Genomic DNA, 48699 nt, shown 5'->3' with positions numbered 1-48699 from the left:
AGGGGAGCAAACCGTGCGGGCGCTCCATCCGTAGCCCGGATGAAATCCGGGGAATCCGCAGTACAGCCCCGTAGCCCGGCCCCGGATTTCATCCGGGCTACGAAGGTGGTCAAGGCGGTGGCGTACTGGTTTGGCGAAGTGCGGCGTGCCCGGCCCTCTCCCCCGGCCCCTCTCCCATGAATGGGAGAGGGGAGCAAACCGTGCGGGCGCTGCATCCGTAGCCCGGATGCAATCCGGGGAGTCCGTAGTACAGCCCCGTAGTCCGGCCCCGGATTTCATCCGGGCTACGAAAACGGTCAATGCGGTGGCGTACTGGTTTGGCGAAGTGCGGCGCGCTCGGCCCTCTCCCCCGGCCCCTCTCCCATAAATGGGAGAGGGGAGCAAACCGTGCGGACGCTGCGACCGTAGCCCGGATGCAATCCGGGGAGTCCGTAGTACAGCCCCGTAGCCCGGCCCCGGATTTCATCCGGGCTACACGCGCAGCCTGAAAAGAAAAGCCCCGCACTAGGCGGGGCTTTTCTTTTCAGCGGATGGCTCAGGCGCTTTGCGCCAGGTCCATCAGCTCGCGGTTGGCCACGGCGTACATGGCGTAGTCGGTGCCGGTCGCCGAGCGCAGGTCGGCCAGCATGGCCTTCCAGCGATCGACCAGGCGCTGATGTTGGTCGAGCCACAGCGCCACCCGTGCCTCGATGTCCTGCGGGCCGTCGACCATCTGCAGGACCGACACGGTGACCGCCCGCTGCTGCCAGTCGAGGTCGTCGCGGAAGGCTTCGCGGGCCAGTGCCTGCCAGTTGTTCTCCACCGGCAGGTTGGTGATCTGCTGCAGGTACCAGGACAGTTCCAGCGCGCCACCCACGGCGAAGTAGGCAGTCGCCACTTCGCTGGCATCCTTGCCGGTCACGTCTGCGGCTTCGATGATCGGCAGCAGGGTGTACAGGTGGCTGGTGCCCGCGACCACGCGCGCCAATTCCTCCGGCGTGCCAGCTTCGACGAAGCTCTGGTAGCGCGCCAGCCACTGCTCGCGCGCCGGGCCTTCGAGCAGCTCGTCCAGGCGACCGACCAGCGCCTCGATACGCGGCGCGAAATGCGCCACGTCGCGGGCGGCGTCCAGTTCGTTGCGACGGCTGCGCAGGAACCAGCGCGTGGCACGACGGCCCAGGCGCATCAGCTCGTCCATCAGCTGCAGCTGCAGGTCGGCCGGCACCTTGTAGTCCAGCGCCTCGATCTGCTGCCACCAGTACGGCAGGCGGAACAGGTCACGCACGATGACGTAGGCGCCGGCGACGTTGGCCGCGCTCATGCCGGTGGACTCCTTCAGGCGCTGCACGAAGGTGATGCCCATGTGGTTGACCAGGTCGTTGGCGATCTGCGTGCTGACGATCTCGCGCTTGAGGCGGTGACGGCGCATGGCGTCGCCGAACTTCTCGGTGAGGATATCCGGGAAGGCGGTTTCCATCTCGCGGGCCAGGTAGTCGTCATCCGGCACCTGGGACTTGAGCAGGGACTCCTTGAGGTCGATCTTGCTGTAGGAGATCAGCACCGACAGCTCCGGACGGGTCAGGCCCTGGCCGTTGTTGGCGCGCTCGTTGAGTTCTTCGTCGGACGGCAGGAACTCCAGGGCGCGATCCAGCTTGCCGGCGCTTTCCAGCGCGTTCATCAGGCGCTTGTACTCGCCCGCCCGCTCGCGCGCACGGCGCTCGGCCAGCGACAGTGCCTGGGTCTGCTTGTAGTTGTTGCCGAGCACCAGCTCGGAAACGTCGTCGGTCATCTGCGCCAGCAGCTTGTTGCGCTGCTTCTCGGTCATGTCGCCGCCGGAGACGATCTCGCCGAGCAGGATCTTGATGTTGACCTCGTGGTCGGAGCAGTCCACGCCACCGGCGTTGTCGATGAAGTCGGTGTTGCTGGCGCCGCCGTGCAGGCCGAACTCGACACGGCCGAGCTGGGTCATGCCCAGGTTACCGCCCTCGCCCACCACCTTGGCGCGCAGCTCGCGACCATCGACGCGCAGGGCGTCGTTGGCCTTGTCGCCGACGTCAGCGTGGCTTTCCTTGCTGGACTTGACGTAGGTGCCGATACCGCCGTTCCACAGCAGGTCGACCGGCGCCTTGAGCAGTGCGTTGAGCAGCTCGGTCGGCGCCAGGCGATCGGCGGCGATGTCGAAGCGCGCCTTCATCTGCGGGCTGATGGCGATGCTCTTGGCGCTGCGCAGGAAGATGCCGCCGCCCTCGGAGATCAGCTTGGCATCGTAGTCGGCCCAGCTCGAACGCGGCAGCTCGAACAGGCGCTTGCGCTCGACGAAGCTGCGCGCGGCGTCCGGGTTGGGGTCGATGAAGATGTGCATGTGGTTGAACGCCGCCACCAGCTGCAGGCTTTCCGACAGCAGCAGGCCGTTGCCGAACACGTCGCCCGCCATGTCGCCGATGCCGATCACCGTGACATTGTCCTTCTGCACGTCGATGCCGCGCTCGCGGAAGTGACGCTGCACGCTGACCCAGCCGCCCTTGGCGGTGATGCCCATGCCCTTGTGGTCGTAACCGGCCGAGCCGCCGGAGGCGAAGGCGTCGCCGAGCCAGAAGCCGTACTCGGCGGCGATGCCGTTGGCGATGTCGGAGAAGGTCGCGGTGCCCTTGTCCGCCGCCACCACCAGGTAGGGGTCGTCGGCGTCGTGGCGCACCACGTTGGCCGGCGGCACCACCTCGCCATCCTTGAGGTTGTCGGTGATGTCGAGCAGGCCGCTGATGAAGATGCGGTAGCAGGCGATGCCCTCGGCCATCACCTCGTCGCGGCTGCCGCCGACCGGCATCCGGCGCGGCACGAAGCCGCCCTTGGCGCCCATCGGCACGATTACGGCGTTCTTCACCTGCTGCGCCTTGACCAGGCCGAGCACTTCGGTACGGAAGTCTTCTTCACGATCCGACCAGCGCAGACCGCCCCGCGCAACGTCGCCGAAGCGCAGGTGCACGCCCTCGACACGCGGGCTGTAGACGAAGATCTCGAACTTCGGCACCGGGCGCGGAATGTCCGGGATCAGGCGCGGGCTGAGCTTGAAGCTGAAGTAGGCCTTACCCTGGCCATGCTCGCCGTTCTGGTAGAAGTTGGTGCGCAGGGTGGCCTTGATCAGGTCCAGGTAGCGCCGCAGGATGCGGTCCTCGTTGAGCACCGCAACGTTGTCCAGCGCAGCGAGGATGGCCTGCTCCAGTTTCTGCTGCTTGTCGTCGAGGTCTTCGGCGGTGAGCTTGCGCGCCAGGTAGAAGCGCGTACGGAACAGGCGCACCAGCTCCTTGGCGATGTCGGCGTGGTTGACCAGGGTGGCGGCGATGTAGCTCAGCGAGAAGCCCAGGCGAATCTGCTTGAGGTAGCGCGCATATGCGCGCAGCAGCGCCACGTCGCGCCAGGGCATGGCCGCGGTCAGCACCAGGCGGTTGAAGGCGTCGTTCTCGGCGTCGCCACCGACGATGTGGATGAAGGCATCCTGCAGGGTGTCATTGAGCTGCTGGATGTCGACATCCAGGCCTTCGGCATAGGTGAAGGCGAAGTCGTGGATCCAGAACTCGCGGCCATCGGCACGGCGCAGCTTGTAGGGGAACTCGCCGAGCACGCGCAGCCCGAGGTTCTCCAGAATCGGCATGACGTCGGACAGCGGCAGGGGCGCATCGGCGTGGTACAGCTTGCAGTGCAGCTGCTGCTCATTCTGCGCCAGCGGTTGGTAGAAGCTCATCACCAGCTGCTTTTCGCTGCTCAGGCTGAGCAGGTGCTGCATGTCCACCACCGCCGAGTGCGGGGCGAAACGCTCGCGATAGCCCGCCGGGAAGCCGCCGGGGAATTCCGCCAGCACGTTGGTGCCCTGCGCCTCGCCGAAGCTCTCCACCATCAGGCCGGCGTAGTCATCCTTCCACGAACGGCAGGCCTGGATGACTTCCTTCTCCAGGCGCACGGGATCGATCTGCGTCTTGCTCTTCGGGTCGACCCGCAGAATGAACTGCACGCGGGCGAGCACCGACTCGGAGAAGAAGGTCCAGAACTCGCAATCGGTGGCCTGCAGGCGCTCCATCAACACCTGCTGGATCTTCACCCGGGTTTCGGTGGAGTACACGTCACGCGGCACGTAGGCCAGGCAGTAGCAGAAGCGGCCATAGGGGTCGCGGCGCAGGAACACGCGAATCTTGTTGCGCTCTTGGATCTGCACGATGGCCATGGCGGTGCTGAACAGATCGTCGACCGGGGTCTGGAACAGGTCGTCACGCGGCAGCACTTCCAGCACCTGGGCCAGCTCCTTGCCCAGGTGGGCGCTGCTGTCGAAACCGGAGCGCTGCTTGATCACATCCACCTTGCGGCGGATGTAGGGGATGTTCCACACGCTCTCGGCATACACCGCCGAGGTGTAGAGGCCCATGAAGCGGCATTCCTTGACCACGTTGCCCTTGGCATCGAGTTCGCGGATGGAGACGAAGTCCGGGTAGGCCGGGCGGTGCACGCGGCTCGGCACGGCCGCCTTGGCGAAGGACAGCAGCTGCGCTTCACGCAGGTAGGCGACCGCCTCCGGCTCGATGTGCAGCTCGTCGGCCTTGAGCCCGGAGCGCAGGCGCTTGGACAGGCCGAGCAGGGATTTCTCGTCGTAGACCATGGTGCCGCCTTCAGCGGAGGGCGCCACGGTGAATTCCTCGTAGCCGAGGAAGGTGAAATGGTCATCCAGCAGCCAGCCGAGGAAGACCTTGATCTCCTCCAGCTCGGTCTTGTCCACCTTGAGCTTGGCGCGGTCCAGCCAGGCCAGCAGCTCGCGTGCCTTGGCCTTCATCGGCTGGAAGTCGGCAACGCTCATGCGCACGTCGCCGAAGACCTCGTGGATGGCCTTCTCCAGCGTCTTCAGTTCGGCGGAGCTGGCGCAGCGGTCGATTTCCAGGAACATCAGCGCTTCCTGCAGCACGCCCTCGCCCTGGGTGCCACGCGGCAGGATCTCCAGCAGCTGGCCGTTCTTGTCGCGGCGCACGCTGAACACGCTGTTCTGCAGGGTATGGATGCTGTAGCCGTGGCGGTTCAGCTCCATGCGCACCGAATCCACCAGGAACGGGATGTCGCCATGGAGAATTTCCACCGCCGTATGGGTGGACTGCCAGCCGTGCTTCTCGTAGTCGGGGTTGAACGCCCGCACCTGCGGCTTGGCGTGATCGAACTGCTCCAGCATGCGCCAGGCCGACAGGGTGCAGCCGACCAGGTCGGAAAGACGCCGCTGGGTCAGCTCCTCGAGGGCGATGATGCCGAAGAACTGATCGGCGAAAAGGGCTACTTGTGGCAGCGCCTGCTCACTCACGTGCTGCGCCAGGGCCGCTTGCAGTTGGTGCTGGAAGTCGGCTTTGCTGGCCGCCGTAAAGAACGCCATGTTTTTGCTCCGTTGGGCTGGTGGTTCGACAGGACATCTGGATCGCTGCCGCTGGGTGTTGCCAGGCGGTTGAACAACCACCTGCGTTGCCATTGCTGCCGCGTCTACGTTTGCAATGGTCTGCTAGTTCAACGTTAGTCCATGAAGCGACAATGACACCTGCGAGTCGCATCGGACCGGCGCGAAGGGAGACGACCGACTGGTCACGTATGACCGCCGAGCTTAACGAGGGAAGCCCTGCAACCGCTTGCGGTGCTGCGACATTTTCTTTCAAGGCTGCACCGAGACGGTGCAAAAGAGAAAAACCATGGCCCGCCAGCGCAGGGCGAACGAGCCATGGAGAAGGGTCAGGCGCCGCGCATGGCCTCGGGCAGCGCCAGGACGATCTGCGGGAAGGTGGTGATCAGCACCGCCGCCAGCACCAGCAGCATGAAGAACGGAAAGCTGGCCCGCGCGACCGCCCCGAGGTTGCGCCCGGTGAGGTTCTGGATGACGAACAGGTTGAAGCCCACCGGCGGGGTGATCTGCGCCATCTCCACCACCAGGATGACGAAGATGCCGAACCACAGCAGGTCGATGCCCGCCGCCTGCACCGCCGGCAGGATCACCGCCGTGGTCAGCAGGATGATCGAGATGCCATCGAGGAAGCAGCCCAGGGCGATGAAGAACAGCGTCAGCGCCAGCAGCAGCAGGTACGGCGACAGCTGCTTGGCGATGATCCAGTCGGCCAGCGCCGCCGGCAGGCCGGTGAAACTCATCGCCGACGTCAGGTAGGCCGCGCCGAGCAGGATGAAGAAGATCATGCACGAGGTGGAGACGGCGCCCATCAGGCTGGCCATGAAGGTCTCCCGGGTCAGCGCCCCGGAACACAGCGCGATCAGCAGCGCGCCGACCACCCCCACCGCCGCGGCCTCGGTCGCCGTGGCGATGCCGCCATAGATCGAACCGATCACCGCGACGATCAGCCCCAGCACCGGGATCAGCAACTTGGCCCGGCGCAGTTTTTCCATGAACGGCAGGCGCTCGCCCTCCTCCGGCAGCTGGCTGCGATTGCAGGCCGACCAGAGCATCAGGTAACCGCTGAAGATGGCGAGCAGCAGCAGGCCGGGCAGAATGCCGGCGATGAACAGGCGCGAGATCGACACCTGCGCCGCCACCCCGTAGACGATCATCATGATCGACGGCGGAATCAGCAGGCCGAGCGTGCCGGCGCCGGCCAGCGAGCCCATGGCGATGGACTCGGGATAACCGCGCGACTTCAGCTCGGGCAGGGAAATGCGGCCGATGGTGGCGGCGGTGGCGGCGGACGAGCCGCTGACCGCCGCGAACATGCCGCAGCCGAATACATTGACGTGCAGCAGGCGCCCCGGCATGCCGCGCATCCAGGGTGCCAGGCCGTTGAACATGTCTTCGGAAAGGCGCGTGCGGTAGAGGATCTCGCCCATCCAGATGAACAGCGGCAAGGCCGTCAGGGTCCAGCTGGCGCTGGACGCCCAGCTGGTGGAGGCCAGGATCGAGCCGGCCGGCGCGCCGCCGAACAGCTCCATGCCGATGATGCCGACGCCGAGCAGCGACAGGGCGACCCAGACGCCGCCGCCGAGCAGCACGAACAGTGCCAGCAGCAGCGTAATGGTGATGGTTGTGTAGTCCACGGGTTCACTCACGAATCAGTGCGGCGATGGCCGCAATTAAGGATCGAGCCATGCGGTTCACTCGCTCATCGCCGTATCGGCCTCGGCAGACTCGAAACGCCTGCCCAGGCAGGTCAGCACCAGGCGCTCGGCCATGGCCACGACCAGGATCAGGGTGCCGAGCAGCATCGGCAGCTGAGGCAGCCACATCGGGATCGGCAACAGGCCCGAGGACACTTCCTTGAACTCGTAGGACTCCAGCACGAACAGGGTGCAGTACCAGGCCAGGTAGGCGGCGATGCCGAGACCGATCAGGGTGGCCAGCACATCGGCCGCACGACGGCCACCAGGCGGCAGCAGGCGCAGCATCAGTTCCACGCGAATGTGTGCGCCACGCTGCAGGGCATAGGGCAAGGCGAGAAAACCGGACGCTGCCATCGCGTAAGCGGCGAACTCATCCGCCGCCGGCACCATGGTGCCCAGCTGGCGGGCCACGATCTGTGCCACCACCAGCACGCAGATCGAGACGAGAAAGACGCCGGACAGCCATCCGGACAGGGTGTAGAGCTTGTGCAGTGGGGTCATGAACAGCGGGCTCCCTGGGCAAGCTTGAAGAAAAAGCCCATCGCTGCGACGCAGCGATGGGCACTGACATCAACGCTGGTAGGCGTCGAGGATAGCCTGGCCGTCGGCCCCGGAGCGCTTGAGCCACTCGTCGGTCATGGTCTGGCCGATCTGCTCGAAGCCCTTCTCGACCGCAGCCGGTGCCTGCTCGGACACCTGCATACCGTTGTCGGCCAGGGTCTTGACCAGCTCGCCGGTCTTCTCCTGGGCGATCGCCCAACCACGCGCCTCGGCACGCTTGGCGGCATCGAGTACCGCGGCCTGGGTCGCTTCCGGCAGGCGCGCGAAGGCACGTGCGTTGACGATGACGAAGTTCTTCGGGATGAAGGCCTTGACGTCATAGTAGTAGGAAGAGAAGTCCCAGGCCTGGGAGTCCACGCCCGTGGTCGGCGAAGTGAGCATGCCGTTGATCATGCCGGTGCTGAAGGCCTGTGGAATCTCGCCGGTCTGGATCACGGTCGGCACCGCCCCCATCAGCTCGGTCATGCGCGAGGTGGCCGGGTTGTAGGCACGGAATTTCATGCCCTTGAAGTCGTCCATGCTGGCGACCGGGGTCTTGGTGAAGATGCTCTGCGGCGACCACGGCATGGCGTACAGCAGCTTGATGCCCTGCTTGGCCAGGCGCTCCTCGACGGCCGGCCGGCTGGCGGCCCACAGCGCCTGGGCCTGCTCGTAGTTGCGCACCAGGAACGGCACGCTGTCGACTTCGAAGATCGGGTCTTCGTTACCCAGTACCGACATCAGCACGTCGCCAGCCTGGATCTGCCCGGTCTGCACCGCACGCTTGACCTCGGGGCGCTTGAACAGCACCGAGTTGGCGTGCACACGAATCTGCAGCTCACCCTGGCTGGCTTGCTCCACGTCCTCGGCGAACGACTTGGCCACGGTCGTGATGAAGTTGCCGTCGGGCTGCTCGACGCTCATGTTCCAGCGCTCGGCAGCCTGGGCGCCGACGCCCAGTGCGCAAGCCAAAGCGGTAATAGCGAAACGCGATGCGATGCTTTTCATGGTGCTCTCCTGTTAATTGTTCTTTGTGCGCCGCACGCGCGGCTGGAAGACGATTTCGAGTCTCAGCGCATCGCCCTACCCTGTCCAACTAGAAAAACCGGGGGCGCATGATCGGAATTCGTTATGGGATGAAACGGGGCATCGCTGTGGCAAATGCACCAGCAGCGGGCAACCGCTGACAGCTCGTGGAAAACCTGGGCAAGGCCGCCTGCGCCGAGGCATGACAGGCAGGCGAGCGGGATTCACGTGCGCTGAGCGAGCCTGCCGAGGGGGCTTCTCGAGGGGCCGTCGACCAGCGAAAGGGCTCAGGCGCTCTGCTGTTCCGGCGCCGGGGCGACGCGCGCCATGCAGGCTTCGCCCATTTCCTCGGCATAGACGTCGAGTGCCTCGCAGGCCAGAGCGATGATGTCTTCGCTGAGTTCCAGCCCGACCCCGGTGCGCCAGGTGGCCACCACCGGCAAGGCCGGCGGCTCGGGAACGTCGTCGAGAATGCTCAGCACCCCCTGCTTGAGTTCATCGTGCACCAGCGCCGGCGGCAAGGCGCCGACCCCGAAGCCATCGCGAATCAGCCGGGTCATCGCCGCGATGGAGTTGACGCAGTTGATGCGCGGCGCACTGACGCTGCCGGCGTGCAGCAGGTTGAGAATGTCCTGGTGCGGCCGCGAGTTCTTCGAAAAGGTGATGATGCGCTCGCGCGCCAGCTCATCCGTGGAGGCATAGCGGCGGTGGTACAGCGAGCCGGTGGGCACGATCCAGCGCACCGGGAACACCGCCAGCTGCAGATTGCGCACACTGTCGCCATTGACCATGTCGGTCTGGAACACGATGTCCAGATAACCCTTGAGCAGTTGCTCGTTGAGGTTGCGCGCGGTGTCGGCGGTCAGTTCGATCTCCACTGCGGGGTAGCGCTCCATCACCCGTGTTACGAACGGACTCAACCAGGTGTGAATGACGGTATCCATCGCCCCGATGCGGATGCGCCCCTGGATATTGCCGGTATCGCTGATCGACTGCTTCAGCGCCTGCATGGTGTCGATCATCCGCTCGGCGTATTCGAGCACCTTCTGCCCTTCGGGCGTCAGTGACACACCCTTGGAATCACGCAGGAAAAGACGCGTACCGAGTTCATCCTCGAGCGCGGCGATGCGGCTGGAAATCGACGCCTGGGTGCTGAACAGCTTCTCGGCAGTCAGGCGGAAACTCTTCAGCCGCGCCACCCAAACGAAGGTCTCGAGAAATCTCAGGTTCATGCCACAACGCCTCTTCGCAATATCGTCATCCGGGCCTGATCGTCAGCACCCATGCTGCCTTGGGCGTAGCAGGTTGCATGCCAGAGGTTTTTCGCCCAGCGGATGAATTTTCCTATCGCCGGCCCCCTGTTTTTTCTCGTTGGACGCAGCCGAACAACGCTTTGAAGAATGGCGGCGCGCTCCGCGCAGACCACAACAACATCATTCAAAACGCGCTCTGCCAAGCAGCCGCTCTCGCCGCTGCGCGCTCCCAACAGGAGACACTGCAACCATGAAACCCCATTACCCACTGGCATCCGCGCTGCTGCTCGGCAGCGGCCTGCCAACCCTGGCGCACGCCGACTTCATCGCTGACAGCAAGGCCAGCGTCGAGATGCGCAACTTCTACTTCAACCGCGACTTCCGTCAGAGCGGCGCTCGCGACAAGGCTGAGGAATGGGCGCAAGGTTTTCTGCTGCGCATGGAATCCGGCTACACCGAGGGCACCGTCGGTTTCGGCATCGATGCATTGGGGATGCTCGGCCTGAAACTCGACTCCGGCGACGGCACCGCCGGCACCGGCCTGCTGCCGGCCGACCGTTCCGGCGGATCGCAGGACGATTACTCGAAGCTCGCCCTGACCGCCAAGGCCAGGATCTCCAACAGCACGCTGAAAGTCGGCGCCCTGCAGTTCCGCAGCCCGATCGTCTCCGCCAATGACTCGCGCCTGCTGCCGCAGACCTTCCAGGGCGCGCTGCTCAACGTCCAGGAAATCGACAAGCTGACCCTGCAGGGCGGCAAGATCAACCGGATCAAGGCCAACAGCTCCAGCGACTACACCGAGATGAGCGGCAACCGCATCGGCGGCAGCAGCGATTCCTTCGTCTTCGGCGGTGGTGAGTACAAGCTCACGCCGCAGCTCACCGCCGGCCTGCACTACGGCACGCTGGAAGACATCTACCAGCAGTACTACGGCACCCTGGTGCACGTGCTGCCGCTGGGCGAAGGGCAGTCGCTGAAGAGCGACCTGCGCTATTCGCAGAGCCGCGAGGACGGCAACTTCCGCGACCTCGACAACAAGGCCTTCGGCGCCATGTTCACCTACAGCCTGGGTGGCCATGCCTTCGGTGCCGGCTACCAGCGCATGAGCGGTGACGACCCCTTCCCGTACATCGCCAACAGCGACCCCTTCCTGGTCAACTTCGTGCAGATCAACGACTTCGCCAATACCCAGGAACGTTCCTGGCAACTGCGCTACGACTACAACTTCGCCAGCCTCGGCATCCCCGGCCTGACCTTCATGACCCGCTACATCTCCGGCGACAACGTCGAGGTCGCCGGACGCAGCGGCGAGGGCAAGGAGTGGGAGCGCGACATGGACATCGCCTACGTGGTGCAGACCGGCCCGCTGAAGAACCTGGGCCTGAAATGGCGCAACGCCACCGTTCGTTCCAACTTCGGCAACGATCTCGACGAGAACCGCCTGATCCTCAGCTACACCCTGCCGCTCTGGTAAGCGGCGTTGCGCGGACGGGGCCTTCGGGGCCCCGTTTTTCATTTCCCGGGCGGCAAGATAGCCATAGACTTTCACCGCAGTCGTATGACAACTTGCCGATTCCCGAGAATCATCCTGAAGAAGATGGCGAGGCGTTATCGTGACTTTGCACCTGTCCTGGCAACAAAAATTCCGCGCCCTCATTGCGCTCACCCTGATCAGTCTGGCGTTGATGGCGGCCGCCTCGCTGTGGGCCAGCCACCGCCTGAGCAGCGCCCTGCAAGCCAGGGAGCAGGCGGCGAGCTACGCCAGCGCCAGCACCGAACTGATGAACCGCTGGTGGCGGCAGAACGCCCAGCGCCAGCAGCTCACGCCCGAGCAGCTGGCGGCATTCGGCAGCGGTCTCGATGAACTGCACGAACTCATCGGACAACTGTTGACCAAGGCGCAAGCCTTGCGAGACGACGATACCCTGCAACACGCACAGCGGATCCAGGCCATCCTCGAGGAGGAACTGGAACAACAACGCCAGTGGCTGAGCTTCAACCAGGCGCTGGGGCTGTCGCCCTTCGACGGCCAGCGCAAGGTCCTGAGTGAAAAGGGCAAGGCCCTGGAAGCCATCAGCTTCGACCTGATCAAGCCGTTCATCACCAGCGCACTGAGCAGCCAGCGCGACTACCTGTCGACCTTCGATCCGGCCTTCGCCCAGATCGCGCTGACGGCGATCGGCAAGCTGCAGGAGCAGATCGCCGACCTGGAGTGGCAGCAGACCCCGATCGGCAAGAACGTGCAGGCCTACGCCGATGCCTTCGGCGAAGCCCATGCCAGTATCGAGCGCATCAACGCCACCAACCAGCGCCTGGGCCAGTTGGGCGAAGACTTGCAGGCGCGCATGGCACAACAGGCTCGCGCTCTGCAGGACGGCCTGCTGCTGCGGCGTGCGCAGGAGGCGGAGCAATCGCGCATCTCCGCGCTGTGGCTGATGGGCCTGAGTTTCCTGGCCGTCGCCGCCCTGCTCTGCTTCACCCTGCTGCAAGCCTCACGCACCTTGGTCAGCCGCCTGCGCAACGTCATCCAGCTGCTCAGCCAGGTGGCGTCCGGCGACCTCAGCGGCAAGCTGCCGGTGGGAAGCAACCGCCGCGACGAATTCAATCAGCTGGCAGACGCGGCCAATCGCATGATCCAGGGCATCGGTGGCATCGTGGCCGAGGTGGTGCGTGCCAACGGCGAGCTGAGCCGCTTGCACAATCACCTCGGCGACGCCATGCGCCAGCTGGGTGACAACAGCAGCCAGGTGGAGATGCAGACCGAGCAGGCCGCCTCCGCCTCGCACCAGATCAGCGCCACCCTCAACGACATGGCGCAGCGCACTGCGGAAGTCGGCAGCGCCACCACCAGTGCCTACGACGCGGCGCGCAACGGCGGCGAAGTGATCGCCGCCAGCGTGAACAGCATGAGCCGCCTGGCGCAGCTGATTCAGGACACGCACAACCAGGTGGACGCCCTCGGCCAGAGCAGCGCCCGGGTCAACGGCATCGTCGATGTGATCAACAGCCTGGCCGACCAGACCAACCTGCTCGCGCTCAACGCGGCCATCGAGGCGGCGCGGGCCGGTGACGCCGGGCGCGGCTTCTCGGTGGTAGCCGATGAAGTGCGCTCGCTGGCGCAGAAGACCGTGGCCGCCACCACCGACATCAGCGCCATCGTCGGTGAGTTCCAGCACCAGACCCGGCACATGCATCAGTTGATGAGCAACGGCCTGAACCTGGCAGCCGACAGCGAACGCCATGCGGCGCAGGTCGCCGACGCGATCACCTCGATCACCTCGGCGATGGAGCGCCTGACCGGCGAGATGAACCAGGTGGTGGTCGCCATCGAGGAGGTGTCCACCACCACCGAGGACATCGCCGACAAGATGGAGACCATCCACGTGCATACCGGGCAAAGCAAAGAGCTGCGCCATACGCTGGGCGGTCATACCGAGGGGCTGTCATCCCAGGTCGACGCCCTGGGTCGCAGTGCCAGCCAGTTTCGCCTGGCATGAACACGGCGGGCGCCAGCTCGAGGCTGACGCCCGCCGCCGTGGTTCAGCGCGCCTGCTCTTGCCGGTATTGGTGGATGATCCCTGCCCGCGTGTCACCGGCACGCGCCAGCCACTCCTCGGTCAGCCGCTGCCCCACCTCGACCAGCCCCTGCTGCAGGGCCGGATCGATGTCGCGAACCACCTCCATGCCATGTCGCGCGAGCATCCGCGTCTGGTACTCGGTCAGTGCCCAGGACAGCTCCCAGCCTGCCCGCTCGGCGCGCTCGGCCGCATGCAGCAGGGCCTGACGCTGCGCCTCGGGCAAGCGCTGAAAGGCACGCTCGTTGACGATCACGATGTTCTTCGGGATGAAGGCGCGCACATCATAGAAGTGCGAGGTGAAGTCCCAGGCGCGCAGGTCCACCCCCGTGGCGCTGGAGGTGAGCATGATGTCGACCTGGCCGTCGCGGAACGCCTGCGGCACGTCCTCGGTGTCGATGGTCGTGGGCCGGGCCTCGAGCAGCTGCGCCAGGCGCGAGATGGTCGGGTTGTAGCTGCGAAAGCTCAGGTCGCGGATATCGCCCGGCTGGCGCAGCGGGCGCGTGCTGAACAGGCTCTGCGCCGGCCACGGCACCGCATACAGCAGGCGCACGCCGTCGGCCAGCAGGCGCTGCTCGACCGCCCCGCGGCTGACGGCCCAGAGCCGGCGCGCCTGCTCGTAATTGGTGGCGAGAAACGGCAGGCTGTCCAGTTCGTAGAGCGGGTCCTCGGCCCCCAGCGCGGACATGAACACATCGCCGAGCTGAATGTCGCCGCGGCTCACGGCGCCCTTCACCTGCGGCCGGCTGTACAGGGCAGAACCGGGATGCACGCGAATGTTCAGCTGCCCCTTGGTGGTCTGGCGCACATTCCTGGCAAAATCGACGGCCACGCGGCTGATGAAATTGCCAGCCGGTTGCTCCACCGACATCGACCAGGACGCGGCGCCTTGCGCGGATACTTTCATGGGTAGAACGACGAGCAACGCGCAGAGCGCGGACATGCAGGGAGCGGTTTTCATCGGGGTCCCCCGTTCGTGTCGGGTCGAAGGAAACGCAAGAGGCCCCGGTGCGGGGCACCGGGGATGCGCCAGAACGGCGCCAGGGAGCGTTCACCCGACGCACTGTCGACCCAGGCGACGCGCACTGTCCAACGGGAAAAACCAGCGCCTCGCGATCGAAAAATCCGATGCCCGCCACCATCAGCTTTTCCTATCTCCGGCGGATGTTTTTATTAGTTGGACGCTGTTCCGTGGCAACGGAAAAAATGCAGCCATCAGCCAGGACAGCTCAACGCTGCTGGAATCGACAAGCCATGATTAGGATGCTCCCTTGAACAGCCTGCTTCTGAACTGCGACATCGGCGAAAGCTTCGGCGCCTGGACCATGGGCCTGGACGCCGAGGTCATGCCCTATATCGACTGCGCCAACATCGCCTGCGGCTTCCACGCCTCCGACCCCAGCGTGATGCGCAAGACCGTGGCCCTCGCCGTGGCCCACGACGTACGCATCGGCGCACATACCGCCTACCAGGACCTGGTCGGCTTCGGCCGCCGCTCGATGGACTGCTCGCCCCAGGAAGTCGAAGACCTGATGCTCTATCAGATCGGCGCGCTGGAAGGCCTCTGCCGCAGCCAGGGCACCCGTGTCAGCTACGTCAAACCGCATGGCGCGCTGTACCAGGACATGATGCGCAAGCCCGCCACCCTGCGCGCGGTGATGAGCGCCGTGGCCAAGTACGATCGCCAGCTGCCGCTGATGCTGATGTGCACCCGCGACAATGCTGCCGCCCAGGCACTGGGCGACGAGTTCGGCCTGACCCTGTGGTTCGAAGCCTTCGCCGATCGCGCCTACGACGCCGCCGGCTACCTGGTGAGCCGCAGCCTGCCCGGCGCAGTGCATCACGACAGCGAAGTGATAGTCGCCCAGGCCGTGACCCTGGCACGTGGCGAGGCGCTGCAGGCCAGCGATGGCAGTGCCCTGCCCCTGGTCGCGCAGACCCTGTGCGTGCATGGCGACAACGCCAGCTCGGTCGCGGCGGTCAAGCGTATCCGCCAGGCCTTCGACCATCTGGCCCAGGCATGAAGGCGCCCAGTGTGCGACTGGAAGTCGCCGGCATCGACAGCCTGATCCTGCGCCTGTTCGATCACATCGACGAAGCCAACATGCCCTGGATGCTGGCGGCACGCACGCGCCTGCAGGCCGCCTTCGGCGACGCCCTGCTGGACCTGGTGCCCTCCTATACCACGCTGCTGCTGCACTATGACCTGTGCCAGCTCGACAGCGCCCAGGCGCGCGCCAAGGTCGCCGAGGCACTCGATGGCCTGCAGCCTGCCGACGTGCAGAACGGCCGTGAGCACCAGCTGCCGACCTGGTACGACCGCAGCGTCGGCCCGGAACTGCAGCTGCTGGCACGCCGCAGCGGTCTCAGCGAAGCCGAGGTGATCGCCCGTCACAGCGGCCATGCCTACCAGGTCTTCGCCCTGGGTTTCGCACCGGGCTTCGCCTTCATGGGGCTGGTCGAGGAAATCCTCGCCGCACCGCGCCTGAGCACGCCCCGCCAGCGCATCGCCGCCGGCAGCGTCGGCATCGCCGAGCGCCAGACCGCCGCCTATCCGGTGGTCTCCCCCGGCGGCTGGAACCTGATCGGGCGTACCCCGACCCGCCTGTTCGGCAGCGACATCGAGGGCTACAGCCTGCTGCAACCCGGTGACCGCGTGCGCTTCGTCGCTGTCGAACGCGCCGAATTCATTCGCCTGGGCGGTGACGACAGTCCGCTGGAGGCCAGCCAATGAGCGCGATCGGCAATGGCCTGCGCGTGCTGCGCAGCAGCCCTTTCATTCAGTTGCAGGATGCTGGGCGCTTCGGCGTACGCCACCTAGGCGTGACCCAGAGCGGCGCACTGGACTGGATCGCCCACCGCTGGGCCAACTGGCTGCTGGGCAACCCGCTCACGGCAGCCGTGGTGGAGATCACCCTCGGCAACCTCGAGTTCGAATGCACCCGCGATGCGACCCTGGCGCTGACCGGCGCGGATCTCGGCGCGCGTCTCGATGACCAGGCCTTGCTGCCCTGGCGCAGTTTCAGCGTGCGCCAGGGGCAGCGCCTGAGCTTCGCCACGCCGCGCCAGGGCGCACGGGCCTACCTGGCCGCGCCCGGCGGGTTCAAGGCGCCCCTGGTACTGGGCAGCTGCGCGAGCATGCGCCGCGAGGGGCTCGGCGGCCTGCACGGCGACGGCCGCCCGCTGGCCGTGGGTGATGCGCTCACCTGGGACGCGGAGGCAGTCGCCGCCCGGCAGATGCCCGCGGCGTGCATCCCCGTCTACGAGGATGCCCCCCGCCTGCAGGTGGTACTCGGCGCGCAGATCGGTGACTTCCGTGGCCAGAGCCTGTTCGACGCCTTCAACAGCGAGTGGCTGATCGACCAGCGTGCCGATCGCATGGGCATTCGCCTCAACGGTCCGCAACTGCAATGCCAGCGCGGCTCGATGATCTCCGAAGGCATTCCGCTGGGCGCCGTGCAGGTACCCCCGGACGGCCAGCCTATCATCCTGCTCAATGACCGCCAGACCATCGGCGGCTATCCACGCCTGGGCGCGCTGACACCCCAGGCGGTGGCGCGCCTGGCGCAGTGCCTGCCGGGGCAGAGCCTGTGGCTGCAACCGACCACCCAGGACAGCGCACAGCGCAGCCAGCGTCGACTGCTCGCGCAGTGGCAATGAGCGGCTGCGCCCGGGCAATCCAGCACGCGCTGTGATGGACTGCCCTGGCGCCTGGCGATGCGTCGCTCATTTCTTTCACCAGGCGGTGCATCACCCGCGCCATGCATAGCGGCTGGAGGCGCAAATGCATTAAAGTCAGCGGTCTGCACGCGAGGTCGCAGTGCGCCTTGCCCATCCGCCAGAAGAGCCCGACGATGGAACACCGTGAAGCGCTGGTCGCGTTACGCCAATTTCTCTCCACCCAGATCCTCGGCCAGGAGAAGCTCATCGAGCGCCTGCTGATCGCCCTGCTCGCCGACGGCCACCTGCTGGTCGAGGGCGCACCGGGCCTGGCCAAGACCAAGGCGATCAAGGAACTGGCCGAAGGCATCGAAGGCGAGTTCCACCGCATCCAGTTCACCCCTGACCTGCTCCCGGCCGATATCACCGGCACCGAGATCTATCGTCCGGAGACCGGCAGCTTCGTGTTCCAGCAGGGGCCGATCTTCCACAACCTGGTGCTGGCCGACGAGATCAACCGGGCACCGGCCAAGGTGCAGTCGGCGCTGCTCGAGGCGATGGCCGAGCGCCAGGTGTCGGTGGGACGCAGCACCTACGACCTGTCGCCGCTGTTCCTGGTCATGGCCACGCAGAACCCGATCGAGCAGGAGGGCACCTATCCGTTGCCCGAAGCGCAGCTCGACCGCTTCCTGATGCACGTGAAGATCGGTTTCCCCGACGCGGCGGTCGAGCGCAAGATCCTCGCCCAGGCACGCGGCGATGCCCTCAACGGCGAGGCCAAGCCGGAGCACCGGGTCAGCCAGCAGGCGATATTCTCCGCACGCAAGGAAATCCTCGGCCTGTACATGGCCGATGCCGTGGAGGAATACCTGGTGCAACTGGTCATGGCCAGCCGCACCCCGGCCAAGTTCGACGCCGAGCTGGCCGACTGGATCGCCTACGGCGCCAGCCCGCGCGGCTCCATCGCCCTCGACCGCTGCGCACGCGCCCACGCCTGGCTGGCCGGGCGTGATTTCGTCAGCCCGGAAGACATCCAGGCAGTGCTGTTCGACGTGCTGCGCCACCGCATCATCCTGTCGTTCGAGGCCGAAGCCTCGGGCGTCGACCAGGACCGCGTGATCCAGCGCATCCTCGACGTGGTGGCGGTGGCATAGATGCAGCCGCAAGCTGCAAGCCACAAGCTGCAGGCGGGCATCCAGGTCGATCTCGGCGAACTGATCGAGATGCGCCACAAGGCGCATGAGGTGCCGCTGTTCTCCACCCCCGCACGGCGCAGCCCGCTCACCGGCCTGCACCATTCGCGGCTGCGCGGACGCGGCGTGGACTTCGACCAGGTGCGCGTCTACCAGCCCGGCGACGACGTGCGCACCATCGACTGGCGCGTCACCGCGCGCACCCAGGAACCGCATACCAAGCTGTTCCACGAAGAACGCGAGCGGCCGATCTTCATCATCGCCGAACAGAGCCAGCGCCTGTTCTTCGGCTCCGGGCAGTGCTTCAAGTCGGTGCTCGCCGCCCGTGCGGCCGCGCTGATCGGCTGGGCCGCGCTCGGTCACAATGACCGCATCGGCGGCCTGGTCTTCGCCGACGACGAGCACCATGAGGTCAAGCCAAGGCGCAGCAAGCAGAGTCTGCTGCAATTGCTCAACCTGCTGGCCCGCGCCAACCAGGCGCTGGGCCCCGAGAGCCAGGCCAACCTCGCCCGTGACAACTTCGGCCTGGCCCTGCGCCGTGCCCGCGAAGTGCTGCGTCCCGGCAGCCTGGTGATCGTGCTGTGCGACGAGCGCGCCCTGAGCGATAACGCCGAGCAGCAACTCAGCCTGCTCGCCCGGCATACCGACCTGCTCCTGCTGCCGATGTCGGACCCGCTGGATCATGCCCTGCCGGCCGCCGGCCTGCTGCGCTTCACCCAGGGCGGCATGCAGCTGGAAGTCGACAGCCACAACGGCGACCTGCGCCAGGCCTATCGTGCCCAGGCCCAGGCGCGTGAAGCACGCTGGCAGCGCCTGGCGCAGAAGCTCGGCGTACCGCTGCTGCCGCTCAGCACGCAGTTCGAGCTGATCGAACAGCTGCAGGAGCAGCTCGGCGCGCTGCACCCGAGAAAAACCCTATGAACCCCATCGACCAGTTGCAGCCGCTGATCGAACCGGCGCCCGTGCCCTGGTGGCCGCCCGCACCGGGCTGGTGGCTGCTGGCGGCCCTGCTGCCGCTGCTCGGCTGGGGGCTCTGGCAGCTGCTTCGGCGCTGGCGCCAGCGTCCGCCCAGGGCGCGGCTCGAAAACGACCTGGACCCGCTGCGCCAGGCCGCGCTGGACGAACTGGCGCGGCTGAGCAAACCCTACGACGCAGCGCCGGCCGGCCCCTGGCTGCAACAGCTCAACGCCCTGCTCAAACGGCTGTGCCGCGAACGCTATCCGGACAGCGGCAGCCACGTGCTGAGCAGTCGCGCCTGGCTGGCGTTCCTCGACAACCGCTGCCCGGCCGCCGGCCTGACGCGCTGGATGATTCTGGTCGAAGGCAGCTACAAGCCGCAGTGCACGCTGAGCGACAAGGCCATCGCCGAGCTCGACCAGGCCATTGCCGTGTGGATTCGCAAGCATGTTTGAGTTCGCCTGGCCGTGGGTCTTCCTCCTGGCGCCGCTGCCCTGGCTGCTGCGCCTGCTGTTGCCAGCCGCCGACAGCGGCGATGCGGCGCTGCGCGTCAGCTTCCTCGACGAACTGCAGGCCCTGAGCGGCCGCCGCGCCCGCGCCGCCCTGCCCAGCTGGCGCCAGCAGGCCCCGCTGGTGCTGTTCTGGTGCCTGCTGCTGTGCGCGGCGGCGCGCCCGCAGTGGGTCGGCGAGCCCTTGCCGTTGCCGGCCAGCGGCCGCGACCTGCTGCTGGCGGTGGATGTGTCCGGCTCGATGGATTACGCCGACATGCAATGGGACGACGAGCCGATCAGCCGCCTGGAGCTGGTCAAGCGCCTGCTCGGTGACTTCATCGATGGCCGCCGTGGTGACCGCGTCGGCCTGATCCTCTTTGGCAGCCAGGCCTACCTGCAGGCACCGCTGACCTTCGACCGCACCACCGTGCGCACCTGGCTGGAAGAATCGCTGATCGGCATCGCCGGCAAGAACACCGCCATCGGCGACGCCATCGGCCTGGCGGTCAAGCGCCTGCGCCAGCGTCCGGCGCAGAGCCGCGTACTGGTGCTGATCACCGACGGAGCCAACAACGGCGGCAGCATCGAGCCGCTGGTGGCCGCGCAACTGGCCGCCGATGAAGGCGTGCGCATCTATGCCATCGGCATCGGCGCCGACCCTCAGCAAGACGGCCTGGCTGGCGCACTGGGCTTCAACAGTGGCCTCGAACTGGACGAACCGACCCTGCGCGCGATCGTCGATGCCACCGGTGGCGAATACTTCCGCGCACGCAGCCAGGCCGAGCTGGAGCAGATCGAGCTCAGCCTCGACCGCCTGGAGCCCGTAGCCCAGCAACCGACTCTCGCCCGCCCTGCCCTGGCGCTGTACGCCTGGCCACTGGCGCTGGCGCTGCTGGGCTCGCTGCTGCTGGTCGGCCAGGTGCTGTGGCCCGACCAGCTGCGGAGGCGCGCATGATGGCGCTGTGGCCGGAATGGCTGCGCCCGCTGTGGCTGCTGCCGCTGCCCCTGCTGGCCTGGCTGCTGTGGCGCCTGTGGCACCGTGAACGGGCCAGCGGCCGCTGGCAGCTGCTGCTTCCCGCCGCCTTTCATCAGGTGCTGCTCAAGGGCGGTGATGGCCGCTCCAGCCGCCTGCCCTGGGTGGCCCTGGGCCTGGCCTGGCTGCTGGCCATCGGCGCACTGCTGGGGCCCAGCTGGCAGCGGGTCGAGCAGAGCAACCAGAAACCGGCCGATCCGCTGCTGGTGGTGCTCGAGCTGACCCCGCAGATGCTCGCCAGCGATGGCCACCCCAATCGCCTGGAGCAGGCACGGCGCAAGCTGCTCGACCTGCTCGAGGCACGGCGCGATGCGCAGACGGCGATCATCGTCTACGCCGGTAGCGCACACAGCCTGGTGCCTCTGTCCGATGACCTGGCCACCAGCCGCAACCTGCTCGAGGCGCTCAAGCCGTCGCTGATGCCCGAACCCGGCCGCCGTGCCGACCTGGCGGTGGTGCGCGCCCTGCAGATGCTCGATCAGGCGCAGCTCGGCCAGGGTCGCATCCTGCTGATTGGCAGCGCACTGGATGAGCAGGAGCGCAGCGGCATTCGCCAGGCCCTGGAAAAACGTGCGGTGCCGCTGCTGATCCTTGGCGTCGGCAGCCGCGAAGGTGCACCGGTGGTGCAGGAAGACGGCAGCTTCCTCAAGGATCAGCGCGGCGCCATCCTGGTGCCCCGCCTGGATGCACGCAGCCTGCGCGAAACGGCGGAGAGCAATGGCGGCCGCTACGCCCAGATACGGGTGGATGACGACGACCTCAGGCGCCTCGGCCTGTTCGACGCCCCCCAGGCACTGCGGGCGGCACAGGAGCCCACGCAGCTCGACAGCCATGTCGACCAGGGCTACTGGCTGCTGCTGCCATTGCTGTTGCTCGCGGCCTGCGCGGGGCGTCGCGGCTGGCTGTTCTGCCTGCCGCTGCTGTTGATGCTGCCGCCGCAGAGCAGCCAGGCCTTCGAACTGGACGACCTGTGGCTGCGCCCTGACCAGCAAGGCCAGCGCCTGCTGCAGGCGCAGCGCCCGGCCGAGGCCGCGGAGCGTTTCGTCGACCCGCAGTGGCAAGGCAACGCGCTGTACCAGGCCGAGGACTACGCCGGTGCCGCCGAGCGCTTCGCCCAGGGCGACACGGCCGCCGATCACTACAATCGCGGCAACGCGCTGGCCAAGTCCGGCGAACTGGAAGCGGCGCTGGATGCCTATGAACAGGCCCTGGAGCGCCAGCCGGAACTGACCGCAGCGCAGCAGAACAAGGCGCTGGTGGAAGAGGCGCTGCGCCAGCGCCAGGATCAGCAGCAGAACGGCGGCGATGCGTCTGCGCAGCAACAGGACGACGCCTCGGGCGACACCGGCGAACCGCACGAGGACGCAAGCGCTCAGCCCGCCGACGGCCAGCCTGCGCAGCCCGGCCAATCCGGCAGCCGCGATGACAGTGGCAGCGACGGCGATGCCCAGGATACAGGCGCAGGTGGCACGCAGCCGGATACGGGCGCTCCGGCGGAGCCGAGCGAGCCGGGCCAGGGCGCGGTCACCGAGGGCGATCTGGGCGACGCCGCAGAGCGTCGCCAGGCCCTGGAACAATGGTTGCGGCAGATCCCGGACGACCCGGCCGAACTGCTGCGGCGCAAATTCTGGTATGAACAGCAACAGCGTCAGGACTCAAGCCGATGAAGCGCTTCCTCTTCCTGCTTCTTCTACTGGTAAGCGGCCAGGCCTGCGCCGATGCCTTCTTCGCCAGCGTCGACCGCACGCGCCTGAGCGAGGGGGAAACCGTCGTGCTGACCCTCGAATCGACCGACCCGACCCGTTTCGGACGGCCCGATTTCAGCCCGCTGGACGAGAACTTCGAAGTCCTCGGCAGCCGCCAGGTCAATCGCCTGAGCAGCATCGGCGACACGCCCCGCGCCAGCACCCGCTGGATCCTCACCCTGCAACCCCGGCGCAGCGGCGAGGTGGTGATTCCGCCCATCCGCCTGGAAGACGCCGAGACTCTGCCCATCACCCTCACCGTCGATGCGGTCAGCGACGCCAGCGGCAGCGCCAAGCTGGCCCCGGTGTACATCGATGCCAGCCTCGACCAGGACAGCGTCTACGTGCAGGCACAGGCCGTGCTGACGCTGCGCATCTACCATTCGGTGTCCATGTACGACGACAGCACCCTGACGCCGCTGCAGATGCAGGACGCGCGCGTGGAACAGCTGGGCGAGCCGCGCACCTACGAGAAGCGCATCGGCGGCGTGCGCCACGGCGTGATCGAACTGCAGTACGCCATCTACCCGCAGCGCAGCGGCGAGCTGGTGATTCCGGGGCAGACCTTCAGCGCCACCCTGGTCGACCGCTCGCGCAACGATGACTTCCTGCCCTTCGGCCCGCGTGCGGGCAAGGTCTCGCGGGTCAAGTCGCCGGACATCCCCCTGCGGGTCAAGGCCAAGCCGGCGGACTACCCCGCCGATGCACCCTGGCTGCCGGCACGGGCGCTGGGCCTGGCGGAAACCTGGAACCCGCAGCCGGAACAGAGCCAGGTCGGCGACTCGCTGACCCGCCGCCTGATCCTCAAGGTCGATGGCCTGTCCAGCGCCCAGCTGCCGCCGCTGCCGGCTACCCAGGTCGAAGGCCTGCGCCGCTACCCGGACCAGCCGCAACTGAGCGACCAGAAGAGCGAGAGCGGCGTAGTCGGCACGCGCGAGGAACGCGAGGCCCTGGTGCCGAGCCGCAGCGGCGACATCGCCCTACCGGCGCTGGAAGTGGTGTGGTGGAACACGCAGAGCGACAGCCTGGAGCGGACGACGCTGCCCGCACGCACCCTGCAGGTGGCCGAGAACCCTCAGCTGCAGGGCGAGGACAGCCCCACGGCGAACCTGCCCGTCGCACAGCCACAGGAGGTGCCCGAGCTGTGGCCCTGGCAACTGGCCTGCGCGCTGCTCGGCTTGAGCACCCTGCTCGGCTTCGCCCTGTGGTGGCGCGCCCGACGCCAACCGGCCATCCAGCGGGCCGCACAGGCGGGCCCCAGCCCGCGCACGCTGCTCGACGACCTCAAGCGCGCCTGCCAGGCGGGCGATGCCCAGGCCACCCGTTACGCGCTCGATGCCTGGGCGCGACAGCAACCGGAAACCCTGGCCGACATGGCGGCGCGTTACGTGCCGCTGTCGGACGCGCTCGATGGCCTCAACGGCGCGCTGTACAGCGAGACCGGCCAGCAGTGGCAAGGCGATGAGCTGTGGAAGGCGATTCGCAACCTGCCGGCAGCGCAGGAACCGAGCGCCGCCCCGCAGGACAGCAGCGCGTTGCCGCCGCTGTATCCGCGCTAGCAAACGCAGCCGCACACACTCCGTAGGAGCCCGCTTGCGGGCGATCCCACGCGTAGCAGCGGGCGGAAACCCTGACCCGCTTGGCGGCGCATTACGTGCCGCTGACCGATGTACCCGACGGCACGCCGCACAGCGAGACCGGCCAGCAGTGGCAAGGCGATGAACCGTGCAAGGCAATTCGCAACCTGCCAACGCCCCAGGAACCGAGCACAGCCCCCCAGGACAGCCGCGCATTGCCGCCCACCCACTCCGTAGGAGCCCGCTTGCGGGCGATCCCAGGCACCAGCCAAGCCCCCTACCCGCGCCCATATCGCCCCTCATGCAACACGCATAAAAAAACCGCGGCCCAGAGGCCGCGGTTCTCGTCCTGCGCTACAGGCATCAGGCCTTGCCGCGCAGCTTCTCCGGGTTGATCAGGAAACGCGCCAGCGCCGGCAGCAGCCAGATCGCACCGATCATGTTCCAGAGGAACATGAAGGTCAGCATCAGGCCCATGTCGGCCTGGAACTTGATCGCCGAGAAGATCCAGGTGGCCACGCCGATGGCCAGGCAGACGCCGGTGAACAGCACCGCCTTGCCCGTCGACTTGAGCGTCTCGTAGTAGGCCTCCTGCAGCGTCATGCCCTGACGCAGGTAGGTCTCAAGGCGGCTGTAGATGTAGATACCGTAATCCACACCGATGCCGACACCCAGCGCGATCACCGGCAGGGTCGCGACCTTCACGCCGATGCCCATGAAGGCCATCAGCGCGTTGCCCAGCACCGAGGTCAGTACCAGCGGCAGGATCACGCACAGCGTCGCCGCCAGGGAGCGGAAGGTCAGCAGGCACATGATGCTCACGGCCGCGTAGACCGCGATCAGCATGGTGGTCTCGGATGCCGCGATCACCTCGTTGGTGGCGGCCTCGATACCGGCGTTACCGGCGGCCAGCACGACCTGCAGGTCATCGGTGCTGTGCTCTGCAGCGAACGCTTCGGCGGCAGCCACGGCACGCGACAGCGTCTCGGCCTTGTGGTCCTCGAGGAACACCAGTACCGGCGCCACCGAACAGTCGGCGTTGTACAGGCCTTCGGCACGAGCGATGGAGTTGTTCAGCACATCCTGGTTACGCGACAGGGTTTCCCATTTCAGGTTGCCCTCGTTCATGCCCTTGATCACCTGCTTGGACACGGTGACCATGGAGATGGCCGACTGCACGCCCTGGGTGTTCTCCATCTTCCACATCAGCTCGTCCATGGCGGACAGCGCTTCGTACGTGGAGCAACGCTCGGTCGCGGTCTTGATCATCACCACCAGCACGTCGGAGCTGGTCGAGTAGTTGCGGATGACGAAGTCGTTGTCCAGGTTGTAGCGCGAATCCGGATGCAGCTCCGGCGCGCCCTGATCGAGGTCACCGATCTTCAGGTTCTGCCCGTACCAGACGCCACCGGCCAGGGCCACCACGGCAATCACCACGGAAATCGGCGCCACCATCGGGTGCGCGAAGTTGGAGATGGCGCGCCACAGCGGATGGTCCTTGGCGGCTTCCTCGCGGCTCTTCTTCACGGCACGGTTGCCGATGCCGATGTAGGAGATCACCACCGGCAGCAGGATCAGGTTGGTCAGGATGATCACCGCCACGCCCATGGACGCACCGATGGCCAGCTCGCGGATCACGCCGATATCGATCAGCAGCAGGGTCACGAAGCCGACGGCATCGGAGAGCAGCGCGACCAGTCCGGGGATGAACAGCTGACGGAACGCCATGCGCGCTGCGGACAGCGCATCGGTCGCTTCGCCGGAGGCCATGGCAATGCCGTTGATCTTCTGCACCCCGTGCGAGATACCGATGGCGAACACCAGGAACGGCACCAGCATCGAGTAAGGGTCCAGACCGAAGCCCAGCGTGTGCAGCAGGCCAAGCTGCCAGATCACCGCCACCAGGGTGGTGATGACCACCGCCAGCGTGCTCTTGAAGCAGTGGGTGAACCACAGCAGCAGAACGAAGGTGATGCCGATGGCGACGGCGAAGAACAGCGCCACGCCGACCAGGCCATCGATCAGGTCACCGACCTTCTTGGCGAAACCGATGATGTGCACCTGCACATTGGGGTTCTGCGCCTGGTACTTGTCGCGAATCTTCTCTTCCAGCTCGTGGGAGAACTTCTGGTAGTCCAGCTTGATCAGCTTGCTCTGGTCGGCCGGGTCCGGATAGGACTCGAGCAGAGGAATGTCGACGATGCTGGACTTGAAGTTGTTCGCCACCAGACGACCGATCTGCCCCGACTTGAGGATGTTGCTGCGCAGCTCCTCGAGGCTGTCGGCGGAACCGTCGTAGGTCTGCGGAATCACCTCGCCACCGGCGAAGCCTTCCTCGGTCACTTCGGTCCAGCGCACGCTGGGGCTCCACAGCGACTTGAGGCCGGAACGGTCGACGCCGGGGATGTAGAAGGCCTCGTCATGGATCTGCCGCAGCGTCTCCATGTACTCCTTGCTGAAGATGTCGCCTTCGGTGGCTTCCACCGAGATGCGCACCGTGTTGCCCAGGTTGGCCAGGTCGTTACGGTGTTCGAGCATCTTCTGGATGTACGGATGGCCCAGCGGAATCATCTTCTCGAAGCTGGTCTGCGGGCGCACCTGGGCAGCCTGGTAGAACAGGAAGATGCTGATCAGCAGGCAGATCAGGATCACCGCCGGGCGATTGTTGAAGATCAGCCGCTCGAGATAAGAAGCAGGCTTTTGTTGATGCTTGGTCATGCAAAGGCTCCCGGCTTGTTATTGTTGGCCCAGATCGGCGCCGGTCGAAGCGGCGAGGTGAACGCCGCCCTGCCCCACCAGGATCAGGTTGCCGTTATCCAGTGCAGTCACCCCGGCCAGCGAGAGGCGGTCGGGACGATTCATCAGGCTGAAGCTCTGCCCGTGGTCGGTGCTGCGCAGCACGGTGCCGCCGTGGCCAACGACCACGATGCTGCCATCGCGGAGCAGCGTACCGTCGGCCAGGCCGAACTCCAGCGGGCCATTGTTGGGGGTGTGCAGCGAGATCTGCTGCCAGCTGTCACCGAAATCGGTGGAGCGGAACAGGTGGCCGCGCAGGCCGTAGGCGAGCAAGGTGCCACTCTGGTCGGTACCGAGCACGCCGAACAGCGAGCCCTCGTAGGGCGGCTCTTCGATGCGTTCCCAGGTCTGCCCCCAGTCGGCGGAACGGAACATCTGGCCCAGCTCACCGACGATGAACAGGCCGGAATCCTTCACTGCGGTGATGGCATTGAGGTGATAGGCATCCTCGTTGTCGAGGCGATCGCTGACGTCTTCCCAGGTCTTGCCGCCGTCGCTGGTTTCCAGCAGCGCACCGTAGGCGCCCACCGCGAAACCGGTCTGCAGGTCCTTGAACCAGACATCCAGCAGCGGCGCCTCGCGCTCGAGGTCTTCGAACTGCTTGGTCCAGGTCAGACCGCCGTCGCCGGTGACGAGAATCTGCGCATCGTGACCGACCGCCCAGCCGTGCTTGGGATCGACGAAGAAGACCGAGGTGAGCATCTGCCGGGTCGGCACCTTGGCCTGCTCCCAGCTCTGCCCCTGGTCTTCGGAATGGAGAATGTGGCCACGGTCGCCGACGGCTACCAGGCGTTCGCCAGTGTTGACGACGTCCTGCAGCAGGCTGTGTACGGCCTTGGCGGACTCGATGGCATAGCCGGCCTCCGCTGTCGACGACGTCTCGGCGTATGCAGGCACGGCAGTGAAAGCCAGAACGGAAAGCACACTGCACAGCGAGAGCGCTTTAGCCAGCGGCGAATGGACACGAAGCGCCGATTTGTGCGCCGTAGTGGGCGTCAGACCGGACTGGGTGCGCCGCATGACGGGCTCACTCATATACCTTCCCCCTTTCTTGTTATAGGCGGTACTGCTCTCAATAGCAGGCCGCCCATCCTAGCGAGCTTAGGAAAGCCCTGACAATTAGCGCGACGTTATGTTTTGTTAAGGCAGAACCCGCGTTATAGAAGCCTATTCGCGAAGCTGATACGAAAAAGGCCGCTACTACTGTAGCGGCCTTGGCGCGAGGCTACACGACTATTATCGCGTGCCGCGACGACGCAGCGCAGCCGGCTTGAAGTAACCGTCGTCCGGAATGGCCTGGCTGAAGTCGATGGTGTTGTTCTCTTCGTTGTCCAGGTTCTGCACGTGATAACGACGCGCCTGAAGATCGTGGAACACGTCCAGGGCAGACCAGGTGGTCGGCAGGTCGTAGTAGTTCTTCAGGTAGGCGATGGATACGCGCCACAGCTCACCGCGACCGTCGTACTGATCGACCACTGCAGCCTGCCAGCTGTCCTCGTCGAGGAACAGGGTGCGCTTGGAGTAGATGTGACGGGCGCCCGATTTCAGCGTGCCTTCCACCACCCAGACGCGGTGCAGTTCGTTGCGGGTCAGCGCCGGGTTCAGGTGACCGACCTTGAGCAGGTCCTCGTACTTAACCTCAGGGCTGGTGACCTTGTAGTTGTTGTACGGGATGTAGATTTCCTTCTTGCCCACCAGTTTCCAGTCGTAGCGATCCGGAGCACCGTTGAACATGTCGGTATCGTCGGCGGTACGCAGGCCATCGGCGGCAGCGATCGGCGTGTCGTATGCCAGGTTCGGCGCACGACGCACGCGACGCTGACCGGCGTTGTAACCCCAGGCCTGGCGCGGTTCCTTGACCTGATCCAGGGTCTCGTGAACCAGCACCGCACCACCGGCCAGACGCGCCGGGCTGGTGGTGAAGGACAGGTAGTAGAACATGATGTTGTTCAGGTCGGCGAAGGAGCCGTTCTGCACGTAGTACTTGAACATGGCCTCCTGCTGCGAGGTCACCAGCGAGTACGCACCATTGCGCTGTACCGCCACTTCCGAGGCACGACGCACGATGTAGGTACCACGATAACGGGCGATGTGGTTCCACAGCGCTTCCACGCCGTTCTGCGGAATCGGGAACGGGATGCCGCCATAGGCATCGGAGAAGCCGTTGCCGCCGTCGACCAGCTTGGCGCTGGTGGCGTTCTTGACGGTGTTGTCATAGACCCACTGCGGCGCCGACCCGGAGCGACGGGTCTGGTAGACCGGCATCTGGTAGGTTTCCGGGTAGGCCTTGAACATGGCGATCTGACCTGGCGTCAGGTTGGCCTCGTACTGGCTCAGGTTGGCCGCGGTGATGGTGAACAGCGGCTTGTCTTCCGGGAACGGGTCGACGTGATGCTGGCCCGAGCGGGTGTAACCGGCCGGTGCCTTGGTGATGCCACCGGTCCAGGCCGGGATGGTGCCAGCGGCATTGCCGGCTTTCTCGGCACCGAAGGGCGTCAGGGTGTCGCCGAGTTTGGCAGCTTCCTGCGGGGAAACGGCAGCCAGTGCAGAGCCGGCGGAAAACGCCAGCGCAACGGCTACGGCCATCAGCCTGTGCTTGTTCAGCATGGGTAATTCTCCGTGAAGAGTCTGGCCGGGCGCCCACAAGCGCCCGGCGTTTTTCTGGTTATAGGTATTAGAAGGAGTACTTGACGTTCAGACCGATGTTGTCGCGATCACGCGAACCGTTGTTCTGGCCTGCGCCATAGAACTCGGTGTACTGGATCTCGGCTTCCAGGCTGTTGAGGTAGCTGGCGCGCATGCCGACGGTGTACGCCTTGCGACCTTCGATGAAGTTGCCGGTCTGGTGCGAGTTGCCTTCGAAGTCATGCTTGAACACGGCGAACGGCGACAGGTTCACGCCCGCGTAGACGTCGTTCCAGGTACCGGAGAGCACCAGGGTGTAGCCGTAGGCGTTCTTGTTGACCTGATCGTCGCGATCGTAGCCGGAGATGTAGGAGCCGTTACCGCGGCCAGCGTAATAACGCGTGCCATTGCGGGAGTTGTACTGCAGGCTGTCGCCACGCAGGTGCTCGGAAGCCAGCTCGGCCACACCGAACAGCGAGTCGAAGCCGAGAGTCGGACCGAAGTTGTAGATGGTGCCCAGCGAGGTGTTGAATGCCTCGACACGAGTAGAGTTGTGGATCTGGTCACCCAGCTGAACCTGCTGACCACCGATGTTAACCACGCTACCGCCTGCAAGCTGAGGCGCTTGCGTCAGCAGGTCACCGAGCAGGTCGTTGGTAGCAGCGATGCCGATCGGCAGGTTGGGACGGTACGCCAACTCACCGAACACCGAAGCATTACCGACCGTGGTGTTGAAGCTGAGGCCATACATGCGAATGTCCTCGGCGTACTCGCGGCGAGCGTTGACCTGGTTGGCTACGTCAATCGTAGCCAGACCACCAGTAGCACTCGTCACCGCACTGGTCAGCGCATTCGAATACGCCGTGGCCAAAGCAGGATTGAGAGCGGGGTTAGCGACTACTGCCTGCAGCGTGGCAAGTGATACACCTGCTTGAGCGGCAACGGCCTGCTGCACCTGCGGGGTCAATGCTGCTTGTGTCTGAGCGCCAAGTGCTGTGAGGTCGAGCCCGGTGTATGCACCGAGATCCGCGTAAATGGTCGGCTCTTTAGCGTGATAGTTGACGAAGTAGAAACCGAACTCAGTGGAGTTCAGCTCTTCAGCGATATAGCGGAAAGCGACGCCAAACTGGCCATCATTCTTGGCATTGATGTCAGGACCAATGCTCGCCACCTTGATATTGCCGTTGGCATCAACGGTGCGGCCGCCCTGCAAACCACCAACTCCTGCGGCACTCAAGCCGGAATAGAGCCCGGCCAGAGGCACAAGAGCGGTCTGGGTCGAGTAAGCGGTGTTACCACCATCCGCAAACAGGTCGGTTTCGGAGAAATAGGTGCCGACCGGGTCGATAGCGGTTTCTTTCCAGTTCCACTGATAGAAGGCCTCCATCGACAGGTTGTCGGTCAGCCCCAGGTTGAAGCTCAGTGCCTCGACAGGCACCAGCACTTCCTTCACTTCGGAGCCAGGCAGACGGAACTTGGCGGCATCGACCGGGTTGGTGGTGTTGATGCCACCGCGATAGAACAGGCCTTCGCCCCAGTTGAACACCTGCTTACCGAAACGGCCGGAAACCGGCATGTCACCCACATCCCAGTTCCCGTAAACGTAGGCATCGAGAATCTGCGCGTCGCGACCAGCCTTGTGGCGGGTCTCACGGGTGAAGGTGTTGTCGTGCGGATTGGTCTGGCTCGGCTGGACCGGGGAGTTGGCGTCGTAGTAGTCGTTGCGCTTGTCCATGATCTGCGTGTCATAGAACGCGGTACCACGGATGAATACGCCGTAATTCTGGTAGGACGCCTCGAGGTCCGAGGTGATCTTGAACACTTCGGAAACCAGGCCGGTATCGAAACTGCGATTACCGTCGTTGGTGTTGATGTCGTCGTTGGTCTTGTCCTGCCCCTGGACGCGCCACAGCTGGCCGTAGGAGACGGTGGTATCGATGGAACCAGTGATCTCGTTGTCGGCGAAGCTGAACTCCACCGCCTGAGCCTGAGCGGCTACCAGCAAAGGCAGGACGCCAGCGAACGCAAAGCCGGCCTTGGCCGGGGCAAAACGTAGAACGGGCTTGCGGGACTTAATTTCCATCGAGACTCACTCCGTGGACAGATCATTCTTTTGGGCGATCCCATTTGGCGGGATGCGTTATGCCGTACTGACGACGGCTTGTTTTTTATTCGTGCAGCGTATTCCAGGGACCTTTGCGCAGCTGCGCACGGTCGAATCCTGCTCGACACTGCAACCATGGTGCCAATTCAAACGGGTGTATCAGCGCAGAGCCGCTTGCCAGCGCCTTCACGCAGTTTCTTTTCGTGACTGATCAGCCACTGACCAATGCGTCAGCTATTCAGCGTGAAATTGGCGCGCTTTGTCCTACGATCCGACGCTTTATGCCACTCGAGCCCTGAGGGCACGAGGTTTTCGGCAACGAGCGGCAAGTCGATGTCAAGAGCCATATGGCCCTAACTTTAGTGTGCGCACGAATAACACAGCACCTGGATATTTCTACGAGTAACAAAAAAGTGTTACCAGCCATCGACTGGTAACACTTTTATTGAAGCCAACCCGCCTTAGGCCAGGCTTTTGCTCACCACTTCGTAAACGTCGCTGGACAGCTCACCGCTGGCCAGGATGCGTTCCAGCTCGGCCTTCATCTGCGCCTGACGTGCAGGCGCGTACTTGCGCCAGCGGGTCAGCGGCGCCAGCAGGCGCGAGGCGATCTGTGGGTTGAGTGCGTTGAGGGTGATCACCTGATCGGCGAGAAAGCGATAGCCCGAGCCATCGGCCTGGTGAAAGTTGATCAGGTTCTGGTTGGCGAAGGCACCGATCAGGGCGCGCACCTTGTTCGGGTTCTTCAGGGTGAAGGCCTCATGCTGCATCAGCGCATGCACGCGCTCCAGGCCACCAGGCAGCGGGCTGCCGGCCTGCACGCTGAACCACTGGTCCATGACCAGCGCATCGTCCTTGAAGAAGTCGGCGAACATCGCCAGGGCCTTGCTACGCTCGGCCTCGAACGGCGAGTTGACCAGCACCGCCAGCGCCGCCAGGCGCTCGGTCATGTTGTCGGCGTTCTCGAACTGCTCGACGCAGGCGGCCAGCACCTCGGCCTGCTGGCTGAGCATCAGGTAAGACAGGGCGATGTTCTGCAGGCTGCGCCGGGCAAAATGCGCCGCCTCGGCCACGTAGGGCGTCGCCCTGGAGACGTCACGGTTGGCCTGGTAGCGCGCCAGCAGCGGCGCGTACAGAGCATCGGCCAGCTGCAGACGAGCGAACTCGCGCGCCTCGTGAATGGCCTCGACATCGGCCACGTCACTGATCTCGGTGAGATAGGCCTCGCCAGGCAGCGAGAGCATCTCGGCGACCATCGCCTGATCCAGCGACTCGTCCAGCAGCAATGTACGCAGCGCCTCCACCAGGCGCTGATCGAGCGCCAGCTCTTCGCCGCGCTGGTACTGGCCGATCAACTCCTGCAGCACCTGCACGGACAACTGCTGGCCGGCTTCCCAGCGATTGAAACCGTCGCTGTCGTGCTGCATGAGGAACATCAGCTGGTCGCGGCTGTAGGGGAAGCTGAGCTTGACCGGCGCACTGAAACCACGCAGCAGCGACGGCAGTGGCTGTTCGGCGACGCCCTCGAAGGTGAAGGTCTGCTCGGCTTCGGTGATCGACAGCACGCGGCCAGTACCGCTGGCGGTGGCTTCACCCTGCAGACGCAGCGGCAGCTCGTTGCCCTGGGCGTCGAGCAGACCGAGCGCAAGCGGAATCACGAACGGCAGCTTCTCGCTCTGCCCCGGAGTGGCCGGGCAGCTCTGGCGGAAGGTCAGGCTGTAGGTCTGCGCGGACGCATCATAGGCCTCGCTGACCAGCAGGCGCGGCGTACCGGCCTGGGTGTACCAGCGCTTGAACTGGGTCAGGTCGATGCCACTGGCATCTTCCATGGCCTTGACGAAGTCGTCGCAGGTCACCGCCTGGCCATCATGGCGTTCGAAGTACAGGTCCGAGCCCTTGCGGAACAGCTCGGGGCCAAGCAGGGTGTGGATCATGCGCAGAACTTCCGAACCCTTCTCGTAGATGGTCAGGGTGTAGAAGTTGGAGATCTCCATGTACGCATCCGGGCGCACCGGGTGAGCCATGGGACCGGCATCCTCGGCGAACTGGTGGGTGCGCAGGTAGGCCACGTCCTCGATGCGTTTGACCGTGCGCGAGTGGGTGTCGGCGGAGAACTCGCTGTCGCGGAACACGGTGAAGCCTTCCTTGAGCGACAGCTGGAACCAGTCGCGGCAGGTCACGCGGTTGCCCGACCAGTTGTGGAAGTACTCGTGCGCCACCACCGCCTCGACGCGCTGGTGCGCGGCGTCGGTGGCGGTCTCGGCCTTGGCCAGCACGCAGCTGGAGTTGAAGATGTTGAGGCCCTTGTTCTCCATGGCGCCCATGTTGAAGTCGTTGACCGCGACGATCATGAAGATGTCCAGGTCGTACTCGCGGCCGTAGACCTCCTCGTCCCACTTCATCGAGCGCTTGAGGCTGTCCATGGCGTGCTGCACCTTGTCGATGTTCTCCGGTTCGACATAGATGCGCAGCGCCACCTCGCGACTGCTCATGGTGGTGAAGCTGTCCTCGACGCACCACAGGTCGCCGGCGACCAGGGCGAACAGGTAGGCCGGTTTCTTGAACGGGTCTTCCCAGGTCGCCCAGTGGCGACCGCCCTCTTCGCTGCCGCTGGCCACCGGGTTGCCGTTGGACAGCAGCACCGGGTAGGCATGCTGCTCGGCGCTGACCGTAGTGGTGAACTTGCTCATCACGTCAGGACGATCGAGGTAGAAGGTGATCTTGCGGAAACCCTCGGCCTCGCACTGGGTGCAGAACATCGTGCCGGACTTGTACAGGCCTTCCAGCGCGGTGTTGCTCTCCGGGTGAATGCGCACGCTGCTGTCGACCACGAAGCGTTCCTGGGTCGGCTGCAGGGTCAGGTGGCTGGCGGTCAGGCTGTAGTCACCCTCGCCCAGCTCGCGATCATCCAGTTTCAGCTCGAGCAGCTCCAGCTGCTGGCCATCGAGCACCAGCGGCGGCAGGCCGGCACCAGCCTCAGGGTTGCGGCGCATGACCAGCTGCGCATGCACCAGGCTGTGATCCTCGAACAACTCGAAGGTCAGGTGCGTCTCGTCGATCAGGTAATCCGGTACCTGATAGTCCTTGAGGTAGATCGTCTTGGATTGTTCGGTGCGCATGGCAGTGGCCTCTTCGGGGCAGCTTCAAGCGAAGGCTTCAAGCTGCGAATGGTGGTCAGGCGGCGATCTCGTGGACGGCCAGCTGGTAGGCGGTGTACTTGCGGATATTGATCACGCCGGTGTCGAACATCAGGTACTGGCCCTTGATGCCGAGCAGGGTACCTTCGGCCAGGGGCTGCTTGTCCAGGTTGAAGCTGGTGATCTTGGCCGGGTAGGCCTCGATGGGATAGCGGATGTCCAGTACCTCGGCGGCTGTGAGCGGCTGGATGGCCTGCAGGCCGAAGCGTTGCTGCAGATCGGCGATACCTGCGCCACAGCTGTCGAATAGTTGCTCGCGAATCGCCAGCAGGTCGACCGGTACGGCGTCGCCCTTGAGCAACGCGCGCCAGTTGGTCTTGTCCGCCACCTGGCTGCGCAGCAGGTCCTCGACGAAGCCCGACTGCTGCCGAGTCGCCACGCGCAGGATCGGCAGCGCCTGGGTCGCCCCCTGGTCGATCCAGCGCGTCGGAACCTGGCTGGCACGGGTAATGCCGACCTTCACCCCGCTGGAGTTCGCCAGGTAGACGACATGGTCGGTCATGCAGAATTGCTCGCCCCAACTCGGCTCGCGGCAGGTGCCGGCGTCGTAGTGGCACTTCTCCGGGCTCATGATGCAGATATCGCACTGCGCCAGCTTCTGCATGCAGGGGTAGCAGTAACCCTGGCTGAAACTGGTCTTGGTCTTGCGCCCGCAATGCGTGCAGTGGATGGCGCCGAGGTACTCCAGGCGCAGGTGCCTGCCCACCAGCGGATTGACCGGCACCTCCTCGTCGCCGAGGCGAAAGGCGTATTGCACCGGCGCATCGAGGTGCGCCTTCATCTTGCTCAGCGAGCCACGTCCTAACTCGGTCATCAGTGCAAGGTATCCGACGACTTGAACAGCAGGTTGGGGACCGGCTCGGACTTGGACTTGCACTCCTGCGGGCCCATGTAGCCGGTGCGCTCTTCTTCCGGCAGGTTGTTCATTTCCCAGGCGATCATCGCCTGCAGGCTGAGTTCCTTCTGCTCCTGGGTCAGCTTGCGGCCGTCCGGCCACTTGCCGATCTCCACGGCCAGCTTGAGGCTCTCGTAGATTTCCGGGGTGATGTTGTCGATGGCTTCGAGGAAGGACGACATAGAGCTCTCCAATGAATCGTAGGGCGGGTGAAAACCGCCAAAATACTGTTCTGGCGGATTGCACCCGCCCTACAGGTCAAAAATCGAATCAGGCGCTTCGTCTGGCCAGCATACCGCCAAGCAGCCCGGTCAGGCAGCCGGTCAGCAGGCCACCGACATGCGCGGCGTTGGCGATGGCGCCGAACTGCAGCAGCTCGAAGATGCCGGTCATGCAGATCAGCAGCCACACCAGCATCATCACCAGCACGCCCGGCGGCAGACGATACGCCGCGTTCGGCGCCAGGCGCTGGTAGATCCAGCAATGCCCGAGCAGGCCGTAGAGCACGCCGGACAGGCCGCCGAACAGCGACGGGCCGGCCCACGCGTACTGCGCGAAGTTGGAGGCCAGGCCGAACAGCAGGGTCAGGCCGAACAGGCCGATGGCACCCTGGCGAAACTCGATGCGCCGGCCCAGCTCCCAGTACCACAGGCTGTTCATCGCCAGGTGCAGCCAGCCGAAATGGATCAGCATCGGCGTGATCAGGCGCCACCACTGACCGCTCTCCAGGGTCGCATCCAGGTAGTTGAGGTAGATGTTGTCGCCGTCGAGACGAAAATCGACGAAGCTCAGCCAGGAAATGGCCGCATAGTTCTCGCCCGCCAGGGTCACGGCGAAGACGATGAAGGTCACCAGCAGCATCAGCGCCGTCACCGGGCTGCGCCGCAACTGACTGAAAAAACCTTCCCGCACAGGCGGCAAGGCCGGCGCCGACTCGCCGCCATCCCCCTGCGGGTAGCGCGCATAGAGTTCGCGCACCTGCTCGGCCAGCGCCTCGCCGGGCACCCAGAGCACCTGCTCGCCGCCCTCCTCCGCGACCCGATGCGGCACGCGCAGGCGCTGCAACAAGGCCACGAAACCACTCAGGTCGTTATCCAGCGGCAAGCGCAGTACAGCTACGGCGGTCATCGAGGAGCCTCCTGCGGGTCGACGTCGACCCAGACGAACTTGCCCGCATCCAGCCGCGTTTCCTGATCGAGGCGATAGGCGACCAGGCGCCCGCCGACCACCGCGCTGTAGTCCAGGCAGGCCAGGTTGGCGCGGATCGGTGCCGGTTTGCCACGCCGCCAGTAGTGACCGACGAACAGCAACGGCTCATGCGCGCCGTACCTGAGCAGCTCGTCCTTCTGCAGCTCGGTCAGCGGCGTCTGTGCCGCCAGCTCGGGCAGGGCATCGGGCTGGAAGACGATATCGCCGTAGGTCTGCGGATTCTCTTCCCAGAACTTGGTGCGGAAGTAGGAGCGCGTGAAACCGTCGCCACTGGTCAGCGTCAGACCGTGCGGCAGGCGCATGTCGGTACCCCGCAGCAGGCGGTCGAGCGCCATGTTGGCGAAGCTGCCAGGCACGGCAGCGGCCTGGAGGAAATGCTCGTCGATGCAGCCGTCGGGAAATTGCGCCTTGAGCGGCGTGATCAGCTCGGCATCCCAGCAGGCGTGCACGACACGGAAGCGCCCGGCATCGATGAACAGCGGCATCTCGTAGAACCAGCGCAGGAACTCGCGCCACTCCTGCGGATGCCCCTCGAACTGCGCCAGGGTCTCGCGCATCAGCCGCTGGTGCCGCGGGCTGTGTTCGCGCACGTACTGGCGACCGCTGCCAGGCGGTGCCGGGGTGCTCCAGCCCAGCGCGTTGAATTCGTGGTTGCCCATGATGCACAGGGCCTGGCCGGCACGCACCATGTCATGCACCAGGTGCAGGACCTCGCGAATGCCGGGGCCACGATCGACCAGGTCACCCAGGAAGATCGCCATGCGCAGAGGATGCCGCCATACGCCATCCTGGCGGCTGTAGCCCAGGCGTTCGAGCAGACGTTCGAGGGTACGCGCACAACCGTGGATATCACCGATCAGGTCATAGCCACGATGAGGGTCGAGGGACATTCAGTCCTGTCCTCCCAGGCGACTGCCCCAACCCAGCTTGGTCCGGCAGACCTCGTAGTAGTTGTGATCCAGCGGATGGATCAGGCGCAGCTTCTGCGCCTTCTTGGCCACGTGCAGGGTGTCGCCCGGGGCACAGGTGAAGTGGTTCTGGCCGTCGCAGGAGACCTGCGGGTAGATGGTCATGTCCGCCGACACCACCACCTTCAGCTCGCTGTTGCCATCCACCACGATGGGCCGGCTGGACAGCGTGTGCGGGTACATCGGCACCACCACGATGGCGTCGAGCTTGGGATGCATGATCGGCCCGCCAGCGGACAGCGCATAGGCGGTCGAGCCGGTGGGCGTGGCGACGATCAGCCCGTCCGCCTTCTGGCTGCAGACGAACTGGCCATCGATGAAGAGTTCGAACTCGATCATTCGCGTCGACTTGCCGGGGTGCAGCACCACATCGTTGAGCGCATCGCCCTGGCCGATGGCTTCGCCCTGGCGGCGTACCTCGGCCTCGAGCAGGAAGCGGTTTTCTGTCAGGTATTGCCCTTCGAGTACCTGCGCCACCTTGAGTTCAAGCTCGTCGGGGCGGATGTCGGTGAGAAAGCCCAGGCTGCCGCGGTTGATCCCCAGCACCGGCACCTTGTGTCGCGCCAGCGCCCGCGCCGCGCCCAGCATGCTGCCATCGCCGCCGACGACGATCACCAGGTCGCAGACCTCGCCAAGCATCTTGCGCGACGAGGTCTGCAGGCCGTGGCCGGGCAGCAGGTCGGCGATGGTGTCCTCGAGGATCACATGCAGGTGGCGGTCGATGAGGAAGCGCTTGAGCCGGCGAACGGTCTCCAGCACCCGCGTGCTACCCAGGCGCCCGATGATGCCGACATTGCGAAATTGCTCCATGGGACTCCCGCCAGACAGATAAGAAACGAACGAGGATTATCGGCCAAAGGCGCGGTACGCGGCAAACCGGGGCTATGCTCTGCCCATGACCGCTCACGACTTGCTGCACGCTCTGCTGCAGAGACTGCGCACCCCGGCGGTGCGCGACCTCGCCTGGACCCTGCTCTCGCCCCCCTTGCTGGGGCAGACCACGAAACCCCAGCGCCACCCGCTGCAGGCCAGCGCATGGCGCCATACCCCGGAGTTGCTCGAGAACTGGCTGAGCGGGCTGGACAGCGCCCCGGATGCGCTGCATGCCTGGCTGCTGGCGAAACCGGCCAGGCGCCTCGGCCTGTACTACGAACGCCTGTGGCAATTCGCCCTGCACGCCGCCGACGACGTCGAGGTGGTCGCGGCCAACCTGCCGATACGCCAGAACGGCCAGACCCTGGGCGAACTGGACCTGCTGCTGCGCGACGCCGAAGGCGAGCACCATCTGGAGCTGGCGGTGAAGTTCTACCTGGGCCCGCTGGCGGGCGACGGCAACGATGCCGGCCTCTGGCTCGGCCCCGGCAGCCACGACCGGCTCGATTTGAAACTGAATCATCTCGCCCAGCATCAACTGCCGCTGTCGTCCCGGCGCGAGGCGCGTGGCGACCTCAACGAGCTGCGCCTGAGCGACACCCGATCGTCCTTCTGGCTCGCCGGCTACCTGTTCTACCCCTGGCCGACCGGCTGCGATTCACCGCGCGGCGCCTTACCGGCGCACTGGCGAGGGCACTGGCTGCGGCAACGTGACTGGGCAGCATTCTCCGCCCGGCAAGCGCAGGCGCACTGGCAACCCCTGCCACGCCTGTCCTGGCTGGCGCCGGCGCTGATTGACGGCGAGGAACGTTGGTCACGCGAGACGTTCGCGCACTGGCTGGAGGGCCTGTCCTCCCGCTCCCAGCTGCTGGTGCGACTGGAAGAGGATCAGGCCGGTGACTGGCGAGAGGTCGAGCGGCTCTTCCTGGTCAGCGATCAATGGCCAACCTGAGGGCGCAGCAAGTCGGATGTGGCCCCGCTCAGCGGCTGCGCTCGGTACGCCCGCCGGAACGCGCCAGATAGCCCGAACCGCTCTCGCACAGCAACGCGGCACGCTGCACGGCCGGCAAGGCATCCAGCCCGTCACGCAGGGCGTAGACGCTGTAACCGAGCTGCGAGAGCAGGAACACCGCGCTGCTGCTGCGCTTGCCGCTGTCGCAGTAGCACAGGTAGGTGCGCGACTTGTCCAGCAGGCGCGCCTTCAGCCGCAACAGCTGCAGCGGCATGTGCAGGGCCTGCGGCGCATGAGCCTTCTCGTACTCTTCCAGCAGGCGCACGTCCAGCCATTGCGCGCCATGGCTGAGCAGGCGCGACGCCTCGCCCAGCGACACCTCGGCGACGACCGGCGCCTTGAGCAGGGCGAAGAAATCCTGGCGATCCAGCCGCAGCACGCTGCCGCGCTCGACCATGGTCACCGTGGCATTGCGCGGCCGGTCGGCCAGCAGCGCTTCCTCGCCGAAGCAGGCACCGACGTCCAGCTCCGCCAGCACCTGACGATCGCTGCCGGCGCTGCGGATCACTTCGGCACGGCCGCTTTCCAGGAAGAAGCAGCAGTCCCCGGCCGCGCCTTCCTGCAGCACCTGGCTACCCGCCTCGAACTCGACCCGTTGCAGACGGGCAAGCATGCTCTGCACGTTGGCCGGCGGCACCTTGGCGAACAACGGGTTCTCCAGCAGGCGCTCCAGCCAATCGATATCGGCCCCGCGCTGCTGCAAGGCCAGCAGCAGGTCCTGGTAGGCCAGGCGCCAGGTCAGCAGACGGTCCAGCGTGGCGCTGTCGATCATCAGCACACTGGCATCCGTCAGCGCCCGGGCCTCGTGCAGACGCGGCAGACTGGGTGACAGGGGATGACAGCTGACCTCGCTGCCGGCGCTCACGGACTGGACATGCCCCTCGGCATCCTGCAGCTGCAGCTCCCCCGCCAGCAGGTAGCAGGTCAGCCGCGCCTGGTCGCCCAGGCGAAACAACGGCTGGCCGGCCAGCAGTGGCTGAGGCACCAGCTGGCTGCGCAACTCGCGCCACTGCTGCTCGGACAGCACATTGAGGGGCGTCAGGCTGCGCAGTTGCTCGGGAGTAAGGGGTTCGCTCATGAAGTAATCCAGGCTCCGCTGGTCAGCCCTGAGTGTAGTCGGTGTTGCTGCCCATCAGGGCTCGGCGCCCCTGCAGGCCGCCAGTATGAATGAAGATCAGCCGCGTGCCGCGCACAAGTTGCCCGTTCGCGCAAAAATCACGCAAGGCCATCAGCGCCTTGCCGGTATACAGCGGATCCAGCGGCAGGCCGGCGGCCTGCTCGGTCTCCAGAATGAACTGACGCAACGCCTGATCGAAACGCGCAAAGCCGCCGCGCGCGGCATCGATGAACTGCTGGCGCCCGCCACTGACGCCCGCCAGCCCCAGCAACTCGGCGACCTGGGCAGCCACGCCATGGCTGGCAGGCACCGCCAATGCGCCGAACACGGAGCGGCGGCTATCACCGAGCAGCAGGCCCGCCAGCGTGGTACCGGTCCCGGCGGCCAGCCACCAGGCATCGAAGTCCGGCCAATCGAGATCCGCCAGCTGCGCTTGCGCCATCGCCACCAGGCCGCGGCAACCTTCGGCGCCCGGCAGCCCCAGGCCGCCCTCGCCAACCGCCTGGAACCCCGGGTAGCGCGCCAGCCACGGCTGCCAGAAATCGGCCTGGTGGCGTGCGCGGTAGCCGCCGTAACCCAGCCAGTGCAACTGCATGCCCAGCGTCTGCAGATCATCCACCGTCGGCGTGCGTTGCGCTTCGCCGCGTAACAGGCCAACCGTGGCGAAACCGAAGCGCTGGCCCGCCGCCGCCAGGGCATGCAGGTGATTGGAATGGGCGCCACCGAGGCTGATCAGGCCCTGCGCGCCGTCAGCGGCGGCCTGCTGCAGGTAGGGCGCGAGCTTGAACCACTTGTTGCCGGACAGCAGCGGGTCGATGAGGTCCAGGCGCAGGCAGGCCAGCTCGACGCCAGCGGCATCGAGCCAGTCGAGATGAATGCGTTGCAGGGGCGCCTGTGGGCGCCAGTCGGGAACGCGTATCGCCAAGGTCAGCCGACGGTACGCAGGCGGCTGCTCGCCTTGTGCCGCGAGCAGCAGTTGGATTCGCCCAGCACGAAGCGGCTCGGCGTGTCGATGCGGTCGATGGGAATGGCGCAACGCTCGCCACTGGGCAGGCTCGCCTCGCAGGAGGGTTGCTGATAGTGCCCCAGCCAATGGCGATACTGCTCCTCGGACACGAAGCACTTGGCGGCAGCGTAGGCCATGGGGTTGTCCTGGTAGCGGGCGACATCCTGCAGGGGAATGGTCAGGTGGCCGGCGCCGGGATGGTAGACCACGAACACCACGCCGAGCTTGGCCAGGCGCTCCAGCACCTGATCGCCGCCCTGGCTGGCGAACTCGTTGCGCTCTCGCTTGAGGCGCTCGATCTCCGCCTGCAACTGGGCATCCAGCTCGTTGCGATAGGCCAGTTCCACGTCACGAATGGCGATCTGCTCCTTGGCCTCGGCCACGGCCGCAGCCACCTTCGCCCGCATCTCGCCTTCGAACTGGGCACGCAGGATATCGCCCTCGGTGCGCCCATGACGCTCCAGCGCCCGCAGTTGCTGGGTCATCTCCTCACGGCTGCTCTGGAAGCTTTCCGCCTGCGCCGCCAGTTGCGCCTTGAGGTTGGCATTGAGTTCCTGCTGCTGGCGCACCGCCTGATGCAGCCCATGGATCTGCGCCTGCAGATTGTTGCTCTGTTCCTCGCTGGCCAACTTGAACTTGGCCAGCTCCTCTTCGTGCTGCTGGGTCAGGCTGGTGATACGCAGGCGCTGCTGCTGGATCAGCTGCGCAGTCTTGGCACGGTGTTCCTGATCCATTTTCTGCGCCAGCTGCTCGGACACTTCCTTGGCAGGGTCGGGCGCATACCACTTGTCTTCGGAGGCCACCTGCAGGCGCTCGGCGACCACCGCCTGAGCGCTGTCGTCCTCGACCAGCAACCCGAGCTGATTGCGCTTGACCGCATCGCGCAGCGTCACCAGATCGTTCTGCGTCGGTGCCAGATTGGGGTCCCACAGGTGCATCTGGTGCCAGGACACCGGGCACTGGCTGCGGCAGGCGAGACGAATCGGCCCCGCACCCAGATCGGGACCACGCCCAGCGCGTTCGGCCAGGTGCTGCAGCGGAATGTTCCAGCCCTTGTCAGGACGGCCATCATCATCGAAGTCGAGAAAGAAGAACACCGCAGCCCTGACCAGCAGGCGCGGGTTGATCACCACGAACACGGCGCGCATCTGTTCGTCGGCGAACTCGGGCATGTTGACCACGCCGTCGAGCAACGCCTCGAATTCAGGGAACATCATCTGTTTGCAGATACCGCGTTCACTGAAGAACATCACGGCTTCCACCATCTGCGGCTTGTTCTGCATGCTCATTGAGGGCCCTCTGAACCAACGGGATACGCGCGCACGATCAAATGCCGAAGCCTCGCGTGCTCCGGTACAGATATCATCCCTGACAGTTCAGACAAGTCTAGGGGAAAAGCCAACCCCAGCAATGTGACTGGGTTGGCACTCACTCTGCCAACAACGCCGGAGGAAGCACCGGCGGCGCGAAAATGTGACGGGATTGCGCTGCAGGCGGCGACCGCCGCACGCACATCGGCCAGTCAGGCCAGCGCCTTCGATCGACGGATGGCTGCCAGTGCCGAGCCGTTTCTATCCTGAGGCGGCGCTCTCAGGCAACCCTGCGGCGCCCTGGTCCGGTCGAGGGCCGGGCGCCGTTCAGCGCCTGTCAGCGCTTGGCTGCCGCGAGAAAAGGCGCCAGGCGTTGCGCCATTTCCGCGCCGAGGGCCTGCAGCCCGCTCATCGGGCGAATCATCACCTCGAACTCGACGATCTGCCCCGACTCGTCGAAACGAATCATGTCGATGCCCTTCAGATCACGCTCGCCGACCCGCGCAGAGAACTCCAGCACGACGCTGAGGCCGTCTGCGGTGGCCAGTTCACGGTGGTAGGTGAAGTCTTCGAAGACCTTGAGCACGGTGTTGAGAATCAGGTTGACCGCCTGCGCGCCCGGATAGGGGGTATGCGCCATGGGCGAACGAAACACGGCCTGCGGGTGCAGCAGTTCGGGCAAGGCACTCAGGTCCTTGGCGGCGACGAACTGGTGCCAGCGTTCGAGGCTGGCGGCGGCAGCAGGATGCAGTTGGGCGGCGAGAGACATCGGCTTCTCCTTGTTGTTTTCAAGCCGGATAGCAAACGCCCCGCTGGAGGCGGGGCGCTGTTTCGATCAGAGTTCGGCCGCCAGGCGCGAACCCTGGTTGATGGCCCGCTTGGCATCCAGCTCGGCGGCGACGTCCGCGCCACCGACCAGGTGCACGCGCTGACCGGCATGCTGCAGACCGTCCTGCAGCTCACGCAGCGGGTCCTGACCGGCGCAGACGATGACGGTGTCGACCGGCAGCACCTGTTCCTCGCCAGCGGCGATGCGGATATACAGACCGGCATCGTCGATGCGCACGTACTCGACGCTGTTGAGCATCTGCACGTTCTTGTTCTTCAGGCCGGTGCGGTGAATCCAGCCGGTGGTCTTGCCCAGGCCATCGCCGACCTTGGACTTCTTGCGCTGCAACAGGAACACCTGACGCGCAGCCGGGTGCGGATGCGCCTCGATGCCCGCCACGCCACCACGCGCCTCGAGCGCGGTGTCGATGCCCCACTCCTTCCAGAACGCTTCGCGGTCGAGGCTGGTGGCCGTACCCTGGTGCGTGATGAACTCGGAGACATCGAAACCGATACCGCCGGCGCCGATCACCGCGACCTTCTGGCCGACCGGCTTGCGCTCGAGGATCGCGTCCAGGTAGCCGATCACCTTGGGGTGATCGATGCCTGGAATCTCCGGGGTGCGCGGCGCGATGCCGGTGGCCAGGATGATGTCGTCGAAGCCGCCGGCGACCAGGTCATCCACCGATACGCGGGTATTCAGGCGCACGTCGACACCGGTGGTTTCCAGCTTGCGCTTGAAGTAACGCAGGGTCTCGAAGAACTCTTCCTTGCCCGGCACGCGCTTGGCCACGTTGAACTGACCGCCGATCTCGCCGGCCGCGTCGAACAGGGTCACCGCGTGACCGCGCTCGGCAGCGACGGTGGAAGCCGCCAACCCGGCAGGGCCGGCGCCCACCACGGCGATCTTCTTCACCGTGGTCGTGGGGATGTAGTTCAGCTCGGTCTCGTGGCAGGCACGCGGGTTGACCAGGCAGCTGGTCAGCTTGCCGCCGAAGGTGTGATCCAGGCAGGCCTGGTTGCAGCCGATGCAGGTGTTGATCTCGTCCGCACGGCCTTCGGCGGCCTTGTTGACGAAATCCGGGTCGGCCAGGAACGGGCGCGCCATCGACACCATGTCGGCGTCGCCCTCGGCCAGCACCTGCTCGGCCACTTCCGGGGTATTGATACGGTTGGTGGTGATCAGCGGGATCGACACCTCGCCCTTGAGCTTGGCGGTGACCTTGGTGAAGGCCGCGCGCGGCACCTTGGTGGCGATGGTCGGGATGCGCGCCTCGTGCCAGCCGATACCGGTGTTGATGAGGGTGGCGCCAGCCTGCTCGATGGCCTTGGCCAGCAGGACGATCTCGTCCCAGGTGCTGCCCCCTTCGACCAGGTCGAGCATCGACAGGCGATAGATGATGATGAAGTCGCTGCCCACCGCCTCGCGCACACGGCGGACGATCTCCACCGGCAGACGCATGCGGTTCTCGAAGCTGCCGCCCCAGCGATCAGTGCGATGGTTGGTGTGGGCGACCAGGAACTGGTTGATGAAGTAGCCTTCCGAGCCCATCACCTCGACACCGTCGTAGCCCGCCTGCTGCGCCAGCGCGGCACAATTGACGAAATCGGCGATCTGCTTCTCGATCCCCTCCTCGTCCAGCTCGCGCGGCTTGAACGGGTTGATCGGCGCCTGGATGGCGCTCGGCGCCACGGACTTCGGGCTGTAGGCGTAGCGCCCGGCATGCAGGATCTGCATGCAGATCTTGCCACCGGCTTCGTGCACGGCCTGGGTCACGACCTTGTGCTTGTCGGCCTCTTCCGGCGTGCTCAGCTTGGCTGCGCCCGCATAGACGCCACCCTCCTCGTTCGGGCCGATGCCGCCGGTGACCATCAGGCCGACACCGCCACGGGCGCGCTCGGCGAAGTAGGCCGCCATGCGCTCGAAACCGCCCGGCTTCTCCTCCAGGCCAGTGTGCATGGAGCCCATCAGGGTACGGTTCTTCAAGGTGGTGAAGCCGAGATCGAGCGGGGCCAGCAGGTTCGGGTAACGAGCAGTCATGGAAATCTCCACATCGCGGTGCAGTTCACGGGTTGCCGCGGTCTCATGGGCACGCGGTCGGTTATGGAGCCAGACGATAAAGAGGCGGCCAGGCATGCTCAATGATCAAAACTGACAAGATAATGATCAAAACTTGCAATTGGCCTTGGCAGCCCGGCGCGATCGACCTAACCTGCAACACAACCCAGTCGAAAGAACCTGCATGCGTCCATTGATCATCCTCGCGCTGGCGCTCACGCTGCTGGCCGGCCTCGGCAGCTACGCCCGCTGGTGCCAGCAACGCCCTGTCAGCCATTACCTGTCCGACCTGCGCAGCCAGGTCGCACTCGACCTCGGCCAACCCGGCGCTCGCGGCAACCTGCTGGGCATCCAGCCGGAACTGTTCGCCGGTGACTATCAGAGCCTGTCGCGCCTGCGCCTGAAGCTGGCCGCCTACCTGGACCATGCACGCGAGCGCGGTATGCTCAATGCGCGCACGGTGGTCGTGCTGCCCGAACACATCGGCACCTGGCTGCTGGCCGTGGGCGAGAAGGACGAGCTCTATCACGCCCCCGGACAGCGCCAGGCCCTGCATTGGCTGGCGGCCAGCAACCCGCTGGACTTTCTCGGCGCCCTGTTCGCCGCCCAGGCCCCGTCGCGCGTGAGCGATGCGCTGCTGCGCACCAAGGCGCAATCGATGGCGCACGACTACCAGCAGCTGTTCGGCGACCTGGCGCGCGACTACGGCATCACCCTGGTGGCAGGCTCCATCGTCCTGCCGGAGCCACGCGTGGAACACGGCCGCCTGCAGGTCGGGCGCGGCCCGCTGTACAACGTCAGCCTGGTGTTCGACCGCGCCGGCAAGCCCCTGGGACAACCCCAGCGGCATGCTTACGATGCCGAAGCCAGCACAACGACCACGGCCACTGCCCTGCAGGTCCTGGACACCCCAGCCGGCCGACTCGGCGTGCTGCTGGGCGGCGACCTAGCCCGCCTGGCGGACGCACGGACACTGGCTGCCAGCCGGCTCGACCTGCTGGCCATGCCCAGCGACCTGCAGGCCGCCGCAGATGCCACCCTGCTGCATGAACAGCTGCTGCGCAGCGGCATCCATGCCGGCATGCAGGTCCATCTGCGCGGACGACTCTGGGAGCATCAGGGGCAACCGCCGGCACTGGCATTCCGCGCCGGGACGAGCGCCCTGGGCGCGAGCACCAGCGGTGCACAACTGGTCAACCTGTGGTTATGAAAACTTCACGCGTACGCCTCGGCGACCTGTCCGTCGGCTTCACCCAGGCCCTGGCCGAAGCCCTGCGCGAGCAGGGCCAGGCTCCCGAGCCCCTGCTCGAACAGTTCGGCCTGGATGCCGCACGCCTGAGCGAGCCGCGTGCACGCCTGTCGATCCCCCGCTTCATGCGCCTGGGCCACAGCGCCATCGCCCTGTGCAACAACCCCGCACTGGGTCTGGACATGGGCCGCCACAGCCGCCTCGGCCAGGTCGGCCTGGCCGGTGTCTGCGCCATGCAGGCGCCCGACCTGCGCGAAGCGGCACGCACCCTGACCCGCTTCGAGCCGCTGTACGCCGCCAACTACCGCGGGCGCTCGGGCTTCAGCGAGGATGCCCGTGGTGCCTGGCTGCACTTCTACTCCATCAGTCCGTACAACACCTACAACCGCTTCGTGGTGGACTCGGTACTGGCGGGCTGGCAACAGAACCTGGGGCAAGTGGTCGGTCGCAGCATTGCCCTGGAAAAAGTCGAGATCGAGTTTCCGCTGCCGGCATACGGCGAGCGCTACGAGAGCCTGTTCGGCTGCCCGGTGGAATTCGCGGCCAGTGCCAACCGCCTGCGCCTGAGCAGCGACACCCTGGCGCTGCGCAACCCGCAGCACTGCCCCGGCACCTGGCGGCACCTGCTGGAACTGTGCGAGCGCGAACTGGATCAGCTGACCCGCACGCGCAGCCTGCGTGAACGGGTCATCCAGTTGCTCGGCCCCATGCTGCACGGGCACGAGCCGGACCTGGAGGAAGTCGCGCGCAACCTGCAACTGCCCAGCTGGACATTGCGCCGCAAGCTGGCCGAGGAAGGCACGCAGTTTCGCGCCATCGTCAATGACACCCGCCGCGACCTGGCGACAGCCTATATCCGCGATACCGAACTGGCCTTCGGTGAAATCGCCTACCTGCTCGGTTTCGCCTCGGCCGAAGCCTTCCAGCGCGCCTTCAAGCGCTGGCTCGGACAGACGCCCGGCGACTATCGCCGCGCACAGCGCCGGGCCGATAGCGAAGCTCAGAGCTCCGTGGCGTCGTCGTCCACGTCGATCACGTCCTGATCGAAGCCGTCACGCTCGAGCAGTTCTTCCTGATAGTCATCCATTGCCCGTTCTCCTGGGTCGTTGCGTCTTTCGTTAGCAAGCTACGTTGTCAGCATGAAGACAAGATGACGAAACGCCGCAGGACGGCAACGCCGGAGCGCAGGCAATAAAAAACCCGTCGATCTGGCGATCGACGGGTTTCGCATATGGCGCAGCGGACGGGACTCGAACCCGCGACCCCCGGCGTGACAGGCCGGTATTCTAACCGACTGAACTACCGCTGC

General features: G+C 65.6%; 35 protein-coding genes and 1 tRNA gene. 14 read left to right on the top strand and 22 right to left on the bottom strand.

Annotation, left to right across the window (positions count from 1 at the left end; translation table 11 throughout):
* Positions 1-535: 535 nt before the first annotated feature.
* The 5 genes from E4487_RS23560 to E4487_RS23540 all read right to left on the bottom strand — a co-directional run bounded on the left by E4487_RS23560 (position 536) and on the right by E4487_RS23540 (position 9890).
* Positions 536-5377 carry an NAD-glutamate dehydrogenase gene (locus tag E4487_RS23560; RefSeq protein ID WP_134675465.1) on the bottom strand — a complete coding sequence of 1614 codons (4842 nt, stop codon included), beginning with the start codon at positions 5375-5377 and terminating at the stop codon, positions 536-538.
* Positions 5378-5724: 347 nt separating this feature from the next.
* Positions 5725-7029: a TRAP transporter large permease gene (locus E4487_RS23555; RefSeq protein ID WP_037056197.1), complete on the bottom strand. Its 1305-nt coding sequence runs from the start codon at positions 7027-7029 to the stop codon at positions 5725-5727.
* 57 nt (positions 7030-7086) lie between these two features.
* The gene (locus E4487_RS23550) at positions 7087-7593 is read right to left on the bottom strand and encodes a TRAP transporter small permease (protein WP_037056200.1); all 507 of its coding nucleotides are present in this window, start codon (positions 7591-7593) and stop codon (positions 7087-7089) included.
* 69 nt (positions 7594-7662) lie between these two features.
* Positions 7663-8640 (bottom strand): TRAP transporter substrate-binding protein, encoded by a 978-nt coding sequence (locus E4487_RS23545; protein ID WP_134675464.1) that lies wholly within the window; start codon positions 8638-8640, stop codon positions 7663-7665.
* Between the two features lie 305 nt (positions 8641-8945).
* On the bottom strand, positions 8946-9890 hold the full coding sequence (locus E4487_RS23540; RefSeq protein WP_047591671.1) for a LysR family transcriptional regulator: 945 nt from the start codon (positions 9888-9890) through the stop codon (positions 8946-8948).
* Between the two features lie 271 nt (positions 9891-10161).
* On the opposite strand from E4487_RS23540, the gene E4487_RS23535 reads away from it, so the two are divergent.
* Both E4487_RS23535 and E4487_RS23530 read left to right on the top strand, forming a co-directional pair.
* Positions 10162-11385 carry an OprD family porin gene (locus E4487_RS23535; protein WP_047591668.1) on the top strand — a complete coding sequence of 408 codons (1224 nt, stop codon included), beginning with the start codon at positions 10162-10164 and terminating at the stop codon, positions 11383-11385.
* 139 nt (positions 11386-11524) lie between these two features.
* On the top strand, positions 11525-13408 hold the full coding sequence (locus E4487_RS23530) for a methyl-accepting chemotaxis protein (RefSeq protein WP_175254511.1): 1884 nt from the start codon (positions 11525-11527) through the stop codon (positions 13406-13408).
* A gap of 43 nt (positions 13409-13451) precedes the next feature.
* Here the strand turns inward: E4487_RS23530 and E4487_RS23525 are convergent, their stop codons facing one another.
* Complete coding sequence (locus E4487_RS23525) at positions 13452-14393, bottom strand: TRAP transporter substrate-binding protein (protein ID WP_257229487.1); 942 nt, start codon at positions 14391-14393, stop codon at positions 13452-13454.
* A 364-nt stretch (positions 14394-14757) separates the two neighbouring features.
* Between E4487_RS23525 and E4487_RS23520 the strand changes: the two genes are divergently transcribed.
* The 9 genes from E4487_RS23520 to E4487_RS23480 all read left to right on the top strand — a co-directional run bounded on the left by E4487_RS23520 (position 14758) and on the right by E4487_RS23480 (position 24124).
* Positions 14758-15510 (top strand): 5-oxoprolinase subunit PxpA, encoded by a 753-nt coding sequence (locus tag E4487_RS23520; RefSeq protein ID WP_175254510.1) that lies wholly within the window; start codon positions 14758-14760, stop codon positions 15508-15510.
* Positions 15507-16220 carry an allophanate hydrolase subunit 1 gene (locus E4487_RS23515; RefSeq protein ID WP_037056215.1) on the top strand — a complete coding sequence of 238 codons (714 nt, stop codon included), beginning with the start codon at positions 15507-15509 and terminating at the stop codon, positions 16218-16220. The genes E4487_RS23520 and E4487_RS23515 overlap by 4 nt, the downstream gene beginning before the upstream one ends.
* Positions 16217-17146 carry a biotin-dependent carboxyltransferase family protein gene (locus E4487_RS23510; RefSeq protein ID WP_175254509.1) on the top strand — a complete coding sequence of 310 codons (930 nt, stop codon included), beginning with the start codon at positions 16217-16219 and terminating at the stop codon, positions 17144-17146. The genes E4487_RS23515 and E4487_RS23510 overlap by 4 nt, the downstream gene beginning before the upstream one ends.
* A 194-nt stretch (positions 17147-17340) precedes the next feature.
* Positions 17341-18300, top strand: coding sequence for a MoxR family ATPase (locus tag E4487_RS23505; protein ID WP_037056217.1), 960 nt, complete (start codon positions 17341-17343; stop codon positions 18298-18300).
* Complete coding sequence (locus tag E4487_RS23500) at positions 18301-19260, top strand: DUF58 domain-containing protein (RefSeq protein WP_037056219.1); 960 nt, start codon at positions 18301-18303, stop codon at positions 19258-19260.
* Entirely contained in the window at positions 19257-19751 is a 495-nt protein-coding gene (locus tag E4487_RS23495; RefSeq protein WP_037056221.1) for a DUF4381 domain-containing protein, read from the top strand. The genes E4487_RS23500 and E4487_RS23495 overlap by 4 nt, the downstream gene beginning before the upstream one ends.
* Positions 19744-20742, top strand: a complete 999-nt coding sequence (locus E4487_RS23490; RefSeq protein ID WP_175254508.1) for a VWA domain-containing protein — start codon at positions 19744-19746, stop codon at positions 20740-20742. The genes E4487_RS23495 and E4487_RS23490 overlap by 8 nt, the downstream gene beginning before the upstream one ends.
* A complete protein-coding gene (locus tag E4487_RS23485) occupies positions 20739-22487 on the top strand; it encodes a VWA domain-containing protein (protein WP_037056228.1) in 1749 nt (582 codons plus the stop codon). Before E4487_RS23490 ends, E4487_RS23485 begins: the two co-directional genes overlap by 4 nt.
* Positions 22484-24124, top strand: coding sequence for a protein BatD (locus E4487_RS23480; protein WP_134675454.1), 1641 nt, complete (start codon positions 22484-22486; stop codon positions 24122-24124). Before E4487_RS23485 ends, E4487_RS23480 begins: the two co-directional genes overlap by 4 nt.
* Positions 24125-24505: 381 nt before the next feature.
* On the opposite strand, the gene E4487_RS23475 is transcribed toward E4487_RS23480, so the two are convergent.
* The 10 genes from E4487_RS23475 to E4487_RS23430 all read right to left on the bottom strand — a co-directional run bounded on the left by E4487_RS23475 (position 24506) and on the right by E4487_RS23430 (position 38746).
* Positions 24506-26860 (bottom strand): RND family transporter, encoded by a 2355-nt coding sequence (locus E4487_RS23475; protein WP_047586334.1) that lies wholly within the window; start codon positions 26858-26860, stop codon positions 24506-24508.
* Positions 26861-26878: 18 nt separating this feature from the next.
* Positions 26879-27958 carry a YCF48-related protein gene (locus E4487_RS23470; RefSeq protein WP_175254512.1) on the bottom strand — a complete coding sequence of 360 codons (1080 nt, stop codon included), beginning with the start codon at positions 27956-27958 and terminating at the stop codon, positions 26879-26881.
* Positions 27959-28174: 216 nt separating this feature from the next.
* Positions 28175-29545, bottom strand: a complete 1371-nt coding sequence (locus tag E4487_RS23465) for a DUF1329 domain-containing protein (protein WP_037056239.1) — start codon at positions 29543-29545, stop codon at positions 28175-28177.
* Between the two features lie 67 nt (positions 29546-29612).
* Entirely contained in the window at positions 29613-31646 is a 2034-nt protein-coding gene (locus E4487_RS23460; RefSeq protein ID WP_134675453.1) for a DUF1302 domain-containing protein, read from the bottom strand.
* Positions 31647-32128: 482 nt separating this feature from the next.
* The gene (pepN, locus tag E4487_RS23455; protein ID WP_175254507.1) at positions 32129-34786 is read right to left on the bottom strand and encodes an aminopeptidase N; all 2658 of its coding nucleotides are present in this window, start codon (positions 34784-34786) and stop codon (positions 32129-32131) included.
* Between the two features lie 55 nt (positions 34787-34841).
* Positions 34842-35678: a DUF2797 domain-containing protein gene (locus E4487_RS23450; protein ID WP_175254506.1), complete on the bottom strand. Its 837-nt coding sequence runs from the start codon at positions 35676-35678 to the stop codon at positions 34842-34844.
* Positions 35678-35941 carry a YeaC family protein gene (locus E4487_RS23445; RefSeq protein WP_037056249.1) on the bottom strand — a complete coding sequence of 88 codons (264 nt, stop codon included), beginning with the start codon at positions 35939-35941 and terminating at the stop codon, positions 35678-35680. The genes E4487_RS23450 and E4487_RS23445 overlap by 1 nt, the downstream gene beginning before the upstream one ends.
* 88 nt (positions 35942-36029) lie before the next feature.
* A complete protein-coding gene (locus E4487_RS23440) occupies positions 36030-36887 on the bottom strand; it encodes a rhomboid family intramembrane serine protease (RefSeq protein ID WP_047586347.1) in 858 nt (285 codons plus the stop codon).
* Positions 36884-37858, bottom strand: coding sequence for a metallophosphoesterase (locus E4487_RS23435; RefSeq protein WP_037056252.1), 975 nt, complete (start codon positions 37856-37858; stop codon positions 36884-36886). The genes E4487_RS23440 and E4487_RS23435 overlap by 4 nt, the downstream gene beginning before the upstream one ends.
* Complete coding sequence (locus tag E4487_RS23430; protein WP_037056253.1) at positions 37859-38746, bottom strand: NAD(+) kinase; 888 nt, start codon at positions 38744-38746, stop codon at positions 37859-37861.
* 85 nt (positions 38747-38831) lie between these two features.
* On the opposite strand from E4487_RS23430, the gene E4487_RS23425 reads away from it, so the two are divergent.
* Positions 38832-39761 (top strand): DUF1853 family protein, encoded by a 930-nt coding sequence (locus E4487_RS23425; RefSeq protein ID WP_175254505.1) that lies wholly within the window; start codon positions 38832-38834, stop codon positions 39759-39761.
* Positions 39762-39789: 28 nt separating this feature from the next.
* On the opposite strand, the gene E4487_RS23420 is transcribed toward E4487_RS23425, so the two are convergent.
* The 5 genes from E4487_RS23420 to E4487_RS23400 all read right to left on the bottom strand — a co-directional run bounded on the left by E4487_RS23420 (position 39790) and on the right by E4487_RS23400 (position 46123).
* Entirely contained in the window at positions 39790-40899 is a 1110-nt protein-coding gene (locus E4487_RS23420) for a cyclic nucleotide-binding domain-containing protein (RefSeq protein WP_175254504.1), read from the bottom strand.
* 22 nt (positions 40900-40921) lie between these two features.
* Positions 40922-41863, bottom strand: a complete 942-nt coding sequence (locus E4487_RS23415) for a 1-aminocyclopropane-1-carboxylate deaminase/D-cysteine desulfhydrase (protein WP_175254503.1) — start codon at positions 41861-41863, stop codon at positions 40922-40924.
* A gap of 2 nt (positions 41864-41865) precedes the next feature.
* On the bottom strand, positions 41866-43233 hold the full coding sequence (locus E4487_RS23410) for a chromosome partitioning protein ParA (RefSeq protein WP_080756991.1): 1368 nt from the start codon (positions 43231-43233) through the stop codon (positions 41866-41868).
* Between the two features lie 358 nt (positions 43234-43591).
* Positions 43592-44023: a nuclear transport factor 2 family protein gene (locus tag E4487_RS23405; protein ID WP_037056258.1), complete on the bottom strand. Its 432-nt coding sequence runs from the start codon at positions 44021-44023 to the stop codon at positions 43592-43594.
* A 66-nt stretch (positions 44024-44089) separates the two neighbouring features.
* Positions 44090-46123: an NADPH-dependent 2,4-dienoyl-CoA reductase gene (locus tag E4487_RS23400; RefSeq protein ID WP_175254502.1), complete on the bottom strand. Its 2034-nt coding sequence runs from the start codon at positions 46121-46123 to the stop codon at positions 44090-44092.
* 202 nt (positions 46124-46325) lie between these two features.
* On the opposite strand from E4487_RS23400, the gene E4487_RS23395 reads away from it, so the two are divergent.
* Together E4487_RS23395 and E4487_RS23390 are read left to right on the top strand one after the other, a co-directional pair.
* Positions 46326-47351, top strand: a complete 1026-nt coding sequence (locus E4487_RS23395) for a carbon-nitrogen hydrolase family protein (protein WP_175254501.1) — start codon at positions 46326-46328, stop codon at positions 47349-47351.
* Positions 47348-48433: an AraC family transcriptional regulator gene (locus E4487_RS23390; RefSeq protein ID WP_047586357.1), complete on the top strand. Its 1086-nt coding sequence runs from the start codon at positions 47348-47350 to the stop codon at positions 48431-48433. The genes E4487_RS23395 and E4487_RS23390 overlap by 4 nt, the downstream gene beginning before the upstream one ends.
* Positions 48434-48622: 189 nt before the next feature.
* Here E4487_RS23390 and E4487_RS23385 read toward each other — a convergent pair.
* Positions 48623-48699: transfer RNA gene (locus E4487_RS23385), tRNA-Asp, on the bottom strand.

The organism is Pseudomonas sp. BMW13 (assembly GCF_013357275.1).
GTDB classification, from domain to species: Bacteria; Pseudomonadota; Gammaproteobacteria; order Pseudomonadales; family Pseudomonadaceae; genus Aquipseudomonas; species Aquipseudomonas khazarica.
This window is presented reverse-complemented; position numbering and strand designations above follow the sequence as displayed.

Excerpts from the sequence above, each read along its gene's own strand:
- E4487_RS23560 (WP_134675465.1), bottom strand. The coding sequence starts at position 5,377 with ATGGCGTTCTTTACGGCGGCCAGCAAAGCCGACTTCCAGCACCAACTG.
- E4487_RS23550 (WP_037056200.1), bottom strand. The coding sequence starts at position 7,593 with ATGACCCCACTGCACAAGCTCTACACCCTGTCCGGATGGCTGTCCGGC.
- E4487_RS23545 (WP_134675464.1), bottom strand. The coding sequence starts at position 8,640 with ATGAAAAGCATCGCATCGCGTTTCGCTATTACCGCTTTGGCTTGCGCA.
- E4487_RS23540 (WP_047591671.1), bottom strand. The coding sequence starts at position 9,890 with ATGAACCTGAGATTTCTCGAGACCTTCGTTTGGGTGGCGCGGCTGAAG.
- E4487_RS23535 (WP_047591668.1), top strand. The coding sequence starts at position 10,162 with ATGAAACCCCATTACCCACTGGCATCCGCGCTGCTGCTCGGCAGCGGC.
- E4487_RS23525 (WP_257229487.1), bottom strand. The coding sequence starts at position 14,393 with ATGAAAGTATCCGCGCAAGGCGCCGCGTCCTGGTCGATGTCGGTGGAG.
- E4487_RS23515 (WP_037056215.1), top strand. The coding sequence starts at position 15,507 with ATGAAGGCGCCCAGTGTGCGACTGGAAGTCGCCGGCATCGACAGCCTG.
- E4487_RS23510 (WP_175254509.1), top strand. The coding sequence starts at position 16,217 with ATGAGCGCGATCGGCAATGGCCTGCGCGTGCTGCGCAGCAGCCCTTTC.
- E4487_RS23505 (WP_037056217.1), top strand. The coding sequence starts at position 17,341 with ATGGAACACCGTGAAGCGCTGGTCGCGTTACGCCAATTTCTCTCCACC.
- E4487_RS23500 (WP_037056219.1), top strand. The coding sequence starts at position 18,301 with ATGCAGCCGCAAGCTGCAAGCCACAAGCTGCAGGCGGGCATCCAGGTC.
- E4487_RS23495 (WP_037056221.1), top strand. The coding sequence starts at position 19,257 with ATGAACCCCATCGACCAGTTGCAGCCGCTGATCGAACCGGCGCCCGTG.
- E4487_RS23490 (WP_175254508.1), top strand. The coding sequence starts at position 19,744 with ATGTTTGAGTTCGCCTGGCCGTGGGTCTTCCTCCTGGCGCCGCTGCCC.
- E4487_RS23485 (WP_037056228.1), top strand. The coding sequence starts at position 20,739 with ATGATGGCGCTGTGGCCGGAATGGCTGCGCCCGCTGTGGCTGCTGCCG.
- E4487_RS23480 (WP_134675454.1), top strand. The coding sequence starts at position 22,484 with ATGAAGCGCTTCCTCTTCCTGCTTCTTCTACTGGTAAGCGGCCAGGCC.
- E4487_RS23475 (WP_047586334.1), bottom strand. The coding sequence starts at position 26,860 with ATGACCAAGCATCAACAAAAGCCTGCTTCTTATCTCGAGCGGCTGATC.
- E4487_RS23470 (WP_175254512.1), bottom strand. The coding sequence starts at position 27,958 with ATGCGGCGCACCCAGTCCGGTCTGACGCCCACTACGGCGCACAAATCG.
- E4487_RS23465 (WP_037056239.1), bottom strand. The coding sequence starts at position 29,545 with ATGCTGAACAAGCACAGGCTGATGGCCGTAGCCGTTGCGCTGGCGTTT.
- E4487_RS23460 (WP_134675453.1), bottom strand. The coding sequence starts at position 31,646 with ATGGAAATTAAGTCCCGCAAGCCCGTTCTACGTTTTGCCCCGGCCAAG.
- pepN (WP_175254507.1), bottom strand. The coding sequence starts at position 34,786 with ATGCGCACCGAACAATCCAAGACGATCTACCTCAAGGACTATCAGGTA.
- E4487_RS23450 (WP_175254506.1), bottom strand. The coding sequence starts at position 35,678 with ATGACCGAGTTAGGACGTGGCTCGCTGAGCAAGATGAAGGCGCACCTC.
- E4487_RS23445 (WP_037056249.1), bottom strand. The coding sequence starts at position 35,941 with ATGTCGTCCTTCCTCGAAGCCATCGACAACATCACCCCGGAAATCTAC.
- E4487_RS23440 (WP_047586347.1), bottom strand. The coding sequence starts at position 36,887 with ATGACCGCCGTAGCTGTACTGCGCTTGCCGCTGGATAACGACCTGAGT.
- E4487_RS23435 (WP_037056252.1), bottom strand. The coding sequence starts at position 37,858 with ATGTCCCTCGACCCTCATCGTGGCTATGACCTGATCGGTGATATCCAC.
- E4487_RS23430 (WP_037056253.1), bottom strand. The coding sequence starts at position 38,746 with ATGGAGCAATTTCGCAATGTCGGCATCATCGGGCGCCTGGGTAGCACG.
- E4487_RS23425 (WP_175254505.1), top strand. The coding sequence starts at position 38,832 with ATGACCGCTCACGACTTGCTGCACGCTCTGCTGCAGAGACTGCGCACC.
- E4487_RS23420 (WP_175254504.1), bottom strand. The coding sequence starts at position 40,899 with ATGAGCGAACCCCTTACTCCCGAGCAACTGCGCAGCCTGACGCCCCTC.
- E4487_RS23410 (WP_080756991.1), bottom strand. The coding sequence starts at position 43,233 with ATGAGCATGCAGAACAAGCCGCAGATGGTGGAAGCCGTGATGTTCTTC.
- E4487_RS23405 (WP_037056258.1), bottom strand. The coding sequence starts at position 44,023 with ATGTCTCTCGCCGCCCAACTGCATCCTGCTGCCGCCGCCAGCCTCGAA.
- E4487_RS23400 (WP_175254502.1), bottom strand. The coding sequence starts at position 46,123 with ATGACTGCTCGTTACCCGAACCTGCTGGCCCCGCTCGATCTCGGCTTC.
- E4487_RS23395 (WP_175254501.1), top strand. The coding sequence starts at position 46,326 with ATGCGTCCATTGATCATCCTCGCGCTGGCGCTCACGCTGCTGGCCGGC.
- E4487_RS23390 (WP_047586357.1), top strand. The coding sequence starts at position 47,348 with ATGAAAACTTCACGCGTACGCCTCGGCGACCTGTCCGTCGGCTTCACC.